Origin of the sequence: Pseudoflavonifractor sp. 60 (assembly GCF_009911645.1) — a bacterium.
Taxonomy (GTDB): Bacteria; Bacillota; Clostridia; order Oscillospirales; family Oscillospiraceae; genus Lawsonibacter.
In genome coordinates this window covers 1-57,671 of sequence record NZ_QWKI01000092.1, presented here as the reverse complement: position 1 = coordinate 57,671, position 57,671 = coordinate 1, and the positions used below count along the sequence as shown (strand labels likewise).

General features: G+C 53.7%; 52 protein-coding genes and 4 pseudogenes (1 of these 56 running past the window's edge). 22 read left to right on the top strand and 34 right to left on the bottom strand.

Features of this window, described 5'->3' with window-relative positions:
• Together D1646_RS10805 and D1646_RS10800 are read left to right on the top strand one after the other, a co-directional pair.
• A protein-coding gene (locus D1646_RS10805; RefSeq protein ID WP_160636466.1) for a hypothetical protein crosses the window boundary here: on the top strand, positions 1-87 show its 3' end. The gene continues 105 nt to the left of window position 1, outside the view; only the last 87 of its 192 coding nucleotides appear in the window; its start codon lies beyond the left edge, outside the window; the stop codon is at positions 85-87.
• Positions 88-543 carry a recombinase family protein gene (locus D1646_RS10800; RefSeq protein WP_160636465.1) on the top strand — a complete coding sequence of 152 codons (456 nt, stop codon included), beginning with the start codon at positions 88-90 and terminating at the stop codon, positions 541-543.
• A 27-nt stretch (positions 544-570) separates the two neighbouring features.
• On the opposite strand, the gene D1646_RS10795 is transcribed toward D1646_RS10800, so the two are convergent.
• The 5 genes from D1646_RS10795 to D1646_RS23700 all read right to left on the bottom strand — a co-directional run bounded on the left by D1646_RS10795 (position 571) and on the right by D1646_RS23700 (position 5,496).
• Complete coding sequence (locus D1646_RS10795; RefSeq protein ID WP_160636464.1) at positions 571-2,211, bottom strand: recombinase family protein; 1,641 nt, start codon at positions 2,209-2,211, stop codon at positions 571-573.
• A complete protein-coding gene (locus D1646_RS10790) occupies positions 2,208-3,860 on the bottom strand; it encodes a recombinase family protein (RefSeq protein WP_160636463.1) in 1,653 nt (550 codons plus the stop codon). Before D1646_RS10790 ends, D1646_RS10795 begins: the two co-directional genes overlap by 4 nt.
• Before the next feature lie 141 nt (positions 3,861-4,001).
• Entirely contained in the window at positions 4,002-4,223 is a 222-nt protein-coding gene (locus D1646_RS10785; RefSeq protein ID WP_160636462.1) for a hypothetical protein, read from the bottom strand.
• Positions 4,224-4,717: 494 nt separating this feature from the next.
• Entirely contained in the window at positions 4,718-5,203 is a 486-nt protein-coding gene (locus tag D1646_RS10780; RefSeq protein ID WP_160636461.1) for a sigma-70 family RNA polymerase sigma factor, read from the bottom strand.
• Positions 5,204-5,373: 170 nt separating this feature from the next.
• Positions 5,374-5,496 (bottom strand): hypothetical protein, encoded by a 123-nt coding sequence (locus D1646_RS23700; protein WP_279279936.1) that lies wholly within the window; start codon positions 5,494-5,496, stop codon positions 5,374-5,376.
• A gap of 202 nt (positions 5,497-5,698) precedes the next feature.
• On the opposite strand from D1646_RS23700, the gene D1646_RS10775 reads away from it, so the two are divergent.
• Positions 5,699-6,043 carry a helix-turn-helix transcriptional regulator gene (locus D1646_RS10775; RefSeq protein WP_160636460.1) on the top strand — a complete coding sequence of 115 codons (345 nt, stop codon included), beginning with the start codon at positions 5,699-5,701 and terminating at the stop codon, positions 6,041-6,043.
• Positions 6,044-6,569: 526 nt separating this feature from the next.
• Here the strand turns inward: D1646_RS10775 and D1646_RS10770 are convergent.
• Genes D1646_RS10770 through D1646_RS10755 form a run of 4 tightly spaced genes read right to left on the bottom strand, consistent with a single transcriptional unit; the run spans position 6,570 to position 9,460 of the window.
• Complete coding sequence (locus D1646_RS10770) at positions 6,570-6,959, bottom strand: YxeA family protein (RefSeq protein ID WP_160636459.1); 390 nt, start codon at positions 6,957-6,959, stop codon at positions 6,570-6,572.
• A 15-nt stretch (positions 6,960-6,974) separates the two neighbouring features.
• Positions 6,975-7,754 (bottom strand): ABC transporter permease, encoded by a 780-nt coding sequence (locus D1646_RS10765; protein ID WP_160636458.1) that lies wholly within the window; start codon positions 7,752-7,754, stop codon positions 6,975-6,977.
• A gap of 1 nt (position 7,755) precedes the next feature.
• Positions 7,756-8,544, bottom strand: coding sequence for an ABC transporter permease (locus D1646_RS10760; protein WP_160636457.1), 789 nt, complete (start codon positions 8,542-8,544; stop codon positions 7,756-7,758).
• Positions 8,537-9,460, bottom strand: a complete 924-nt coding sequence (locus tag D1646_RS10755; RefSeq protein WP_160636456.1) for an ABC transporter ATP-binding protein — start codon at positions 9,458-9,460, stop codon at positions 8,537-8,539. The genes D1646_RS10760 and D1646_RS10755 overlap by 8 nt, the downstream gene beginning before the upstream one ends.
• 148 nt (positions 9,461-9,608) lie before the next feature.
• Here D1646_RS10755 and D1646_RS10750 point away from each other — a divergent pair, with 148 nt between their 5' ends.
• Both D1646_RS10750 and D1646_RS10745 read left to right on the top strand, forming a co-directional pair.
• Positions 9,609-10,304 carry a response regulator transcription factor gene (locus D1646_RS10750; protein ID WP_160636455.1) on the top strand — a complete coding sequence of 232 codons (696 nt, stop codon included), beginning with the start codon at positions 9,609-9,611 and terminating at the stop codon, positions 10,302-10,304.
• Positions 10,301-11,671, top strand: a complete 1,371-nt coding sequence (locus D1646_RS10745; protein WP_160636454.1) for a HAMP domain-containing sensor histidine kinase — start codon at positions 10,301-10,303, stop codon at positions 11,669-11,671. Before D1646_RS10750 ends, D1646_RS10745 begins: the two co-directional genes overlap by 4 nt.
• A 75-nt stretch (positions 11,672-11,746) precedes the next feature.
• Here D1646_RS10745 and D1646_RS10740 read toward each other — a convergent pair whose 3' ends face one another.
• Entirely contained in the window at positions 11,747-12,145 is a 399-nt protein-coding gene (locus D1646_RS10740) for a hypothetical protein (protein WP_160636453.1), read from the bottom strand.
• Between the two features lie 115 nt (positions 12,146-12,260).
• Between D1646_RS10740 and D1646_RS10735 the strand changes: the two are divergent.
• The 5 genes and pseudogenes from D1646_RS10735 to mobC form a co-directional block, all read left to right on the top strand.
• Positions 12,261-13,508, top strand: a pseudogene (locus tag D1646_RS10735) (helicase-related protein); the annotation flags it as partial.
• A 612-nt stretch (positions 13,509-14,120) separates the two neighbouring features.
• Entirely contained in the window at positions 14,121-15,809 is a 1,689-nt protein-coding gene (gene ltrA, locus D1646_RS10730; RefSeq protein ID WP_160636452.1) for a group II intron reverse transcriptase/maturase, read from the top strand.
• A gap of 112 nt (positions 15,810-15,921) precedes the next feature.
• A complete protein-coding gene (locus D1646_RS10725; protein WP_243154123.1) occupies positions 15,922-16,893 on the top strand; it encodes a helicase in 972 nt (323 codons plus the stop codon).
• An 88-nt stretch (positions 16,894-16,981) separates the two neighbouring features.
• On the top strand, positions 16,982-18,196 hold the full coding sequence (locus D1646_RS10720) for a DUF3849 domain-containing protein (RefSeq protein WP_160636451.1): 1,215 nt from the start codon (positions 16,982-16,984) through the stop codon (positions 18,194-18,196).
• A gap of 2 nt (positions 18,197-18,198) precedes the next feature.
• Positions 18,199-18,537 (top strand): plasmid mobilization relaxosome protein MobC, encoded by a 339-nt coding sequence (gene mobC / locus D1646_RS10715; protein WP_160636450.1) that lies wholly within the window; start codon positions 18,199-18,201, stop codon positions 18,535-18,537.
• A 37-nt stretch (positions 18,538-18,574) separates the two neighbouring features.
• Here mobC and D1646_RS10710 read toward each other — a convergent pair whose 3' ends face one another.
• Positions 18,575-18,820: a helix-turn-helix transcriptional regulator gene (locus D1646_RS10710; protein WP_160636449.1), complete on the bottom strand. Its 246-nt coding sequence runs from the start codon at positions 18,818-18,820 to the stop codon at positions 18,575-18,577.
• A 158-nt stretch (positions 18,821-18,978) separates the two neighbouring features.
• Between D1646_RS10710 and D1646_RS10705 the strand changes: the two genes are divergently transcribed.
• The 3 genes from D1646_RS10705 to D1646_RS10695 all read left to right on the top strand — a co-directional run bounded on the left by D1646_RS10705 (position 18,979) and on the right by D1646_RS10695 (position 21,279).
• Positions 18,979-19,419: a hypothetical protein gene (locus tag D1646_RS10705; RefSeq protein WP_160636448.1), complete on the top strand. Its 441-nt coding sequence runs from the start codon at positions 18,979-18,981 to the stop codon at positions 19,417-19,419.
• Positions 19,420-19,496: 77 nt separating this feature from the next.
• A complete protein-coding gene (locus D1646_RS10700) occupies positions 19,497-19,802 on the top strand; it encodes a hypothetical protein (RefSeq protein WP_160267480.1) in 306 nt (101 codons plus the stop codon).
• A gap of 61 nt (positions 19,803-19,863) precedes the next feature.
• On the top strand, positions 19,864-21,279 hold the full coding sequence (locus D1646_RS10695) for a relaxase/mobilization nuclease domain-containing protein (protein ID WP_160636447.1): 1,416 nt from the start codon (positions 19,864-19,866) through the stop codon (positions 21,277-21,279).
• 224 nt (positions 21,280-21,503) lie between these two features.
• On the opposite strand, the gene D1646_RS10690 is transcribed toward D1646_RS10695, so the two are convergent.
• The 5 genes from D1646_RS10690 to D1646_RS10670 all read right to left on the bottom strand — a co-directional run bounded on the left by D1646_RS10690 (position 21,504) and on the right by D1646_RS10670 (position 26,254).
• Positions 21,504-22,349 (bottom strand): hypothetical protein, encoded by an 846-nt coding sequence (locus D1646_RS10690; protein ID WP_160636446.1) that lies wholly within the window; start codon positions 22,347-22,349, stop codon positions 21,504-21,506.
• A gap of 145 nt (positions 22,350-22,494) precedes the next feature.
• A complete protein-coding gene (locus D1646_RS10685) occupies positions 22,495-23,511 on the bottom strand; it encodes a hypothetical protein (protein ID WP_160636445.1) in 1,017 nt (338 codons plus the stop codon).
• 13 nt (positions 23,512-23,524) lie between these two features.
• The gene (locus D1646_RS10680) at positions 23,525-24,160 is read right to left on the bottom strand and encodes a hypothetical protein (RefSeq protein WP_160636444.1); all 636 of its coding nucleotides are present in this window, start codon (positions 24,158-24,160) and stop codon (positions 23,525-23,527) included.
• A complete protein-coding gene (locus tag D1646_RS10675) occupies positions 24,138-25,538 on the bottom strand; it encodes a GHKL domain-containing protein (RefSeq protein ID WP_160636443.1) in 1,401 nt (466 codons plus the stop codon). Before D1646_RS10675 ends, D1646_RS10680 begins: the two co-directional genes overlap by 23 nt.
• Positions 25,535-26,254, bottom strand: coding sequence for a LytTR family DNA-binding domain-containing protein (locus D1646_RS10670; protein WP_201754633.1), 720 nt, complete (start codon positions 26,252-26,254; stop codon positions 25,535-25,537). Before D1646_RS10670 ends, D1646_RS10675 begins: the two co-directional genes overlap by 4 nt.
• A 161-nt stretch (positions 26,255-26,415) precedes the next feature.
• Here D1646_RS10670 and D1646_RS10665 point away from each other — a divergent pair, with 161 nt between their 5' ends.
• From D1646_RS10665 to D1646_RS10630, 8 genes are all read left to right on the top strand, one after another.
• Complete coding sequence (locus D1646_RS10665; protein WP_160636442.1) at positions 26,416-27,294, top strand: MBL fold metallo-hydrolase; 879 nt, start codon at positions 26,416-26,418, stop codon at positions 27,292-27,294.
• Positions 27,295-27,462: 168 nt separating this feature from the next.
• Positions 27,463-28,146, top strand: a complete 684-nt coding sequence (locus D1646_RS10660) for a response regulator transcription factor (protein ID WP_160636441.1) — start codon at positions 27,463-27,465, stop codon at positions 28,144-28,146.
• Positions 28,143-29,201 (top strand): HAMP domain-containing sensor histidine kinase, encoded by a 1,059-nt coding sequence (locus D1646_RS10655; protein WP_160636440.1) that lies wholly within the window; start codon positions 28,143-28,145, stop codon positions 29,199-29,201. Before D1646_RS10660 ends, D1646_RS10655 begins: the two co-directional genes overlap by 4 nt.
• Before the next feature lie 163 nt (positions 29,202-29,364).
• Positions 29,365-30,258, top strand: a complete 894-nt coding sequence (locus D1646_RS10650; protein WP_160636439.1) for a hypothetical protein — start codon at positions 29,365-29,367, stop codon at positions 30,256-30,258.
• A 229-nt stretch (positions 30,259-30,487) separates the two neighbouring features.
• Positions 30,488-30,841, top strand: coding sequence for a hypothetical protein (locus D1646_RS10645; RefSeq protein WP_160636438.1), 354 nt, complete (start codon positions 30,488-30,490; stop codon positions 30,839-30,841).
• 10 nt (positions 30,842-30,851) lie between these two features.
• Positions 30,852-31,289, top strand: coding sequence for a hypothetical protein (locus D1646_RS10640; RefSeq protein WP_160636437.1), 438 nt, complete (start codon positions 30,852-30,854; stop codon positions 31,287-31,289).
• 156 nt (positions 31,290-31,445) lie between these two features.
• Positions 31,446-32,111 (top strand): ABC transporter ATP-binding protein, encoded by a 666-nt coding sequence (locus tag D1646_RS10635; RefSeq protein ID WP_160636436.1) that lies wholly within the window; start codon positions 31,446-31,448, stop codon positions 32,109-32,111.
• Positions 32,112-32,124: 13 nt separating this feature from the next.
• A complete protein-coding gene (locus tag D1646_RS10630) occupies positions 32,125-34,692 on the top strand; it encodes an ABC transporter permease (protein ID WP_160636435.1) in 2,568 nt (855 codons plus the stop codon).
• Positions 34,693-35,159: 467 nt separating this feature from the next.
• Here D1646_RS10630 and D1646_RS10625 read toward each other — a convergent pair.
• The 3 genes and pseudogenes from D1646_RS10625 to D1646_RS10615 all read right to left on the bottom strand — a co-directional run.
• A pseudogene (locus D1646_RS10625) lies at positions 35,160-38,141 on the bottom strand (DEAD/DEAH box helicase family protein); the annotation flags it as partial.
• Between the two features lie 833 nt (positions 38,142-38,974).
• A complete protein-coding gene (locus D1646_RS23955) occupies positions 38,975-41,017 on the bottom strand; it encodes an LPD25 domain-containing protein (RefSeq protein WP_160636434.1) in 2,043 nt (680 codons plus the stop codon).
• Between the two features lie 59 nt (positions 41,018-41,076).
• Complete coding sequence (locus D1646_RS10615; RefSeq protein WP_160636433.1) at positions 41,077-41,433, bottom strand: TnpV protein; 357 nt, start codon at positions 41,431-41,433, stop codon at positions 41,077-41,079.
• Between D1646_RS10615 and D1646_RS10610 the strand changes: the two genes are divergently transcribed.
• The gene (locus D1646_RS10610; RefSeq protein ID WP_160636432.1) at positions 41,423-41,893 is read left to right on the top strand and encodes a hypothetical protein; all 471 of its coding nucleotides are present in this window, start codon (positions 41,423-41,425) and stop codon (positions 41,891-41,893) included. The genes D1646_RS10615 and D1646_RS10610 overlap by 11 nt on opposite strands.
• Here D1646_RS10610 and D1646_RS10605 read toward each other — a convergent pair.
• From D1646_RS10605 to D1646_RS10530, 15 genes and pseudogenes are all read right to left on the bottom strand, one after another.
• Positions 41,817-42,131, bottom strand: coding sequence for a hypothetical protein (locus D1646_RS10605; RefSeq protein ID WP_160636431.1), 315 nt, complete (start codon positions 42,129-42,131; stop codon positions 41,817-41,819). The genes D1646_RS10610 and D1646_RS10605 overlap by 77 nt on opposite strands.
• Positions 42,121-42,360, bottom strand: coding sequence for a transposon-transfer assisting family protein (locus D1646_RS10600; RefSeq protein ID WP_160636430.1), 240 nt, complete (start codon positions 42,358-42,360; stop codon positions 42,121-42,123). Before D1646_RS10600 ends, D1646_RS10605 begins: the two co-directional genes overlap by 11 nt.
• Positions 42,361-42,364: 4 nt before the next feature.
• The gene (locus D1646_RS23210) at positions 42,365-45,316 is read right to left on the bottom strand and encodes a YodL domain-containing protein (protein WP_347565190.1); all 2,952 of its coding nucleotides are present in this window, start codon (positions 45,314-45,316) and stop codon (positions 42,365-42,367) included.
• A 166-nt stretch (positions 45,317-45,482) separates the two neighbouring features.
• Entirely contained in the window at positions 45,483-45,848 is a 366-nt protein-coding gene (locus D1646_RS10585) for a cysteine-rich VLP domain-containing protein (protein ID WP_160636429.1), read from the bottom strand.
• Positions 45,841-47,886, bottom strand: coding sequence for a type IA DNA topoisomerase (locus tag D1646_RS10580; protein ID WP_160636428.1), 2,046 nt, complete (start codon positions 47,884-47,886; stop codon positions 45,841-45,843). The genes D1646_RS10585 and D1646_RS10580 overlap by 8 nt, the downstream gene beginning before the upstream one ends.
• Positions 47,887-47,961: 75 nt before the next feature.
• Positions 47,962-48,273, bottom strand: a complete 312-nt coding sequence (locus D1646_RS10575) for a type II toxin-antitoxin system RelE/ParE family toxin (RefSeq protein ID WP_160636427.1) — start codon at positions 48,271-48,273, stop codon at positions 47,962-47,964.
• Positions 48,263-48,523: a type II toxin-antitoxin system Phd/YefM family antitoxin gene (locus tag D1646_RS10570; RefSeq protein ID WP_160636426.1), complete on the bottom strand. Its 261-nt coding sequence runs from the start codon at positions 48,521-48,523 to the stop codon at positions 48,263-48,265. The genes D1646_RS10575 and D1646_RS10570 overlap by 11 nt, the downstream gene beginning before the upstream one ends.
• 61 nt (positions 48,524-48,584) lie before the next feature.
• Entirely contained in the window at positions 48,585-48,791 is a 207-nt protein-coding gene (locus D1646_RS10565) for a hypothetical protein (RefSeq protein ID WP_160636425.1), read from the bottom strand.
• Positions 48,788-49,576, bottom strand: a complete 789-nt coding sequence (locus D1646_RS10560) for a DUF4366 domain-containing protein (RefSeq protein WP_160636424.1) — start codon at positions 49,574-49,576, stop codon at positions 48,788-48,790. The genes D1646_RS10565 and D1646_RS10560 overlap by 4 nt, the downstream gene beginning before the upstream one ends.
• The gene (locus tag D1646_RS10555) at positions 49,563-49,799 is read right to left on the bottom strand and encodes a DUF4315 family protein (RefSeq protein WP_160636423.1); all 237 of its coding nucleotides are present in this window, start codon (positions 49,797-49,799) and stop codon (positions 49,563-49,565) included. Before D1646_RS10555 ends, D1646_RS10560 begins: the two co-directional genes overlap by 14 nt.
• 14 nt (positions 49,800-49,813) lie before the next feature.
• The gene (locus D1646_RS10550) at positions 49,814-51,505 is read right to left on the bottom strand and encodes a C40 family peptidase (RefSeq protein WP_160636422.1); all 1,692 of its coding nucleotides are present in this window, start codon (positions 51,503-51,505) and stop codon (positions 49,814-49,816) included.
• On the bottom strand, positions 51,502-52,296 hold the full coding sequence (locus D1646_RS10545) for a DUF6674 family protein (protein ID WP_160636421.1): 795 nt from the start codon (positions 52,294-52,296) through the stop codon (positions 51,502-51,504). The genes D1646_RS10550 and D1646_RS10545 overlap by 4 nt, the downstream gene beginning before the upstream one ends.
• Before the next feature lie 20 nt (positions 52,297-52,316).
• A pseudogene (locus D1646_RS10540) lies at positions 52,317-54,440 on the bottom strand (conjugal transfer protein TraE); the annotation flags it as partial.
• Positions 54,441-54,606: 166 nt separating this feature from the next.
• Positions 54,607-56,505 carry a group II intron reverse transcriptase/maturase gene (gene ltrA / locus D1646_RS10535; protein ID WP_160636420.1) on the bottom strand — a complete coding sequence of 633 codons (1,899 nt, stop codon included), beginning with the start codon at positions 56,503-56,505 and terminating at the stop codon, positions 54,607-54,609.
• A 783-nt stretch (positions 56,506-57,288) separates the two neighbouring features.
• Positions 57,289-57,585: pseudogene (locus D1646_RS10530) on the bottom strand (conjugal transfer protein TraE); the annotation flags it as partial.
• Positions 57,586-57,671 lie beyond the last annotated feature (86 nt).

Here is a 57,671-nt window from a genome sequence, read left to right as displayed (position 1 = left end):
CATGGGAAATGCCCCGTTCGCACCTTTGAGAATGTGAAAGATACGCATTACAATGAGGGCAGAAATCAGACAAAGGAGGTCGTCTGAATGGGTGTTTTACGGACAGCCCTCTACTGCCGCCTGTCAAAAGACGATATGGCGCAGGGGGACAGCGAGAGCATCAGGACGCAAAAGGCCATGTTGACCCAATACGCCAAAGAGCATGGTTTTTTGGTGGTGGATGTCTATGTGGACGACGGATGGAGCGGTCTTAATTTCGACCGTCCAGATTTTAACCGTATGCTGGACGATATTGAAGCGGGTAAAATTGATGTGGTCATCACCAAGGATTTATCCTGGTTGGGCCGCGACCATTTGAAGGTGGGCCATTTTACAGAAATTTACTTTCCAATGAAGAATGTCCGCTATATTGCGGTCAATGACTGCGTGGACACCGCCAACAAGAACAACGACAAAGCGGCGCTGAAAAACGTCATGAAGAACAAACGCTGTTTGGGAGGGGGAACAACGAATGGTGATTCCATGAATATATCAAGCGGTTAAGATTCCAGATTCTACTGCATACTGCTTTTACTCGACCAGACCTACAAAGCGGTAAAACACTTTGATGTCCTGTCTGCGCTGCCCGTCTACAACGGTACGCTCACCGACTTCAATATGGTCTATCAGTTCATCAATGGTGGCCCGGTCGAGTTCCTGCAAATTCAAATACTTTCGGATAATCGCCGTCCAGTTATGAATGGCGGCGGTTTTCTGTTGTGCCTTGTCTACCTCGGACAGAAGCGCATCCAGGCGTTCCGCCTTGGCAAGCCGCTCCTGTTCATTTTTTTGCGTCAGCACCATGAATGTGCTTTCGCTGACCGCGCCGCTGTACTTATCCTCATAAAGTTTCGCGGTCATGGTCTCCAACTCCTGCACCCTGCGGCGCAGCTTGCTGATTTCCTGCTGGGCATTGGCCAAACGCTGTCCATCATAATCTGCGATTTTGCGTTTGAGCTTGTCCACTACGGCGGCTTCATTCACCGTCACCGCCTGGGCCTGGGACCTGATTTCCGCAATCACGATCTGCGTCAGCGTCTGTTCATAAATCCTGTGCCATGAACACACGCTCCGGCCCGACTTGCCATAGGTCCCGCAGAAATAGGAAACATAGCGTTTTTTCGTGCCATTTTTGCGATGCTGCGTCTCCGCATTGGCGCTTAAAGGGGTCTTGCAATCAGCGCATACCAGCTTGCCGGTGAACAATTTTGCAGTAGGCTCCTGTCTGCCGACAGAACCGAGACTTGCCGCCTCATTGATCTTTTGAACGGCCTCCCATTCCTCTGCGGTGACAATGGCCTCATGCAGCGCCTCATGGCGAATCCACTCAATTTCCGGCTTGTCGATCTGCGTGTGGTCCTTATAGGAACGGGTGCCGGTGTGGTTCATCAGCAGCGTCCCTTTGTAGACCTCATTATGGAGAATGGTTTTTACCGTTGCATAGGTCCAGAGCTGGGTGGCTTTGCAGCCGTCCTTGCCGTTGATCTGGCTCCAGTAGACACGCGGCGAGGTAATGCCCTCCCGGTTGAGGGTTGCGGTGATCTGGCCGTAGGCCATACCCGCAAGCCGCATATCATATATCCGGCGCACGATACCGGCAGCGTACTCATCAATGACCAGCTTGTGCTTGTCCTCGGCGCTCTTGCGGTAGCCGTAGGGGGCGTATGCGGAAATGAACTGACCGCTGGCCTTTTTGCTGTGCAGCACCGATTTGATCTTACTGCTCAGGTCCCGTAAATGGTAATCGTTCATCAGACTGCGGAAATGGAGCATATCCGTGTTATCGCCCTCGCTGTCCAAACAGTCCAGCACAGAAACAAACCGGCATCCCAGGCTGGGAAATACAACGTCTGTGTACCGGCCTACCTCCACGAAGTCCCGTCCCAGGCGGGAGAGGTCTTTGACGAGGATGAGGTTGATAACGCCGTTCCGGGCGTCCTCCAGCATTTCCAGAAATCCGGGCCGCTGAAAGTTGCCCCCGCTATACCCATCGTCACAATAGGTCTTGGTTTCCACCCAGCCGTTGAGCATGGCGAACTTGGACAGCAGCTCCCGCTGATTTTCGATGCTGACGGATTCATCAGCGGGGATGTAGTTCTTGGCCTTGGCGGAGTTGGAGGCGTCATCCACGCTCAAACGGCAGTAGATGCCCACCTTATACAACTTGTTCATACCGCCGCCCGCCTTTCCTGGGACAACGCATCGTCCACACAGCCGACATAACGATAAAATACCTTTACATCCTGAACGCGGGTGTTGCCGCACTTTTGGGCCTCACCAACCTCAATACGGTCCACCAACTCAAACAGAATGGTTTCATCCAGCTCGGTGATCTCCGTATAGCGCCGGATGATCTCAGCCCACTGGTCGGCGTCATGGCGGTTCTCCAACTGCGCCCTGACTTTCTGCTCCAGCTCCGGGAGGGCGGCGGCTTTCTGCGCACGTTCCGTTTCATACTTCTTCATCAGCGTCTGGAATACCGTGGGCGGGACAACGCCAGCGCATTTATCTTCATAGAGATTCTGCATCAGCTTTTCCAGCTCCGCGACACGGGCAGTGGCCACTCGAAACTCCTGCTCATAGGACGCCGCACGGCTGTGCTGCTCCTTATCCTTCATGCGGATGATCTTCGCCAGCAGCCGCTCCCGGTCATGGGCGGCATATCGGGCTTTCTCCCGAATGTCCTCCAAGACAATCTGCGTCAGCACATTTTCATAGATGGTATGGATGGTGCAGGCGCTTTTCCCGCTGCGGGAGTAACTCCCGCACATGAAAGAGCTGTACCGCCCTGGACTTCCATCTTTATAAGTGAACCGCTCCACCTGGTTGCGCATTTTGAATCCACAGTCCGCGCAGTAGACCAAGCCGGTGAAAATGCTCTTGATGCCGTCCGAAGTCTCGGACTTCCGCACCTTCTTCTGGTCGATGCTGACAACTGTATCCCAAACTTCGCGGGAGATGATCGGCTCATGGGTCCCCTCCACACGAATCCACTGATCTTTGGGTTTCGCTACCAGCTTTTTGGATTTGTAGGAGAGGGTGCCGCATTTGCCTTGGACCATGTTGCCGATATAGGCTTCGTTGCGGATCATCACCTTAACGGTGCTTTCGTTCCACAGGTGGTTGACACGGCGGGGGTCGGTGCGGCCCTGGCGCTGATAGTACAACTCACCGGGCGGCTGAACGCCCTCGGCGTTTAAGGTGGTGGCAATCTTTCGGAACGCCATGCCGGAGGCCCGCATAGCAAAAATGCGGCGGACCAGCGGCGCGGTTTCCTCGTCAATGACAAAGTGGTGCTTGTCCAACGGGTCACGCTTATAGCCGATGGGAGGATATGTACCCATGTACTTCCCGCTCTCGGCGCAGGCTTTTTTGACGGCTTTTACCTTTTTACTTGTGTCCCGGCTGTAAAACTCGTTAAATAAGTTCAAAAAACACATGACATCGGTACTGCCGTCATTACTCATGGTGTCGATGCCGTTGTTGAGGGCGATAAACCGACACCCAATGGACGGGAACAGGTAATCGGTGTACTGGCCGAACTCGATGTAGTTTCTGCCGAACCGGGACAGGTCCTTGACGAGAATGACATTGATGCGTCCGGCCTTTGCGTCAGCAATCAGGCGCTGAACGCCGGGACGCTGGAAGTTTGTTCCAGAATAGCCGTCATCCACATAGGTGTCCACTTCATTCCAGCCCCGCTCCCGCACATACCGCTGAAGCAGCAGCTTTTGATTTTCAATGCTGACGGATTCCCCGTCTCTTTCGTCATCGTTGCTTAATCTACAATAGATGCCGACATTGTATGTTTTCTCGATCATTGTTTTACCTCCCGATCAGCCAGATTCATACCCTGTGCGGCGAATGGCTCCTGCCGGATTGCTCCGGCAGCACCTATTATAGAATAGGGAGCGCATGACACGCAAGGATGCAGCCAGCCGCGAGGTAATGTTGGATATGGTTTAGGTAGCAGCAGGGCAAGGCGTCACTTCCGCCATAGCACGGCGGACCGCCAACTGCTCCAGGGTCTCACCCAGGTCTTTCTCGCCGGTGAAAACGCTGGTCACGCGGTACAGCGTCTTGCCGATCTTAATCTCTTTGTACGAAGTGTTGATGCTGGGATTGGTCTGGTCCTTCATATTGACGTACCTCCGTCCGATAACAGACCGATGCTGAAACTGCAAAATGCAGATAACTTCCATTAAGAAAATAGCCGCGCCGGACATTGACGGTGCCGCGTGACTATTGCGGCGCAGTTCCGGCGCGGCTATTTGTTTTATTCCGTTTCGATGCAGTTCCGCCGTATTTGCCACGCGCCCCCGGCGAAAGGGGGATATTGCAAGCCGCCCCTGGCAGGGCTGTCATAACTCCGCAGCATCGTTCTAACGTGTGCCGCAGGGTTCCGTCTCAAGTCTGTGGACGGGCGTGAGCAAGTGTCATTATCCCCCGCGCAGTTATCGCGCCCGGTGTGCCAAACCGGGTCCAGGACTTACGTTGATCGCTCGGCCAGCTTGTCCATCACCTCCTGAAGCTGGCGGTCTTGGCGGCGCGTCCTGTGCCGCTGGTACGCGGGTTTTGTGCTTGCAATACCGTGTATTCAATTTTCGATGTACGAGTGAAGGTGAGGGAAAATGCGTCCTTCACCTACCGGCCCTAAAATGGGGTTTTGGCAGGGACATCAATCACCACTTTTCAAAAAATTTTGGAGCTTCTTTTTTGCCGCAGCCAAATACTCAACAACACTTTGGTGTTTCACATTCTCGGCCTCGGCAATTTGCCGCACTGTCAGTCTATCCACGCAATACAGCCAAAGGCGGCGGCGCTGGGGCCGGGTCAAGCAGTTATCAAGCCCCTCCATGAGCAGGCGGCGCATTTCTTCGCGCTCCCGCTGTTCCAGAGCCTCCATCAGCGTGTCCTCTGGCGATTGGACAGCGGTAGCCTTTTCAGACAGGCCATGCAGGGACAGGGTGCGCTTGGAGAAAGTAATTTCTGCGTTCTCAATCTGGTGGTAGCTTTCATCAGACCATGCTTTCCACCGCTGAAATTCTTCCGGGCTGGAGAAGTCCGCCAGAGTGAGCCGGGTCAGCGTTCCAGCGGCATCTATGTAAACAATGGCCTCCGGGTCCTTCTTGTTCAGCGCATAATCGCTTTTGGGGTCAAACATTTTGTTTCCTCCGTTTCATTCGTTGATAGGGGTGGTGCATCGAAACGGAGGCGGCGGGCCACGACACCCGCAGGGGCTGACTTTTTTCTCGAAGATTCGACAAAGCAGAGGGCCGGGTACTTCCATTGAGCACCCGGCCCTCTGCCGTATTTCAGAATGATAATTCTCGTTTATATGCCGTTGTAGTTCTGGCTGATAAGTAAAATAGGGTGTATCAGCCGCAAGGCTTTTTTTGACAGATCACCCATCAGGAGCAGCCGAAACAGCTCCACCATACAAAGCAAAAACACCATAGCCATCTCCTTAAACGGTGGCTTATGGTGTTTGAGCGCACAAAAGCGTTCCGCAAAGCTGCCGTTTTTTTAACAGCCTCTCGGAATCATTTTTTCTTGAAAAGTTCGGCAAAAATCAGAATTATATTGCATGGTAGTCAGAATTGCGCAGGTATTCAAATCACGCTTTCTGCACTATACAATACAGTTGAGGTGAAGAATTATGCCGAATGATGTCTTAGTAAATGGTGGAGCGCGGTTAAGAGCGATCCGAAAAGAGCGAGGTTATACACAGGAGCAGTTGGCAGAGTTGACAAAGCTCTCCACCCGCCATATCGCAGGTATTGAAAAAGGAGAGGCGAATCCGTCATTTGAGGTGCTTTATACAATCACAACTGTTCTCGGCGTTTCTTTTGACGTGATTTTCAATCCAGCAGATGAACAGGTAGAGCGCGAAATCCAGGAAATCACCGGGCTTTACCGGGCCTGCCCGGAACAGGGGCGGCGGTTGATCTTGGCATCCATCCGTGCTATGGTACATGAGTTGACGGATTGCCAAGAAGTGTAGTGCCGTTAAGGAGTTGGGCCAGTGGGTAAAAGAAATCTTACCCACTGGCCCTAATCTTGCTGGGCAGGCTATTCAGTTTGATGCTATTGATACGCATTTCGTACTTACTCAAAGGATTTTTGGCTGATGGTATGCTCCATTCAGTGTAGAGTCAGATGAACATGAGGAAGAAATCCATCGTTTCCTTGGAAAGTTTAGGGCTTGCAGCTGCGCTAATCAGATGGTGCTGCTTAATACATTTAGCCGCAGTAGGAACTCGCCCATCTGTTGGCCTGTATGATAAACACCAAAAGCCATATCATAATCATACTGCTCCACGTTTCTTTTCTGCCGCTGGACAGATTTTTTACTAATCTCTATGCTAAGCCACAAATGTCACAAGAATGTCACTGTCCTAACCTGTTTCGACATGAGAATAGCCTAAAATGTCACAGTTTCGAGACATTTGAAAGCTGAGAACAAGTTGTTCCCGGCTTTTATGGATAAGCAGCAATTTTCCCGCAGACATTCTCTTTGTCCTCTGCAATCAGCTTTCATCGTCTGATGGAGCGGTGTAATGATTCTGTACTGCTGTTGGAAGCTCGTTATACTGCACCTCGCTCCAATCCAGGACGCCCCGGATCGGCATGACGGTCAGGCGGATAAAAGCCCCATCCCGCAGTTCTCTGGATGTCCCAAAAGTGATTTCCTTTTTACCGCCGTTTTCGTCATAGCACAGCAGAGTATAGGCGTAGGGCAAGTTGCCTTTCAGGTTAATTACGCCGCCCTTGGAATCCACCTGCTCAATCTTGCTGTTGTCAATTTGGGAGTAATACTCGGCACTGCCAACGCCGGAGAGGAACCACGCGCAAAAGCCGATCAGACCAATGAGCAGGACAGCGGCGGCGCCTATGGCGATTTTTACTTGCTTTTTCATGTTGTTTGACACTCCTTACCAACCTTTTTTTGTGATGACTTGTTTGGGCTTTTTCAGCCTCTTTGCGGTCGCACTCTTTTTTGCAGTTCTCACAAAAACAACGGAAACCAGCAAAGCAGCCAACAGACTGAACGTACAGAGCAACGGATTCCAATGAACCGCCTCGTCATAGCTGCGGTAGCGAATCAGCCCCAGGCTCGCGGTTACAGGATAGATATTGGACAGAGTTGTGCTCCCCGCCGCAAACATCCCGCCATAGCCGTAAACAAAGGCCACCACCGCTCCAATTAGGTGTCCATTTTGAATGCGGGCGGCGATTGCGATGATCGGCAGGACCGCGACATAAAGAAACAGGCAGTTCAGCGTGATTTGTACCGCAGTCTGTGCAATCGCTGGCAGCTCACCGCCAGGGAACCCCAGAAGCAAGGCGGCAGTCACGGTGAAAACCGCGCTGGTAATTCCCAGGAACAATGAGAGCAGCCCGCCAACTACCAGCTTGCCAAAAAGCAGAACAGGGAACGACACAGGAACCGTCAGGATACTTTTCAGCGTATCGTCCGTCCCCTCCCGGTTGATGATATATCCGGTAATCAGCGCAATGCACATAGGAAAAATCGTTGTGGCATTGTTCTTGATGACCTGTTCCGCGAAAAATGGGAATGTCCAGACGGTGCCATCCAGTGCGGTAGTGGAGAAAACTGTCAGCAGGACGGAGAGCAGCATCAGGAGAACGCCCGCCCAGATGATGTGATACCGTTTCAGCTTCCAAAGCTCGGTTTTCATCATAACAAGCACCTCAATCACCCCTTCTCTTTTTATACAGCTGGTCGATCAGCAGAATGGATAAGACGGACATCACGCCTAAAATCAGGACAACCTGCGCCGTTGTGGGAACCAGATATTCCAATTCGCCTACGCTGCCTCTGGCTCCGTGGCTGGCCAGATCACCGGCGCACCAGAGGGTCGTGAGGGGAATCGGCATCAGCCAGCACAGGAGTTTCGGCAGAGCGCCGAAACAGCCCTCGGCGGTCAGGCTTAATACGCTGTAAAAAATGCACAGCAGGACGGAGAAGATATAAGTCTTGCTGAAAAAGACCACCAGCACCACCAGCGGCAGGGTCCCCGCCGTGACAAAGATTCCCAGCTCCACAGCCACCCACAGCTTGTAGCCAAGCCCGCCGACTTCGGCAATCAGGCTCCCGCAGACGATAGTAACGGCGGCTGTAGACAGGCAGAAGATCAGTCCAAACAGAAACAGAACTATGATTTTGGCAAGAATCACCTGGGTACTGGTCACCGGAATGGTACGCAGATTTTTGAAGGTGTCGTTGTCTCGCTCCATAAAAAACAGCATAGCGGCGATGACGCCGATCACGCAGGGCAGAAGCAGCTCCACTCCATAGCCAAGGACGAACTGGTAAAAGTCGTCGAAAAGTTCCGCTTTTGTGTCGTATCGGGCCAACATGCGGGGTGTCAGCATCATCAGCGCCACCGGGGGCGGGAACAAGAATGCGGAGAGAATCACAAACGGAATGAATTTCTTCCGTTTCAGCTTCGCCAGCTCACAGGAAATCAGTTTAAGCAATCCCCTCACCCCCGGTCACCCGCTTGAAGTAGTCCTCCAGGCTTTCCTCCACCGTCGTAGCCTCCGACACCTCCAAACCGTGCTGCACAAAGGCGGAGACAATCTTTGCCACAGGGATTTTGATGGAATCCATTCGCAGAATGTGGCCGTCCTGCACAGTGAACTGATTTTCGCGGAAAACACCCCTCAAAATTTCCGCCGCCCGCTCCGTGTCGGAAACCGTGAATCGGACATATCTGCTGCTCTTGGCCTCCAGCTCCGCAAAGCTCTCCTCCTCCAGCAACACGCCGTGGTCGATAATGCCGATGTCATCCGCCAGCAGCGCCACCTCGGAGAGAATATGGCTGGAGATCAGGATGGTCTTGCCCCTCTCGTCACACAGCGCCCGGATGAAGGAGCGCACCTCCGCGATGCCGATGGGGTCCAGGCCGTTGATGGGTTCATCCAAAATCAGCAGCTCCGGGTCGTGCATGACCGCCAGGGCAATGGCTAACCGTTGCTTCATGCCCAGGGAATATTGGGAGAACAGCTTTTTATCCCGGTAGGGCAGTCCCACCAAATCCAAGGCGCTTTTGATGGCGTTCTGGTTTTTCAACCCCCGCAGAGCGGCGAAGATACGCAGATTTTCCGTTGCTGTCAGATTGGGATAAAAGCCGGGGGATTCAATCAGGCTGCCGATGCGGGGCAGCAGTTTCTTCTCGTTGCCCGCGAGGGACTTCCCCCAGATTGCCACCTCCCCGGAGGTGGGCTGGGTCAATCCCAGCAGCATCTTCATGGTGGTGGTCTTTCCGGCCCCGTTCCGGCCCAGCAGACCGTAGATGCGGCCTCGCTGAACATGGATGTTCAGCTCCGCTACGCTCTTTTGTGTCCCGTACTGCTTGGTCAGATGGTTTGTTTCAATGACATATTCGCTCATGGCAGTTACCTCCTTTGTGGGGTGAGTATACAACGCCATCCTTGAGCTATCTTTGAGGGAACCTTGAGATAACCTTAAGATTGCACCGACAGCATATACATTTTTCGGTTTCTGCGCTATAATAGGCGGCAGTACAGGGGGTGTTCTCATGCTTGATAAAGAAATCCTTGTTGTGGACGATGAAAGGGATTTACTGGCTATGACCCGTTCTATTTTTGAAGGTGCCGGATATACGCAGGTCGAAACAGCGGCGTCGGCAGAAGATGCGCTGCGGCTCATCTCCAAAAAAATGCCAGACATCTTGATTTTAGATGTGATGATGCCGGGCATGGATGGGTTTGAGCTGCTGCAAGAAATCCGCGCAGTCAGCACGGTTCCGGTACTGATGCTGACCGCCAAGGGTGAGGCCGAGGACAGATTTGCAGGCTTTGAACTGGGAGCAGACGATTATCTGGTCAAGCCGTTCTTGCCAAAAGAGCTGCTACTGCGGGTCCAGGCAATTTTGAAGCGGGCCTATCCCGAAAAAAACCATGTTGTTCAGTTGGAGACTGTCGCAGTCGATTTAGACCAGGCAGAGGTTATTAAAAACGGCCAGCGTATCTCGCTGACCGCAAAGGAATACAGCATTTTTGAGAAACTCTCGGAGAACGCGGGCCGGATTGTCACCATCGGCGTCCTCTGCCAGACGCTGTGTGGGGACATCTGGCAGGGATATGAGACGACCCTGATGACCCATATCCGGCATTTGCGGGAGAAGATCGAAGAAAACCCGTCAAAGCCCGTGTCGCTCCTGACGGTAAAAGGTCTGGGCTATAAGCTGTTGGTGAAGGAGCCGGAGAAATGAAACCCGTGGAACGCTTTTTTCGCAAATATTTTTTATCCATGATCGGCATTATCGTGCTGTTTCTTCTGCTCAATATTGTCCTGTTCTTCTCTGTGCTGATTTGGGCTTGGCAGACCTCGGAGACTCCGAAACTATCCTTGAACGAAATCTGTGACAGCATTGTCATGGACGAGGCGGGACATTTTACAACGTCTAAGGAACTGGCCGAACTGTTAGAGGAACATCACGCCTGGGCCATGCTTCTGGATGATAAGGGGACAGTCATTTTTCAGGAACGGATGCCGGAGGAATTGCCTCGCCAGTACACACCGGCGGACGTAGCAAAATTCAGCCGATGGTACTTGGGTGATTATCCTGTCTATGTGCAGGAGCATCCCCAGGGGCTTCTGGTAGTGGGCGGTGAGAAAGGCAGTCAGGCGAAATATTATTTTTCTGTCAATGAAAGCTATGTAAAGAATCTGTTTACCGGGCTGATTGCCGTCTTTTTGGCAAATATCATTGTGGTGGTCCTGCTGATCTGGAAAAATATCCGACACGTTGAAAAGGCAGTCACGCCTATATTACGGGGGATTGAAACGGTATCCTCCGGCCAGCCGGTCAGCCTCACGGAGAAGGGAGAACTGGCGGAAATCAACCGGCAACTCAACAAGGCAGGAGCTTTTATTGTGAAAAAAGACAGCGCCCGCGCCGACTGGATCAGCGGTATCTCCCATGATGTGCGGACACCTCTCTCCGTCATCCTGGGCTTTGCTGGGCAGCTGGAAGATAACCAAACGCTTCCGGCTCCAGCCCGTGAGCAGGCGGCCTGCATCCGAAAGCAGGGAGAGAAGCTACGAAATCTGATCTCCGACCTAAACCTCGCATCCAGGCTGGAGTATTCTATGCAACCGCTCCGGTTGGAGAAAATCTATCTGGTGGAGCTGGCGCGGCAGGTTGTCTGCGAGTTTTTGGACAGCGGTTTGGAAGAACAGTATAGGATTACGTTTTCTTCCGATCAGGAAAGTGAAATGGCGTCCACCATGGGGGACGAGGCCCTGTTGAAACGCGCGTTGTATAATTTGATTCAAAACAGTATGATTCATAATTCAAGGGGATGTGATATTTCTGTTTCCGCAGCGTGGAACGGAAATCATACGGTCATCACGGTATCGGACAATGGCATTGGCGTGTCTGCTGAAAAACTGGAAGAATTGAAAGCCAACACACACCGTATAGAAAGCACCGATGAAAGGCTGAATTTAAGGCATGGCCTGGGTGTATTGTTGGTTTGGCAAATTGTTGAGGCGCACCATGGAACCATGGAAATTTTTAGCGAACCGCAAGGAGGATATAAAACAGTATTGACTTTTTCAAACGATGGAATTTAAGGAAACGGAGAACGCTTTGCCTGCGTTCTCCGTTTCCCGTTTTCATTCAGTTTAGCAGTATATCAGTTCCATACCCTACTTATTCTGTAGAGGGCGCAGTTCTTTCAAACTCTCCTGAGCGCCGCACTCCAAAATATAAGGAGCAATCTCTTGGTAAGCCTTTTCTGGCGAACCTGCTTCTGACGGGATATATGTCCACTGTGTCAGAAAGCTGTGAGCATAGTTACAGTGAATATTCCCTGTATAAATCTGTACCAGAGGATCGGTGATCCAACTTCCGTCAGCAGATGCACAATCACTCCGATAAGTAAAGTACCTCTGACCATCCTTCACATAGATAATGTTCACAGTCAGTTGATTTTCTGCGATGTCCAGCCGTTCTTCCCTGCCTGCTAATTCATTGTAATCGTTCTCAGCTTCCACTTTTTCAAAATAGAAATAATCTCTCCAGGCAGACAATATTTCCTGCTCCATGTCACGGTACTGCTCCGGCACAAGCAGATTCAGCGTCAAGCAGTTGGAGCGCACAAAGCGTTCCCTGGAGGCCCGCCTGGAAAAGCTCAACAACACCAGCCGGAAGGACAGCTCCGTGACCTTTGAGCAGCTGGGCGTGGACCGCCTCTTTATTGACGAAGCACATTCCTACAAAAATTTGTTCCTCTACACGAAAATGCGGAACGTGGCGGGGCTTTCCACCACCGATGCACAGAAGTCCAGCGATATGCTGCTGAAATGCCGCTACATGGACGAGATCACCGGCGGGCGCGGCGTGGTATTCGCCACCGGAACCCCGGTCAGCAACTCCATGACCGAGTTATTTACCATGCAGCGGTATTTGCAGCAGGACCTTTTGGACAAGGGATTCACCGACAGCCGGGGACGGCATTACAGCCTGACCCATTTTGATAGCTGGGCCTCCATCTTTGGCGAGACGGTGACGAAGGTAGAGCTGGCCCCGGAGGGGAAATACCGCCCTCGGACGCGCTTTGCCAAATTCTACAATCTGCCGGAGCTGATGGCCATGTTCCGGGAGACCGCCGACATCAAGACCGCCGATCAGCTCCATCTCCCTGTGCCGGAAGTGGAATATCACACAGAAAAGGCCCTGCCCTCAGAGGAACAGAAGCAGTTGGTCCGGGAATTATCTGACCGCGCCGCCGCCGTTCACACGGGACAGGTAAACCCCAAGATTGACAATATGCTGAAAATCACCAGCGATGGGCGCAAGCTGGGCCTTGACCAGAGGCTGATTAACCCGCTTTTTCCCGACAATCCGGGCAGTAAAGTCAATATGTGCGTGGAAAATGTATTCCGCATTTGGGAGAATGGGCAGGCGGACAAGCTGACCCAGCTCATTTTATGCGACCTGTCTACCCCAAAGGCCGCTGCCGCCGCTACACGGGACAGAACCGCTATGGCGGCGGGCAACAAGTTGGCAGGCGGGACGGATTTGCACGCCCTGGGCAATCTGCTGGAGGACATCAAGCCGGACGCGCCCTTTTCCGTCTATGAGGACATCCGCAGCAAGCTCATCGCTATGGGCATCCCGGAGCGGGAGATCGCTTTCATCCATGACGCCAATACCGACGCCAAAAAGAAGGAGCTGTTCGCAAAGGTCCGTTCCGGGCGGGTACGGGTACTCATGGGCAGCACCTTCAAAATGGGCGCTGGCATGAACGTTCAGGACCGGCTGATTGCTCTGCATGACCTGGACTGTCCTTGGAGGCCGGGAGATTTGGAGCAGCGCAAGGGCCGCATTGTCCGCCAGGGCAACAAGAATCCCACGGTACACATCTACCGCTATGTCACGGAGGGGACGTTCGATTCCTACCTCTGGGTGCGACACGTCGTCGCGAAAATCAATCGTTCGGCACAGGCCGAACCTGCTGTTCCATCAGCAGTAGCCTAACATCACCAAAGCGGCGGGAGACTGCCGTGAGGGAGCATGATGTGAAAGGGTAGCCCTCCCCGAAAGGGGTAAAGCGAAAGCCGCGAGGCGGACGCGATAAGCTGCAAGCAACAACGCGGCTGGGGAGCCTGGCTGTGCGGTATGGTTAATGTAATGTGAATCGCTGATAAACGTCGTTAAAGCAGAACAGGCTAAAGTTGCTGATAAGCCTGAACCAAAATGGTAATGCAGTTGGCTGTCCCCTTCCACAGTGGGGACACATGGACAACACGACTGCCGGCGGAGAGGCGGAACCTAACCCGCATCGTTGATTTACGCGGAACGTGGTAAGCCCGTATTCTCTCCGGCCCTGTGCCGGAAAGCCTACCGCAAGGGAAGCCGAAGGGGAGTGCGGGTAAAGCAGGATGGAAAAAGCGAAGGCCGCACCTGTAATGGGAGCGGATAGGGGTTGCGACATCACCCCACGCGAAAGCGGGCAGACTTCCATCTGGTCTTTCTTTACGAGAGAATTTTCAGAACTTTTGAAGGAGGAAATCGCAAATGAACGGGAAACCGTGTGCATCTTCCGACAAAGCGCAGGATTGGGAAAGTATCGACTGGAACAAGGCCAGCGCCTATGTCAAAAAGCTGCAAATGCGTATCGTAAAGGCTCAAAAGGAAGGTCATTACAGCAAGGTAAAATCGCTGCAATGGCTGTTGACCCACTCGTTTTATGCCAAAGCCTTGGCAGTAAGACGGGTGACAAGCAACAAGGGTAAAAGAACATCAGGCGTAGACCATGAATTATGGCTGACGCCACAGGCAAAATTCGACGCAATCGCAAAGCTCACCCGACGGGGCTACCGGCCCCAACCGCTCCGGCGGCACTACATCGCAAAGAAGAACGGCAAAATGCGGCCGCTGGGCATCCCCACAATGACAGACCGGGCCATGCAGACCCTGTATAAGTTCGCGGTAGAACCGATAGCGGAAACCTATGCAGACCCCAATTCCTACGGTTTTCGCATTGGCAGAAGCACCCATGACGCCATTGAGCAGTGCTTTACCGACCTGAACAAAGCAAAATCTCCCCAATGGATACTGGAGGGGGACATCAAGGGCTGCTTTGACCATATCAGTCATGAATGGCTGCTGGATAATATTCCAATGGACACTCAAGTTTTGCTGAAGTGGCTGAAATGCGGATTTATCGAAACAAATCGCCTGTTTCCAACGGAAGAAGGTACTCCCCAAGGCGGTACGATTTCCCCCACATTGATGAACATGACATTGGACGGGCTGGAACAGCTTTTGAAGGAAAAACTTCCAACGAGGAAGAAAGTCAACGGAAAAGCGCACTTCAATAAGATGAATTTCGTTCGTTACGCGGACGATTTCATCATCACAGGCGAATCGCCGGAATTTCTTCGCAACGAGGTGCTGCCCATCGTTCGGGAGTTTCTGACAGAGCGGGGACTACAACTTTCCGAGGAGAAAACGGTCATTACCCATATCGACGACGGCTTTGATTTCCTGGGCAAAAATATTCGCAAATACAAAGGAAAGTTGCTCATCAAGCCGTCCAAGACCGCAATCAAGTCGTTCCTCGGCAAAGTGCGGGACATTATCAAGGACAACAAATCCGCAAAACAGGAAATCCTCATTCACAAGCTCAACCCCGTAATTCGGGGATGGGTGAACAATCAGCGGTTTGTTGTATCCTCAGAGGTGTTCAGTCGAGTTGACTACGAGATTTATCAATGCCTGTGGCGCTGGGCCAAACGCAGACACAAGAAAAAGGGCCGCAAATGGATTGCCAAACGATATTGGCATCACATCGGCGACCGGAAGTGGACATTCTCCGCCCTCACGAAAAACGCCAATGGAGATTCCTATTACACGAAACTCGAATACGCGACTGATACACCCATCATCCGTTTTAAGAAAATCGTTGCGGAAGCGAACCCGTTTGATGAAAGTTGGACGGAATATTTTGAGGAACGCGAGGGCGAAAAGATGCTGCATAACACGAAAGGGCGGGAAAAACTGCTTACAATCTGGCGACGGCAGAACCGCCGCTGTCCTGTCTGCGGAGAACCGATTACTTCCAAAACCGGGTTTAAGGTGCATACCCCAGCCGGGAAAGGCGCACGGAAAATCATGGTACACGCGGAATGCCACAAACAAATTCATACCCTGAACGCTGATTTTGAGCCGGGTCTCCGGCAAGGAGGCTTTAGAAAGGCTTGAGCCGTGTGAGGGGAAACTCTCACGCACGGTTCTTAGGGGAGGGATCGACAGCGATGCCGGTCTCTTACCCGACCAGACGGTAGAAAATAAGCAGAAATTCATTTCGCAGATTATGACCTCAAAATCCCCGGTGCGCTCCTGCGAGGACGTGGACGAGACCGCCCTCTCCTATGCGGAGATCAAGGCCCTGTGCGCGGGAAATCCGCTGATAAAGGAGAAGATGGACCTGGACATTGACGTGGCCCGCCTGCGTCTGCTGAAATCGGACCACCAGAGCCATCAGTACCGTATGGAGGATGATTTGCTGAAACGGTTCCCTGAGAAAATCAAGGAAAACGAGGGCTTTATCGCGGGGCTGGAGGCCGACATGAAAACGCTGGCGGAGCATCCCCATCCGATGGTGCCTGTGAAACCCGCCGCGCCGCCCCAGGCTGACGGGGAACAGCCGGACGCACCCGCCGCCGATGCAGCCGCTGCCGATGCACCCGCCGCACCCGCTGCGGAGACCGCCGCTGTGGAGGTCAAGCAAGGCTTTGCCGGTATGGTGATCGGAGACCAGACCTTTATGGACAAAATCGAGGCGGGCAAGGCCCTGATCGCGGAAATCCGCAAGGGCATCAAGCCGGGGGAGCCTGTCGAGATCGGAACTTATCGCGGCTTTTCTATGGCTTTGTCTGTGGAGGACTTCGGGCGCACCATCGTCCTGACCCTCAAAGGCCAGATGAGCCACCGGGCCGAATTGGGGGATGATGTTTTGGGTAATCTTCTCCGCATCGACCATGCTTTGAATAAAATGCCGGACCGGGTAACGGCGCTGCACTCCCAGCTTGACAATCTCCACCAGCAGATGAAAGAGATTCAAGGCGAGATCGGCAAGCCCTTCCCCCAGGAGGCAGAGCTTCAGCAGAAAAGTGAGCGGCTGGCAGAACTGAACGCACAGTTGGGGATAGAGGATGGGCCTGCCCCGGTTGGGGAGCGGCTGCTGGCCAAGGACGCCCGCCCCTCGGTGCTGGAGGGGCTGAAACGGCCTGTGCCGCCCAAACAGAAAACGGACAAGCCGAAAGACTACCGCCAGGAGCGGTAACAGGGAAAGTCAGGCGGGGTGATCTCCGCCTGACTTTGCTCCTTTTCGTTATACCACAACAAATCTAATATAGAATGGAGAAATCAACATGAACAAAGCGCCCATTTACCCATACCCCGTCACTTACGCACGGGAAAACGGGGAGTTAGAGCAGTATCGGGCATCGTTCAAAACGCTTGCCGAGTGCAAGTGTGCCATTGACGATGCCATCTTTGATAATTGGGATGGGATGAATTTTGCCAAGGATTCTGCCAAACGTGTTCTAAAACAGTTTGGTCCAGAGCGGGTGACATTCATTCTGGCCTATACACTCCGGGAGATGAATATTGATAACCGATTCTCCGGCCACAACGCAAGCTGGGCCAGCACCGTTCCGCTGTATGGAATCGCCAGTGGCCAGGAGAGCTGCACCCTGGAAAGCCACCCTGCCAAGGTGGACCTGTTCATTGATCTGGTGCGGAAGGACCTCCAGGAGCTGGCACAGCAAAAGTCTGCTTCGCGTCAGAAATCTTCTGCAAAGCCCAAAAAGGAGGCGGTCAAGATGGATAAGACCCCGATTTACAAGGAATCTTTCGAGTACGCATATAATCATGGCGAGGAAGAACAGCACCGTGCCTCCAACCATGCCAATATCGCCTGCAAAAAGGCGATTGAAACGGCCATCGCCAGCCACTACCATGACAACCGCCTTGATACACAGGCGGCGGTGCAGGAGGTGGTGAAGCAGTTTGGCTATGAGCGGATGTTCTATGTGCTGGCCAACACGGTGCAGACCCAAGGGACGGATGGGCGCGTCTCCCAAGCCAACAAGAAGTGGGCGCAGACTATCCCCATCGTTTTTGAAAGAGGAAAACGGGACACTTCCTACCTTATCACACAAACTCACCCTGGTCTTTTGGATATGTTCGTGAGCAGCGCACGGCATGAACATCTGTTGAGACAGCCCCTCAAAGCGGCGGACATCAAAGCAGAGGCCGCACATATTCTGGAACGGTTTCAAGCCGCCCAAGAGCCGAACAGCCCCAATGGGACCCATTACATGGTCCAGGTGTCCCCTGACTTTCTGAGAAGAGCTGGAACCAAGGACACGGACCGCCTTATGGCGATGCTGCCCTTCCAGTCCCTTTCCCTCTCCGGGCTGGAGGGCCGCAAGGGAGTGTTTGCCCTGATCGTCAAGGACGAGGACCGCTTTCAAAAGCTGGTCCTGCGCAGACCCTCGGTACGGAAGAAGTTGCAGGAGCAGACCGCCGCCGATGCGCCCAAGCCGCCCGCCAGGGGCAGGAACAAGGCCCAGGAGCGGTAGTCATGGCAAATTTAGAGCGGGAGGTACAGCTAAAATTCCGCGTTACGCCGGAGGAACGGGCGCTGATCGAGCAGAAGATGGCCCAGCTTGGCACCACCAACATGGCGGCATATCTCCGCAAAATGGCGATTGACGGCTTTGTGATAAATCTGGAACTGCCGGAGCTGCGGGAGATGGTCTCCCTGCTGCGGCGGTCCAGCAATAACCTCAATCAGCTTACGCGCCGGGTACATGAGACGGGCCGGTTCTATGACGCCGACCTGGACGAGCTTCGGCAAAGCTATGACAGCCTGTGGGATGCGACGCAGAAAATTTTATCCTCGTTGGCGAAGCTCCAATGACAAATGGACAGCCGGGAACTGTTCTGGCTGTCCATTACTAATCTATATCTTCCAATTCAACATTTTTGAATGAATCCGTATCAAAAAACTCGTAAAGAGAAATTCCAAGTCCATCACAAAGAAGTTTAATTGTGATGATGCCAGGGTTATGGCTGTTGCCGTATATGATATTTTTCAGCGTTGTGGGCGGGATGCCAGCTTTTCTTGCCAGTGAATTGATATTATATCCATGTGCGGCACAAAGCTGCTGAATACGCAATGATACTTGTTTTCGCGTATCCATTTGCGTCCCTCCCGTCCATAAAAAGTCTATTTTAGTTTACCCACCTTCACAGCATTAGGCAGACTTTATATGGACTTTTGGGGAGAAGTGATTTATAATAAGAAAGACTTTATATAGTCTTTTCTGCGGAGTATATAAAGAAATGGGAGGCGATGTGGATGATCGTAACCTTTTGCGGACACAGCAAAATATATCAGACTTGCGAAATCTCCAAATGGTTGGATATAATACTCCCATCGCTGATTGAGGGCGGCGCGGCCACATTTTATCTCGGTGGCTACGGAGACTTTGACAGTCTGGCAGCGGCGGCGGTGAGACGGCAAAAGGTCACCTATCCCAGCATTGAAGCGGTCCTGGTGCTGGCCTACCTCAACCGGGACGCTGACCTTTCCCGCTATGACAGCACCACCTACCCGCCGTTGGAGAATGTGCCGCCCCGTTACGCCATTGTCAGGAGAAACGAGTGGATGATCCAGGAAAGCGATGTGGTGATCTCCGGCGTCACGCATGGGTGGGGTGGGGCGGCGAAAACACTGGACTTTGCGAAGCGCAAGCAGAAAATCATTTTTCAATTTCCAATGCAGACAAATAAAAAATGAGCGGCGGGGCCGCATCCTTGCAAAAAATCGTCCATGCCGCTATGCTGGTATCAAATCAAATTTAAGAGGTGTTCATTATGACCTATGAAAAAGTGTTAGCTGTATTCCAGGACTATCTGGCCGAGGACAAAGCCTGTGAGGTGCTGACTTCCAGCCAGGGCTATCTGGTGGTGGATTGGGACAGCAGGAAAAAGGACAGCGAGTGGGTGACTTCCCGGCTGTGCCAGACCCCGGAGCATCTGCGGGATGTGCTGCGCTCCCGGTACGAGGAATACCAGGGGTACAAGCTCACCGGTGGCTACAAGCGGGAGCTTCTGCCCTCTGAGGATGTGGACATTCGGCGCATGGGCGAGGCGATGGCCGAACGGTGCGGTGAAAACTGAATATACAGTCTAAAGCGGTCCGCCAATCGCGGGCCGTTTCTTTTGAAGGGAGGGACCGCCAATGGCAACCACCCGCATTATGCCTCTGCACATAGGCAAGGGCCGGACTGTGGGCAAGGCCATTCAAGACATCATCGACTATGTGGAGAATCCAGAAAAAACGGACGGCGGCAGGCTGATCTCCAGCTACCAATGCGACAGCCGGATCGCGGACGCGGAGTTTCTGTTCTCCAAGCGGCAGTACCTCGCCAAGACCGGCAGGCGACGCGGGGCCGATGATGTGATTGCCTATACCATCCGGCAGTCCTTTGTTCCTGGCGAGATCACCCCGGAGGAGGCCAACCGCCTGGGCTGTGAGCTGGCGCGGCGCTTCACCAAGGGCAATCATGCTTTTATTGTCTGCACCCACATCGACAAAGCGCATATTCATAACCACATCATTTGGAACTCCACCACTCTGGACTGCACCCGAAAATTTCGGGACTTCCTCGGTTCCGGGAGGGCGGTGCGGCGGCTGAACGATACCATTTGCATCGAAAACGGATACTCTATTGTGGCCAATCCCAAGCGCCGGGGCAAGAGCTACAACAAGTGGCTGGGCAGTAAGCCGCCCTGCCACCGGGACCGGCTTCGCATGGCGATAGATGATGCCCTCGCAAAAAAGCCCGCTGACCTGGACGCGCTGCTGAAGCTGCTGGGAGAGGCAGGCATTGAGGTATCGCCACGGGGAAAATTTATCCGGCTAAGAGCGGCGGGACAGAAAAATTTCGTCCGGCTGGATGGGGACAGCTTGGGCACGGAGTACGATATTTCCGCTTTGCTGGCCGTCCTCTCCGGGGAGCGGACGCACACGCCCAGCACAAAAAAGGTCCACCGCGCAGATCCGCCGAAGGTCAATCTGCTGGTGGATATTCAAGCCAAACTCCAGGCTGGGAAGGGTGCTGGATATGCGCGGTGGGCCAGCGTGTTCAACTTAAAACAGATGGCGCAGACCATGAATTATCTGACGGAGCATGGACTGTTGGACTACGCCGACCTCGCGGCAAAAGTGGCTGCGGCCACCGAGCGTTACAACGGCCTGTCCGAAAAAATCAAGGCGGCGGAGCAGCGCATGGCCGAGATCGCCGTGTTGAAAACGCACATCATCAACTACTCCAAGACCCGCGATGTGTATGTGGCCTACCGCAAGGCCGGGTACTCGAAAAAATTCAAGGCCGAGCATGAGAGCGAGATACTGCTGCATCAGGCGGCAAAGAAAGCGTTTGACGGGCTGGGGCTGAGAAAGCTCCCCACGGTCAAGAGCCTGCAAGCGGAGTATGCCGCGCTTCTGGCCGAGAAAAAATCCACCTATGCTGATTACCGCAGGGCAAGGGACGAGATGAAGGAGCTGCTGACGGTCAAGGCTAACGTGGACCGCTTGATGGGCTATGACAAATCGGAAACGGATATGGAAGTGGAACGCCAGGAAGAACGCTGACCGTTTCCATCATCCCGGAGGGCCGCAGGCCCGACAAAAAGCGTCCCGAAGGGACGCGCAGCCAGCCCCGGCACGGGGCTGTTCAAGGGGGTTTGGGGGCACTGCCACCAACAAGCAAAATGAACGTCTCGCCGGGAGGCGGGATGTTCATTTTTCGCATGATGGGACCATCATGCCCTGCTTGCCGGTTTCTCCAACCCCCGTTTTCCTTCGTCCCCCGTCCCCTACTCCAAAGGGGCGTTTTCGGTGTATTCCTCGTCAAAATCATCTGTTTCTGGCTCGAAATACTCCAACAACGCCAGATACAGTTCCTCTGGCCGGTCCATCAGATAATCTTGATAGGAAACAATCTCTTGGGTGGTATGATTGGCGTATTCTATCTGCACCCGCCAGCAGACTTCCCCCTCCGGCATATCTTCATCTGAAAAATCCTCGTCAGCTTCTTCATCCTCGTCCGGCCAATACTCTGGCAGTAAATCAAAATATGGTGGGACGCTGTTTCGGGATGGAGAAAGATCATAGTCCTCCGGCCACATGAAAATTTCCAGACTATGCACGGCCCAGCGCAGGAGCGTGGACATCTTCTTGCCGTCCAGCGTCATGGATTGCTCTGCTCCGTCACCGTCAAAGTCGGTCATGGTGAGGACGCGGCTTATTCGGTTGGCAGTAAAGCGTCTGTTGACCGGCAGTTCATCGCCGTACTCATCAAAGACTTCGGTATGGATTTCAAAAACCAATGTGTTGATGATAAGCTGCTTTTTTCTCGCGTTGCGTTCGGCATAAGGGAAATGGATGTTGTAGACCTCCCGCGCCAGTTCCGCAACCTCCGGGCGATGATCGTGCAGACGGTTTTCCAGCCACGCTTTATCATTGGCGCTCAAACGGCCCGTTGGGAAATTCGTGAGACGGGTAATCGTCTGTGCCTCGGCCTTCTCCGCGGCAGATAACCGGGAACAGGCTTTGCAGATATGAGCGGCGTGTCCCTTGCCAGAAAACTTTTCGTTGGCTTTGTACTCGCCGCAGATTTTGCAGTAATGCCCATGCGGACGGCCTGATTTCTTTTTAGACACGGGACAGTCCTCACTTTTCTTTGCGTTTTATTTATGATAGCACAATCTTCCTTCTATTTCTATGGAAATCATAGAATATGGCTAAACAAGGCGAAAGGACAAGGCGCAACCGAGCCTTGTCCTTCCACTTTATTGAGAGGGATAATCAGAAAATTGCTGCGCCGCCCCAAACCTGGGCCTGCGTGATCGCCAGGACGGTTTCAGTAGGAATACCGGCAATCTCGCTGCCGAAAATCTCCCGCAGATTTCCGTTATTCAGCATAGCGGAAAGCTGGGACTTCGCCGCAGCGGATGCGGCCAGTTGGGATGCTTGTATGTGGCGCTCAATCTGCTTTTCCACCGCCAGCTTCATAAACTCGGCATGGCGGGCCATACGCAAATCCCACCAGCTTTCTTCATCGTCAGAACCGCTCTTGGAGTAGGTAATCTCACCACCCGCACTGGAAGAACAGGCGTTACAAATATTGCCGTCCTCTCCAATGGCAACGGCCTGGGACATCCCCGCCGTGCTTCCGGGGATGATAGCCTCGTTCCGTGCCACGTCAAAGGCAAACCAGGTGTCGATCTTTGCAAAAATCTCCTGGGCGTAGGCTGGGTCTTGCTCCATGCGCTCCTGCACCTTGGGATGAATGACCACAGCTTTGCTCCCAGGCGGGACGTTGCCCAGGGCGTGAATCTCTTTCGGAGCGGTAAATCTGCCGTCAATGGAGCCATAGAAGGGATTGGCCTCGGTGGGTTGCCAATTTTCCAGCGTTTCCTTTGCTTTGTCTCCGTCCTGATACAACAGGTAATGGGGGTAGTCGTTCCGTGTTCTCCAATAGCCACTGCTGGCGTCAAAGACGTGATAATGGATGTTGGGGTATTTGGCCTTCAGCATAGTTTCCAGAGAAGGAGCCTCCGTTGCTTCTGCTGCCTCTACGCTCCCCGTCTGAACCTGCCCAGTAGCCCGCACCGACAAATCCATCATAAGGCTGGTAGGCAAACCCGCCATACCCATAAGGCCGCTCATGCCGGTGGTCAGCGTGTCCGTTCTGCCCCGGCTGGCCTGCGCCGCCATATCAAGAAAACTGTTGCCCTGTGTCCCGGTCTGCTTGGCGTCACGGGCCTTTGTGGGAATGCTATATGCCTGTGTCCCATAACTCGCCTGAATCGTGTTGCTCATGATATTTCCTCCCTTAAAGCAGCCCCATCAAAAGCTCTGCGGCGCTGACCGAACCGCCGTTCATGTGGAGCTTCATCAGCATCCGCCGCCGGGCTGCTGCCTCCTGCTGAAGCTCCATAAATTTTTTGTGGCTCTCCATCCGCTGCTCCCAAAAGCTGCCCTTGGCCTTATCCTCAAACATGGCCGCACCCTGACCGCCCATGTAGCCCGGATACCAGCCCTCGGCATGGCATTGTTCCTTTGTCTCCCCAATGTAGAAAACGCTATAACCGCCGCCAGCAGCAGCCACCCACGGATTTGATTGAGAAAAAGCCTTTCGCAAATCGTCCAGCACCCACGCTTCATAGTCAGGATCATTTTTCATCCGCTCAAAGGCCGCATCGGAAATCTGGATCGAGATAGATTCCATTTGCCGGGTAGCCGAAAGGGGCATCTGCGAAATCTTCTCCCGGATCGCCTGCCGATACGCCTCCATGCTCATATCTGCCTTTTCGGGTGGGTTAGGCGTGGTGCTGCTCTCGTTAGCTCGGAGCTGCGCGGCCATGCTCAGAAAACTGCTGTTCTGCATTGCCGTCCGCTGGACTGTACTGTTCTCTGGAAAACTCGTAGACAACCTTATCAAATAATTAAGACTGATCGTATTGTTCATAACTACTCCCTTCCTGCAATAAAACTGTTGCGGAAAATATCTGCTGACACGTTTTCAGTTCCAATTCTCCCATATACTTCTCCGCCTCCCGGCGCACGTTGGACAAGCCGATGCTGTGCATGGGAACGTCCTCTTTTTTCGTTGTGACAGGCAAACCGTCCTGCCTGAATACCACCTCACCTACGAAAGAGTTTTTGACCTCTATCAGAAAGAAACGTCCTTTTCTCTTTCCAGTCAGTACAATAAACCGCTCACCCTCGCTGACCTTCTCGCAAGCCTCCAACGCATTTTGCAGAAGATTTTGCAGGATGATACCCACGTCAAAGGCGTCATAGGCCCCCGGCTCCGGGTAATGGAAATCCACTTGGAAGCGGATGCCCAAATCAAGGCTCCGCCGCCGTGTATCGTTGACGATCACATCCGTGACCGGGTTTCCCGTTTGAAGCGTCAATTCAAAGTCGCTGATACTCTCATCCATTCGGGCGATATAGTCCTCCAGGCTGGCGTACTCGCCTTGACCAGCCAGCACCTTGATGTTGGTCATGTGGCCCCGCATTTCATGTTTCAGTTGGCGGATGCGGGTATAGAATTGCTCCGCCTCATGGATACGCGCCCGGATCGCCTGTGTCTGCTGGCGTTCTACGAAATAGTTGGTCTGTTCCGCCCGCAGCGCCGCCATACCCTGCTGAAAAGCTATGGTCAAATAGGCCCCCGCATAGAACAGCAAGGCCAGCACCGGCACGACTGCCAGAAACGCCGGGTGACGTTCATAGAGTTGAAGCAGAACGCCGTCCTTGAACTCCACCAGCAGCCGGGAGATCACCTGTCCGAACAAAATCCCCGCTGTTGGCACCAAGCTGATATAGCACAACTCCCGCCGGTGGAGCGTCATGTGCTGTTTCCGTATTTGACGTTGAAGGGCGTAGAGCATGACAGCCAGCATAGCGGTATGGGACACCAGGAACAGTGTAATCAGGAAAGCAGCCCGAAGAAAGACCGCCTCCGGCGGTTCCAGTTGGAAGGGCAGCGACCGCTCCACGATAAAGTATAGACTTTGCACCATCAGGCCGCTGGAAATCCTGGCGTTGAAATAGAGCAGCGTCAGGAGGAACACAAAGGGCTTTTCCAAGTCGATCCACTTTGATACCGCCAGCAGCAGCGCCGTCAGAATCAGCCCAAAGGAGCCTTGCGGGAGCGCGGCCCGGTTGCAGACGATCTCAAACAGGATGTAGACGGAAAATACAATGAGCAGCTTTCGCCACTTCCGGCCCTGGGAGGGAATAAAAGGCTTGAAAAAGGCGGTGAGCAGGACGGCGTAGGTCAACTCTGCCCCAGCGGAAAAAGCACTGTTGAAAATGCGAAATCCTGTTTCACTCATAGGCCAGTTCCCCTTTTCAAGAAGCGGAGATATGCCTTTACAAAGTCCTGGTACTTATACTTTGAGAGTAAGAGCTTTTCTCCGTTTGTCAGCGTCACTTCCGTTTTGCTATACCCGTCCACATAAGAGAGATTGACCAGATAGCCCTTGTGGATGCGGAAAAACTGTTCTTGCAGTTCCAGCTCCAAATCTCCGATTTTTGCATAGCAGGCAAATTCGCCATCTTTCAAATGCAGCTCGACCTTATGATTGCTACTTTCGATATAGTAGATGCTGTCCAGCGGTACGGTTTTGCTGGTATTGGCCGATTGGAGCGTCAATACACGCCCCGGCTTTTCTTTGGCAGTTCCGATCTGTGCAACTGCACGGGCAAAGACCTGAGCAAACTTTTCCTCGTCCACCGGCTTCAGCAGGTATTGGAACGCCCCTACGTCAAAGGCATCGAATACATACCGCTCATAGCCAGTCACAAAAATTATGACCGGCTGTGTCATAGTCGCCCGTTCCCTGATTTTTCGGGCCAACTCCATACCGTCCAGGCAAGAGGGGGCCAACTCTATGTCCAAAAAGAGCAAATCAATTTCTCGGTGATCTGCAAGGCAGTCACCGGCAGAAGCATACTCTACAATCTCACAGGGACAGGATTGCGCCCCGATCAATGACGAGAGATAGTCGCGGATATTGGCTTCATCATCACAAATCGCTATTTTTATCATGTTGATCTTCCTCTATGTGTTTATTCGTTCAAATGGGCGCTGAGGTAAAGCCGGTTGACGTGACTGGACGCTTTGAGAGCGTGACTGGACACTCATAGTTGATTGGTCTATTATATCATAATGAAGTCAATTACCGATACAGTGGCAGGAGGTTATTCGTTATGTATGAGCTGGTACAAGTTTCCGAACAGAGCTATTACATCCAAAGTCCGACCAAGATCGGGCTGGTGAAGCTGAATGAGCAGGACGTCTGCCTGATCGACAGCGGCAACGATAAGGATGCGGGGCGTAAGGTGCGGCAGCTTTTGGATGCCAACGGCTGGCGGCTCACCACCATCTACAACACCCACTCCAACGCTGACCACATCGGCGGCAATAAGTATTTGCAGGGCCAGACCGGGTGCATGATCTATGCGCCGGGGATTGACTGCGCCTTTACCCGTCACCCCATCCTGGAGCCGTCCTTTTTGTACGGTGGCTATCCTTGTAAGGAACTGCGGCACAAATTTCTCATGGCCCAGGAGAGCGATGCCCAAGAACTGACCAAAGAATCCTTGCCGGAGGGCTTTGAGATCATCCCCCTGCCGGGGCATTTCCTTGATATGGTAGGTTTTCGGACGCCGGATGATGTGGTCTATCTGGCGGATTGCCTGTCCAGCTGGGAAACGCTGGACAAGTATCAGATCGGCTTCATCTATGATGTTGCCGCCTATCTGAAAACGTTGGAAATGGTCAAATCCCTGCGGGCAAAAATGTTTATCCCGGCCCACGCTGCGGCCTCTGAGAATGTGGCAGACCTCGTTCAGTACAACATCGACAAGGTATTGGAAATTGCGGACAAGATCACTGGCATCTGCCAGGAGCCGCTTTGCTTTGAAGTGATTCTGCAAAAACTGTTTGCGGACTATGGGCTGACAATAAACTTTGAACAGTATGTTTTGGTGGGCAGCACCGTCCGCTCTTATCTGGCGTGGCTGAAGGACAGCGGCAAGGTGAATGCCCTATTTGAAAACAATATGTTGCTTTGGCAGCGCGTATAGGAGAACAATGTGGCTGTTGTGTAATATTCTGGTTCGTTCTTTTTATAATTCATACTCCGGCATCGTAAATAGCAATATACAATATAAGTTGGATAATTAAATCTACTCTTGCTTTGTGAGATTTCTGTGACATTTCTATGCTATCCTAATGGAGAAGGGGTAGATGCTATGAAACTCTTGGTAGTTGAGGATGATCGCCTTTTGAACAATACGCTTTGCTACAATCTTTCAGCGGCGGGTTACACTGTGGACGCTGCCATGACAAAATCAGCAGCGGTCGATTTCTGCGAAGCACAGGACTATGACCTGATTGTGCTGGATGTCAATTTGCCTGACGGAAATGGGTTCGATTTCTGCCGGGAAATCAAAGAGCGCCGTCCAGATACCGCTGTGATTTTCCTGACGGCAAACGATATGGAAAGCGATATGCTGAAAGGGTTTGAGTTGGGAGCAGACGATTATGTGACAAAGCCGTTCCCGATCAGTGTATTCCGCAAAAAGGTTTCGGCGCTGCTGGCCCGCATCCAGAAACAGACAGGCGGCGATTGCTATACGGACGGTACGCTGTCCATCAATTTTTCGGAACTGACTGCCACCGTTGCGGGCGAACCGATTATTTTCACGCCAATGGAATACCGCTTGTTAAAGGTGTTGGTGAGAAATCCGCAAATCGTATTGACCCGGCAGGTACTTCTTGAAAAGCTGTGGGACGCAGACGAAAACTTTGTGGATGAACACGCCCTAACCGTTGCGATTAGCCGCATCCGGGGAAAAATTGAAATAAACGGTCTGCAATATATCAAGACCGTTTATGGTATGGGTTATATGTGGATTGGAGGGCTGAAAAAGTGAGTGCTGGCAGACTTTCCATCAACCGCGTCTGTACGCTGGGCGCTGCTTTTTTAGGCATAATCTCTATTGTTGCTATCATTGCGGCGTTTCTCATAACAAAAAAATTGACAGTTGTGTGGCTGGAGTTAATGTTTGTTACGCTGGTGATTGCCTGCGTTGCCTCTTTTGTGGCCTTTCTCCGCCGCAAGCTGGTTTTGTTTTCGGACAACCTGTGCCGGACAATAGACGATATGCTGGATGGAGCGGCACCGCCGCCGCAAATCTACGAGGAAGAAAGCCTGTTTTATAAAATCAATCACCAGCTGGCTCGCCTCTATGAAGTTCTGCGGGAGAACCGGGAGAGCATAGCGAAAGAGCGGGCCGATTTGCAGGAACTGATCTCCGACATATCCCATCAGGTGAAAACGCCAATCAGCAATCTAAAAATGGTAAATGCCACGTTGCTGGAACAGCCCATGCCAGAGGAAAAGCAGAGGGAGTTTTTGCAGGCTTCCAGCGGCCAGCTTGAAAAGCTGGACTTTCTCATGCAGGCCATGATAAAGACCTCTCGCCTGGAAACCGGCGTTATTTCGTTGGAGAGAAAAGTGCAACCGATTTATGATACGCTGGCGGCGGCATTGGGCGGTATTCTGCTGAACGCGGAAAGGAAAAATATCCACGTTAGCGTGGATTGTCCAACAGATATAGTGCTGGCCCACGACAGAAAATGGACAAGCGAAGCTCTGTTCAACATTCTGGACAATGCGGTGAAGTACACCACGGCAGATGGCAATATTCAAGTCTCTGTTCAAAGTTGGGAGTTCTATGTGAAAATCGACATCACCGACAGCGGCAAAGGGATCGCTGAGGGCAGACAGGGAATGATCTTCAAACGCTTTTACCGGGAAGAAGAAGTACACGACATTGAGGGCATTGGCATAGGACTGTATCTTGCCCGTGAGATCGTCACCATGCAGGGGGGCTACATCAAGGTTGTATCGAAGGTGGGGGATGGCTCAACCTTTTCCGTATTTCTGCCTCGAGCTATCTTTGAGGGAACCTTGAGATTACCTTGAGATTACACCGGCAGCATATACAATTTTAGGTTTCTGCGCTATAATAGGCGGCATCACAGTGAAATCGGGATTTTTCTATGAAATGCAGAGGGAAACATAAATTAGAGCGTTTAGGATGGCATGATTATTTCATGTCAACAAAATACAACAGGAGATGATTTTTATGTTTGGATTTGGGAAAAAGGAAGTGAAAGCCCCGGAGGAACGGCTGGCTGATCTCCAGAGAAAAAAGGACTGGGCTGGGGTGTCCAGAACCTATTACGAGCTGGGTGTGACCGCTATGGATGCGGGCAATCTACATAAGGCTCATCTGTGGCTCCACCGGGCGGACACCATTTACAGTGCTGACGGCAATATCTATGATAAGGTGGGGGAGAAACTGATGGACGATTGCTCCGACCGCATTGGACGGCTGGAGGATGAGGACGGACTTTTCTACAACGCCATTCCCGCCGAAATTGAGGCCAGGGCGGAGGAACTGAGCGATCCCCAAGTCCGGGTGTGGGGTCTGCTGTCCATTGCCCGGCTGGTGCGGCTGGGAGAGCGGCTGGCCAGGCTGCCGGGCTGTGAGGTGCTGGGCCAACTGGATTGGGCTGTGGATTTGATGTTTCACTCCCTCCAGACCTTACCCTCTCAAGAAGCCTACCAGCGCCTGATGGATATGTGCAACGCTCTCTATGAACTCAACGGAAAGCCAGTCTATTACAGTGGCGAGATCGAGGTTCCAGGTAGGGTCCCCTTCCAACTGTTCGACCTGAACGGCCCGTTTGGAGTGGAACAGGAACTCAATGGTTATACCGACAACCACCTGCGGTTGCTGGCCGCCCTGAGCCAGGGCGCGGAGGAGCTGCCCACGGCCGAGAGTAGCATAGTGGGCTGCGCCCTGCTGCCCGACTACTACGTCCGCACCAGCGTGGACAGGCTGGAGGATGTCCCTCAGATCAAGGCGGAACTCCAGCGTATTTGGAGCGACTATGATTTTGTCCGCGACCGCCTCACCTGGGAGGAGGCCGGAAAGAGAATCGCAGATTATAAGCGGTTGGATATTCTGGATTGATGGCTCTATAAAAATGCAAATGGATATATCTCTTTTCTCTGGTGATTATACTGTACGCCGCATGGAACAAGCGGATGTTGCGGATATATAAATCAGTAGAGGTAATAGGAGGACGGTGTTATGAGCAAAAAGCGTTATCAGATTTCCCCCATAGAGCTGGTTCGGTGGGCCGAGCCGCCAAACTAACCGATAAATCAGGATAGAAGAGTCTCAATAAAAGGAGCAGAAAATGGAAATATATGAAGTAATGCTTGACAGTAACCAATATGCCCTACTGAAAAGTATGCTTGGAGATAGAAAGGGGGACTTAATAAGAAAAATACCAATCAGCGGAGACGATTTATTTTTTGAGATGATTCATGAAATATATTCACCTGTAATTGATGGATGGAGTACGCTTGAATTTGTGTTGAAAGAGTCTGCCAATGCACTGGATCTGTTAAGATTTATGACAAAGCAGATATTTCCAGAGGACGAAAACTACTTTGTGAGACAGATAGGGAAAAAATGGGCAAATATTCGCTTGGAAAAGGATTGCGCCTTTAGGATATATAAGGTCAAGGAAGATTATTCCATCCTATGACCCTGACGCAGTGGCCGTAAAGTACATTGAAGACAATTCTCATGGTGAACAATACGAGGAAGATGAAATTACGACGGACTTGATCTCTAAGATATTACACGAGGTGCCCAAAGAGATAGAAATCATTTTGTATCTGGACCCTGACGGAGAAGGACACCGTGGTTGCCTGGAAGTAGTATCAGATGGAGATTGGCTGTCTCTTTGCTATGACCATAACGAGACAGAGACCTATTTTTGCTACAATTCGGAGTTTGCTGACACCGTGGTTCAGCTGGACGAAGTTGATTTGAGAGATGAAAATGTATATAGCCCCATCGACTATGACGGTCAAATCCCTATTCCGAAATGTCAGGCCATCACGGATATGGATGCCGGTGTGAAGGCCATTGAGTATTTCATCAGAACTGGAAGGCGTTATCCGGGAATTGACTGGGGATATTGGCCTTAATCATTTCAGCTTGTATGGAAGCTATACAGCAAAAGATCGACTTTTAAAATGTCACGAAATTGTGACATTTCAAGGGCAAAAAAACCAGCGCCCTGTGACATTTCTGTGAGAATTGGCTGTTATGATGGCGGCATCACAGAAAGGATGGTGCTTACCATGAGCATTTTGCAAACAACTGACCTCAAAAAATACTACGGCACAGAGCCGAACATCACAAAGGCGCTGGACGGCGTGACGCTCTCCGTCGAGCAAGGGGAATTTGTCGCTATCGTCGGAACCTCCGGCAGCGGCAAGTCTACTTTGCTGAACATGATGGGCGGTCTGGATGTGCCGACCTCCGGCAGCGTTCAGATCAAGGGCAAAGAGCTGGCCAAGCTGAACGACGAGCAGCTCACCATTTTCCGCAGGCGCAACATCGGCTTTATCTTCCAGAATTACAACCTTGTCCCTGTTCTGAACGTCTATGAAAACATTGTCCTGCCCGTGGAACTGGACGGCGATACCGTAGACAAAAAATTCATGAACGAAGTAGTGCGCCTCCTGGCCCTGGAGGACAAGCTGAACAATATGCCCAACAACCTGTCCGGCGGACAGCAGCAGCGTGTCGCCATTGCCCGCGCCCTTGTTTCCAAGCCCGCCATCGTCTTGGCAGATGAACCGACCGGCAATCTGGACAGCCGGACAAGCGGCGATGTGCTGGGCCTGTTGAAAGCAACCAGCATCAAATTTCATCAAACGCTGGTGATGATAACCCATAACAACGAGATCGCCCAGCTGGCCGACCGCATTATCCGCATTGAGGATGGCCGGATTTTTGAGTAAGGGGGCGCTGACGATGAATGACATTTTATTTGGCAATAACAACGGCGCTGTCATAAAAAAGCTGTCAGGCCGCTATTTCAAAGCAAGCAAGAGCAGGAATATCATTGCGATCATCGCAATCGTTCTGACAACCATACTTTTTACCACGATCTTCACCCTGGGTTCTGGCCTGATGGACACCGTTCACGATCAGAACATCCGTAAGGCTGGTGGCGATGGACAGGCGGTCTTAAACTATATCAGCGATGAAGTTTACGGCGATGTGGCGGGAAATCCCTTGATTGACCGCATCGCCTATACAAAGGCGGTTTCCTACCGGCTGAAAAATCCGGGGCTGGAACGCTGGCGCTCTGACCTGTGGTATATGGACGATACCGCATTAGAATTTGCCCGTTACACCCCCACAACAGGCCACCGGCCCGAAGCAGAAAACGAGATCATCGCGGACACAAAAACGCTGGATGCCCTGGGTGTACCGGCGCAGATCGGGGAAACCGTTTCACTGACCTATGACATTAAGGGGACAGAGTACACCACTGATTTCACCCTCTGCGGCTTTTGGGAAACTGACAGCTTGAGCAACATCGGGCGGCTGGTCGTGTCGAAAGCCTTTGTGGATGCTCATTCGGACATTTTGACCTATACCTATCCCGTGGACAATGATTATTCCGGCGTTGTCTCCGCCTATGTGATGTTCAGAGGGAACGGCGACATAGAAGCCCAGCTCCACCAGCTTCTTTCCGAAACCGGCTATACCTGCGACACGATGGGCGGCAGCAAGGAGAACGGCAATTATGTGATTGCCCGTGTCAGTCCGGCCTATCAGAGCGGCACATTAACGGACAATCCTGCCATGCTGATTTCCGGCCTTGTTGGCGTCGCGTTGATTGTCGTAACAGGGTATTTGATTATCTACAACATTTTTCAGATTTCCGTTATTCAGGATATTCAGTCCTACGGACAGCTAAAAACGCTGGGTACAACAAAGCGGCAGATTAAGCGTCTAATCAACCGGCAGGCGCTCCGCCTGTCCCTGATTGGTATTCCCATCGGCCTGCTGGTGGGCTTCTTCATTGGCCGGGCCTTGGTGCCTTTCCTGATGAACGGAACGAGTTATACTGCGGACGCCGGTGTTAAAGTAACGGTAAATCCTCTGATTTTCATTGGTTCTGCTGCTTTCGCCCTTTTTACCGTCTTTGTCAGCGTCCGCAAGCCCGCGAAGATCGCCGGAACGGTTTCGGCAATTGAGGCCATCCGCTACACGGAAAATGATACGACAGCATTTGGAAAGCGCAGAGCCAAAGACAAAAAATCGACCCACGGCGCGAAGCTCCACTTTATGGCGCTAGCAAACCTGGGCCGCAACCGCAAGCGTACTGTGCTGGTGATTGTGTCCATGACATTGAGTTTGGTGCTGTTCAACACGGTATTCACCCTGTCCAGCGGCTTTGATATTGACAAGTATATTGCAAAATTTATGGATACGGACTTTGTGATTTCCAACGCAGAGTTTTTCCAGTACCAGGTTGAAAAAAGCGAACATGATCTGTCCGATACCTTCATTGAGGCCGTCAGACAAAACAGCAGTTTTGAGGACGGCGGCAGGCTCTATTCCTCCTGGATGCTGGAAGAACCGTTTTCAACAGAACACAATGCTTTTTTCAGCTATAACAAAGACCTGAACGGAAATCCTTTTGTAAGACTGTATGGCGCGGACGATTTTCTGTTGAATGGAATGGAAGTCATAGAGGGAACCATCGACCTGGAAAAGCTGAAATCAGGAAAGTATATCCTGTTGAGCGTAGAGTGTAACGACGATGGAACTGTCATAGAGAACCCCAATATCAGCGTGGGTGATACAGTACAGATCAACCACCTGAAAGCGGAGGAACTTTCCACCACCATTACAGACAGCTATGACTTTATCATCATGGCAAAAGTCCGGGCCAACGAGAACACGGCCACCACCCGCAACACAGGTGAGTCTCGGTTCTATCTCCCGACAGAAATCTTCCTGCCGCTGTGCGAGAACCCCCATCTGGTCAGCTTTCCCTTTGATGTGAAAGAGGGAACGGAAGCGGAAATGGCAGAGTTTTTGAACAGCTATATCGACAGTGTGGAGCCGAGTATGGATTTTGAATCCAAGGCGACCTATACCAGCTCCTTTGATGACCTCACTTCCCTGATCATTACCATCGGAGGGGCATTGAGTATCATCATCGGAATTATCGGCATCGCAAACTTTGTGAACTCTGTCCTGACAAGCGTTATCACCCGCAAAAAGGAATTTGCCATGCTGCAAAGCATCGGTATGACCGGCAAGCAACTAAAGCGTATGCTTTCTTTTGAGGGGCTGTATTACGCAGTGGGAACAATCCTCACATCGGCTGTTCTCGGCGTTCTGTTTTCTGTAATAGTCGTGCGGGGAATTTCCGGTGGGATTTGGTTTTTCACCTATCGCTTTGTTATGTGGCCCATGCTGGTAATCTATCCATTCCTTATCCTCCTGACCATAGCGATACCAGCACTCTTGTACCGGCAAATCGCCAAGGCCAGCATCATCGAACGGCTGCGGCAATGAGAAGGAAATGCTGGGTTCTTTCAAAAATGAACCAATTTACAAACAAGGAGTGAATGTAAGATGAAGAAGATATTAGAATGGACGGTGCTATTGGTTGCGCTTTTTGCACTTGCAGGCTGCGCTGAGAAGGAGGCGGCGGAACCCAAGTGGGAGGAATCCCTTTACCGCACAGTGGTCTATAACAGCGGAGAAGATGAAAGCGATGCAAAGTATTTGGAAATTGCACAGCGCAGCCAAAAATTACTGGCTTTGCTGGAGGAAAAAGCAGGAGCGTTCGTCATGGACGCATACAACTATCAGACTGTTGATGATGAGGGTACTCCCCTATACGCTATGAATAACCCGGAGGTTCCAATCGAGATTGCTCCTGCCGGGATGTCTGTGCAAGTGAGCCGGGAATATTTCAAATGGAATCCAATTGAAACAGCGGACGGTTCGGAGCTGGAACAACAGATCGTGCTGGATGACTTGACGCTGAATCGCTCTGCTCCGCTGTCCTCCAATTCCTCAATGCCCTGTTCAATCTCCAGAATCTGGTCCTGGAGCAACTGCTCCCGCCGCTCATAGGAAACGGGGAGCCGTTCAAACTGCGAGTGTCCCATGATGATCGCGTCATAATTCCCGGTAGCGATTCGGGAACAGAACTTTTTGCGGTTCCTGCCCTCAAAGTCCTTTTTGGAGGCAACAAGGATATTGGCAGTGGGGTACAGCCGCAGGAACTCGCTGGCCCACTGTTCGATCAGGTGGTTGGGGACGGCGAACAGAGATTTTTGGCACAGCCCCAGGCGTTTGCTCTCCATCGCGGCGGCGGTCATTTCAAAGGTCTTGCCCGCGCCGACCTCATGGGCCAGCAGCGTATTTCCGCCGTACAGCACATGGGCGATGGCGTTGAGCTGATGCTCCCGCAGGGTGATTTCCGGGTTGATGCCGCCGAACACGATATGCCGCCCATCATACTCACGGGGCCGGATGGAGTTGAACAGTTCATTGTACTGCTTCTCCAAGGTCTGACGCCGCTGGGGGTCTTTCCATATCCAGTCCCGAAAAGCGTCCTTGATGGCCTGCTGCTTCTGTGCAGCCAAGGTGGTGGCATTGTGGTTCAGAACGCGGCGTTCCTTGCCGTCCGGGTCCTTGATGGTGTCATAGATTCGTACATCGCGGAGGTTTAAGGTGTCCTCCAGAATATGATAGGCGTTGAGCCGGTCCGTGCCATAGGTGGTGTTGGCGGCAACATCATAGCCGGTCACAGTATTTTTGCCGGTGATGTTCCATTCCCCGGTATATTCCGAGAAATTCACATGGATTTTTTTCTGTTGTACCGGCGGCGTTTTGAACAGCTCATACATGAACTGCTGAACATACCGCTTATCCAGCCAGGTAGCCCCCAGACGAAGGTCGATCTCCGAGGCGGTCAGGTCTTTGGGCTGGGCGGTCTCCAGCGCCTCCAGGTTGGGACGCAGCCGGTACTTCTCCCCGTCAGGCAGAGCATCATACATCGCTTTGGCGATGCGCAGCTTCTGCCGCACGTTCCCGGAAAGGTATTCATCGGCGGCAACGAGGGGGAAACTGTTCAGATCAACGGAGGACCAGTCTTTCCGGCTGGGGTCTCCCTCACATTGAATAGCCCGGAAGATCACGCCGGACAGCTCCGATTCCAATTCTTCCTCTGTTTTCCCGGTGAGTTGGGCCATATAGGGCATATCCACCCGCGCCTTCTCCCCGATAGAGACAGCCAAGGCTTCGCTGGCGGTGTCCACATGAGTGACCGCCCTGTGGGGCTTGATGGTCCGCTTGGTGAACATATCCGCTTTGCGCTCCAGCCGCCCGTCATTGTCCAGCATCTCCAATGAGCAGAGCAGAAAATAGGAGCTGTCCGCAGAAAAGGCCAGCGCGTTTTCCCGGCTGTTGAGCAGGCCGTATTTTTTGGAGAAAGCGTCATACAGACTGTTGAGGGCCTGCCGCTCCTTTTGGACGGAGATTTCATCGGCGTCCTCCATCTGAAGGTTTATCAGCCGATGCACACAGTCCCGCAGCTCCACCATGCCCTTGACGCGGGCCTTGGCTGTGGCGCTCAAATCAGGCTTTGCCATCATGGAGGTTTCTCGGTAATACACCTCTCCGTCAATGATGCCGAAGGAATATCGTTCAATGCCTGGGTCCGCTGGAATCAAGGAATCCGTCTCGATTTCCTCATCCAGTTCGGACAGCTCCACCCGCTTGATTTCGCCGTGGATGTGGGACAGGGCGGTGCGGAGCTGCTGGGCAAAGTCCTGGCCCTTCCGGGGCTTACACGCCAACTGCGGTCCATAGGGGCCGGAGGTGATCTCCAAGTCGCCCAGCACCATTTCGGGGTGGGTCTGGAAATAGCGGTTCATACTTACGAAGCCGGGGCGTTCCTCGCCGTCCTGCCCGATATAGGTATGGCGCTCAATAATCTCCGCCTCCACCCACTCCGGCAAAGGCTCATTCTCCCGTAAGGGAATTTCCCGCTTCTGGAGGAACATGATGGACATAGAGGTTTCTGTCCCGGCGTTGGCCTGGAACACACCGTCCGGCAGGCGGACCGCGCCCAGCAGATCGCAGCGCCGCGCCATGTACCGCCGCGCCCGATCATCCTTTTTGTCCATTGTGCCGCCGCTGATGCCGTTGGAGGTGATGAACGCGATCACGCCGCCCGCCCGGACCTTATCAATCGTTTTGGCAAAGAAATAGTCATGGATCAGAAGCCTCTCCCGGTCATACCGCTGGTCCACCACGGGATAATTGCCAAAGGGTACGTTACCAATAGCGAGGTCGAAAAAGCTGTCCGGGAAGTCTGTTTTTTCGTAGCCGCGTACTGTGATCCGGGCTTTGGGGTAGAGCTGCTGGGCGATACGCCCGGTGATGCTGTCCAGTTCCACGCCGTACAGCTTGGACGCGGCCATGCTTTCAGGCAGCAGGCCGAAGAAATTTCCCACGCCGCAGGACGGCTCCAGAATATTTCCCTTTTCAAAGCCCATGCTCCCGATGGCCTCATAGATGGCCTTGATGACCAGGGGGCTGGTGTAATGGGCATTGAGGGTGGATGCCCGCGCCGATTTGTACTCGCTGTCCGTCAGCAGGCTTTTCAACTCCTGATATTCGGCGGACCACTCGGCCTTGTCCGGGTCAAAGGCGTCCGGGATGCCGCCCCAGCCTACATAGCGGGACAGGATTTCCTGCTCTGCTTCGGTGGCGGACCGGCCCTCGTCCTCGATCTGCTTCAAGGTGCGGATGGCCTCCACATTCATGCGGTATTTGACCCTTGGCCCGCCTACGCCCAGGTTGTCATCGGTGATGCGGAGATTTTCAGTGGCAGCGTCCTGTTCAGCGGCGGGGGCCTGCTCCGGCTGCGCGTGTTCCGGCTCGTCAAAATGTAGGGTCTGAACAACAACATCATAGGGCAGGCCGTTCTTATCGCCGGGATAGAGGGTCGCGGTCCCTGGTGTTGCTGTGGTGCCGCCAGCCGGGGGCGGGGCCTCCGGCTGTTCCTCCTGGGGCGGTGTCGGCGGTGGCTGAACCTCAGCGGCGGGGGCCTCCGGGGTAAACAGGGCGGCGTTGCGCTCGTCATGGCGCACAGCGTCCTCGAAAAAGTCTTTGGTAACAGTCTGATGGCTCCAGGCATAAGGGCCGGTATGAATGATAACATCCAAATCACCGATACCCTCAATGGTTCCGCTGACATCGTGATCGCCGTAGGCAAAAGCCACCTTGTCACCCACCTGATAGCGGAGCTGGCCTGTCAGCTCCACACTCTCCCGCTGGACCGGCTCATGGGAAAAACCATCCAGCTCTTGCAGCCAGAGGGCACGGAGGATAGGCGCGACAGCCTCCCAGGACAGGGACAGCTTTGTGCCGAATTTGTCCTGGATTTCCACCGCCATACTGACGGTAGAGGTAAAATAGTCCGCTATATCCCCGGTCTCCAGCGTGACCGTCTCGGCGCGGCTGGCGAAAGCAAGGGACAGCCGATGGGCGATTCCCCGGTTGTTCTCGCCGGAGCGCAGCCATTGGGAAATGTACCCCTTGTCCCGGTCTGTCAGCAGATGCCTTGTCAGCACTTCCCGGAAATCATCGTTGACACGGCTCATATCGGCAGGCAGATAGCTGGTAATTCGGCCATTCCGCGTGTCCAGATGCAGCAGCCGTTCAAAATTCTGCTTGTTTTCAGTTCGCAGGAGTGGTATCGGCAGGGACGGGTCCCGGAGCTGCACGTCAAATATGCCAATTTCCTCAATTTCAAAGGCTGTATTTTGTAGATAGACTATATCGCCGGGTTTGTAAGGCGGGGCCAGAGGGTCGTGGGGCGGCTGACCTGTTGCGCCAACAACCTCCTGGATGGTTTGCCAGTCCTCGTCAGAAACGGTGATGTCAACCTCATGGGCAGCGTCTCCGCTCCCGATGGTGATGGTGTTCCCCTCGCGGGTAACGGGCCGGTCAGAGAGGTCCGGGGGCAGCGCCGCCGCCTTTCCCGCTCTGTGGCCTGCTGCAAAATGGGAACAATATCGCGATATTTTTCATTTTGACGGAGGTAGTCCAGCAGTCCGCCGTAGCCAGCGCCTACATCCTGACGGCCCCAAACCCTTACGCCATCCGGCAAAACAATGACGAACGAAACCTTGTCATAGCCGAAAAATTCATCAAACTCCGGGTCTTTGGATTCAATCCATCTCTGTTCCGTCCCATACTTCTTTATGGCGGCTTCTCTGCCCGCTACACGCCTGTCATCCGCCTGCTTCATCAGCCGGTCAAATTCAGCGACAGAATAGATTTTGTTTTCTTGAAAGAAAGCGTGAGTTTCGCTGTACTCACAGCGCACAAACGACGGTGCTGCGGGTATGCCCCTGTCCAGCAATTCACGAATGACTACGGATGCGGCCTCATCTTCCTCATAGTAGCACCATCCATATTCAGTGCCGCCAGCGGCTAAGGTTTCAGGCGAAAGCAGTTCTTTCGCCTCTGTTTCCCGTATCATAATCCCGCCATGACTGGCGGTGCTGATCTCATACACGCCGTCCGCAAACTGATCGCTCATCTGCACTTTGCCCCAAGGGGAATGACTGCCTATTTCTGTGCCCCAGGGCGGCATTTCATCCTCATATCCAGTTATGTCTGGAGCGTCATTTTGCTCCTGCTGGAGCTGGGAGAGGACGGGGTATGTCTCATCTATGATCTCCCGATGCAGCCGGTTATGGAAGTCTGCCATATCAAAATACAACCGCATGAAATCCGGGGCCAGATTATAGTCCGGCCCCATAATAGCGGATGCCGCCCGTTTGACCGCTTCGTTTCCTTCTAACAGGGCGGTATCTTTATCGCTGTTCTTGCAGGCGTTTTGATAGGCCACATCTGCCAGCACCAAATCCCGGATGATAGGTTTATAGCGGTCATAGGTCTCCCGGATGGTAGGCGCGGTGCCGGAATCCTGCCCCGCCAGCCGTTCCGCATCGGCCATGACCTGCTCCACAAACTCGGAGGGGCTGTCCTGTTCCAGATGCTCCCGGATGGCGGCGGCATCTATGTCCTCAAAATTGTCCAGTTCCTTCTCGGTGAAAAATCTGTCCTCCTTCACCAGACAGGCAAGGCAGCGCTGTACTTTTGTCCAGGGCAGATCGGTGGCCGCGCCCTCTACTGTAACAGGAAACGCAGGGAGACTATCGCCGTACTCATTTTTCAGCCACTCCGCCGTGTCCCGGTCACGGGCATGGCCAGTCATGTACTGCTGTACCCGGCGTTTGCTGGCAATATCGCCGTTCCACTCCTGGAGGGCGGCATCTATATCGGCCTGGGTGATTTCCCTCAATGGAATTGTGGCCGGGATAGGCGGTGTAGCCCCTGGCACATGAACGGGGCGTTCCATTTCCGATTGTATCTGCTCTGAGTGCATTTGCTGGTATTGCTCCAATTCCTCCGGCGTAAGGTAACTGCCCTCCTGGATGAGCTGACGAATACGCTTTTCCACAGCGGCCCACTTGACAATAAATTTTTTGTCCTTAGTATAACGCCAAAACTCCATGCCGGTGTTGGGCCGGTAGTCCAGAAACATATGAGACCCATCCGAGAGGACAAAGCCGCCGCCTGATGTGCCATACTCTTTTCGGATTGCTGCAACAATGCTTTTGGTGGGAAGATTCTGATGGTACAGATCAAAAATTTTCAGCTTGCCGCCATATCCCCGCAGCGCCCGGTCCACCTCGGCCTGGGGGAGAAAACAAGCAGAGGGCGCGTCTGCGCTCTCTGCTTCTCCAATGGCCTCCATCTGCTCCCGCTGGGACGGGATTTCCGGGGGCATAAAACTTAGCTGCACCCAAGGCACCCCTTCCGCCGGCCAATCGCCGTTCGCCTGCGGCTCCGGCTCTTGGGGTGTCAGTTGTAAATCAGCTCCGACATGATAACTTCCTCCGCCTGTGCCTTGCAGGTGTTCATCAGCCCCACCCACTTCATCTGATCGTGGGCTTTCAACTGCTCCGTGGCTCCCGCCGCCTTCGCCAACTGCGGCATCATCTGCTCCAGACGGCTGTTCGCCGCGTCCTCGATCTCCAACAGGTGGCTGAACAGTGTCCCGTTCAGCGTCAGGCGGTTGAACAGTCCCGGACGATGCTCCTTCAGATACGTCCGGCGCATCCTCCCGTACCTGCCCAGGTCCCGGTCCGGCTGCTCCGGCAGGGCCAGATTGGGGATCAGGTAATCTCCCACTTGGGTGTAGGTCAGATTGTTCTCCATGTTCAGCGTTCCTTTCTGCGGATTTTTCCCGCTCATATTTTTTGATGGTGACTTCGATCTGCCGCAGCACCGTTTCGCTCCCCAAACTGACCGCCGTACCCAGCTCCGTGATGGTGTCCTGGGTGTTGAAATCGAAAAAACTCAGGAAATCCTCATGTTCAAAGTAGTTTTCCGGCTCCAGGCCGCAGCGGGACATGAGGGTGTAGGCGATGCTGACGGCGGCGGCATTTCGGAACTGCGCTCCGATGTTGAACTCATCATACTCCTCCAAAAAGCTGCCGTCAACGATGCGGAGGATGTCCTGCTGGTGATCGTCCCAATATTCCGCCGCAAGCTGGGCGGCGATCTTCTCAAACTGTTCCACGAGGTCGCTGCCGGACACGTCAAACCGCTGCCCCAGCGCCGCCGATACCGTGTCCTGATATTCCTCCCGGTACTTCCACAGCGCTGTTGTCGATGATGGCAATACCCGTGGCTCCCCGCCGCACATACCGGCGCATCCGCTGGTTCCAGAAATCATATTCCGCACAGGCTGTGGCGTTGGGCCGCTGGGCGTGAATCAGGAGCTGTTCGGGGTACGGATATTTATAGAGACGGCCCGCCGTGGAGAGAAAGGCCGTCCATTCCTGATAGTTGCCGGTGATCTGGCGGGCGGCATGGTCGGCCATTTGTGCATAGGCTTGGAGCTTACTTGCCATAGGCAGGGTCCTCCGTCTCAAAGTCCGGGAACAGGTCCAGAGCGGTAAACTCCGCATCGGTCATGCGTCCCAGCTTGGAAAGGGCGCTGTCCGTCAGCGTCCGCAGCTCGTCCTCGTCCGGCTCCAGATAGCCCCGCATCTCGGTGAGGGCGACGATCACGCCCGCACGGGTGCCGGAACTATTGTAAATACATACCAGATTCTGTTCCTCAAATGTAAAATCGTTCATTTCCTTACCGCTCCTTTTCCGCGCTCTTTTTGGGCGCTGTCTTTTTTCGTTCCTGGGCTGGCTGGTTTTTGAGCTGGGCCACAACGGATTTTTTCTTTTCCCGGTGGACAGCACCTGCTAAATCCGTCAGGGAAATAGCCTGCCCCGCCTTGGCCTGGGCCTCTAACTCGGCCACCGAGGGCTTCTGGCTGATGAAGTCCGGCACTTTCGCAAAGCCAAAACTGTCGCAGTAATGGAAGGATACCACGCCGTCCTGCTTGACCGCAACGATGTCACTGACAGACATGGAGGGCCGGTGATAGTCCGCCGGATGGTTGATGTTGAATTTTTCCCACAGCCGTTCCAGGGCGCTCGAACCCTGCCCCGCCGCCAGCTCTCCCGTATAGACCAGATCATAATTGTCCCGGTCAGCGGTCAGCCCCTTGGACATCAGCCAGTCCATGTTCATAAAGTGGAGGTCGCGTTGTTCAGCGCCGTCCTTTATCTGATAAATAGCAAAGCAGTCCCCGCCGTAGTCGAGAAAGGCCCGTTCCCGTTCCTCCTGGTGATTCAGCCGGTCCACAATGCACTGGTGAAATTCCGGGCTTTCCTCCCATTCCTTGCGGGGAACGGCAAACATCATGCCCTCCGGCTGCTCCATGAGATCGTCCCGGTCAAAGACCATAGCGGGATTCTCGCCAGCCTCCACCATGTAGACGGTCAAATCCTGTTCCATCAGCTCCGCCGCCCGTTCCCTGGACAGGGGCAGCAGATCGCCGCCCGAATAGCCGTAGTTCTGTTCCAGCTCGTCAGCGGGAAAGGCTGGGTCCGGCAGGGGGTATTCGTCCAGACGGCTTTCCTGTTTATCCTGCGCCTCGGCAACCGCCGCCTGCTCCGCCGCATCCGGCTGGGTGAAGCTGAACGGCTCCCCGGCGAACAACAGCTGCTCGACCTGCTCAAATTGTGCCAGCACGCCAACACGCAGGGCATCAAACTCGGCATAGTCCTCCATCGTAAAACAGCCCTGGGCCAGCAGCTCCGCCTGGGTAACGGCATAGCTGCTCCCGGAGACAAAATCGAACATCACCGTATTATCGGAGAGGTACAGCAAGGACTTGTCCGCATTGAGGTAATGGCCGCGATTGTCATAGTGGTCGCGCCTGCCCATATATACCTTATCATCTGGCCCTACAAAAGCATCCAGCTCCGCGCCGTCTTTGGTTTTGTAATGACTGATTCTGGCTGTGCCGGGTTGGAAAAAATCATCCGGTTTCAATTCGCCGGATTGCAGCTTTTTCAGCAGACCGGCGCATCTATCAGCCGTGCCAAAAAACAGCACCCGATCCGGCTTTAAGGTCCCTTTCGATGTTCTTTCATATGCCTGGATAAACTGCTGGTCAGCTGCGCCCACAGTCTGGGAGTTGGCCTCCATTTTGTAGACATATTCTTTCAGCGGCACAGATTCCGCCAGCCCATCCAGCCGTTCCAACATAACCTTTGCCTCCGCCGCGCCGGTGTCCTGTTGGACGAACTGCTCCAGAGTGGCCCGGACGATGGAAGGGTTGATATGCAGGGTACGGACCAGATTTGCCTTGGTCTGTTCCCGGTTGTCAGGGGGAAAATTCTTTTTGATAAGCCCCGCCTGATACAGATGGTCCAGCATATCCAGCATATCGCTGATGAACCGCTCCGGGGTGTCAGGCGGCAGCTCCGCCGCTGGCGCGTCCTGCGTCTGGACCAGCCCATCCAGCCTTGCCAGCATCGCCTTGGCTTTTGTTAGGTCGGTATGTATCAAGTCAGTATGTTCGATCAGATAATTCAGCGGGCCGCGCACACCTTCAAAATAACCTTTCCGCATTTCAATTACAAGGTCAGCGATGGACCGCTCCCTGGGGTCCTGGGTAAACGGGTGTTTCAGAACTCCCTCCTGATAAAGCTGATCCATAAAATCGTATAAATCAGCGGCAAACTGTTCCAGGTTGTCGGGCGCGGCAGAGGGCGCGTCCTGCTCCGGCTGCTGGGCGGTCAGGTCAATGCCCTGTTCCTTGCAAATCTCTTGAAAATGGCGGTCAATGCTGGTGATGAGGATATTCGCAGTCTTGGAGATGGTCTCCAGGCTGGCTTTCAGTTCCGGCAGGCTCTTATCCTTGGACCATGTGGCGATGTAGCCCAGACTGTTGGCACTGGTCTCAATGCCATAATACTGGCAGACGGTATAGGAGACGCTTTCCGCCTCCACTTCCTTTGTGTTCTTATCTTTCGGTTTGAGTGGTTCCCGATCTGTAATCCCAGCGGCGGCGGTGAGCTGCTCCCGCTCCCGGTTGTGAAGCATGGCGTGGGTGATCTCATGGACGGCGGCGCACACCGTCTGCACCTGGCTCATGCCCTCCCGGATGGTGATGGTCTGATCTTTCAGGCTCAAAAAACCGTCCAGCCCCTCCCGCAGCGGCTTGAACTGCATCGGCACCGGGGAGGCACGCCGCAGGGCCTCCATGAACGCCTCGTACTGCTGCACATCCCCGGTCAGGCTGGAAACAAGGCTGGGGAGGGGCCTGCCCTCGGTCTGGCTCACATCGAACACCTTGACCGGGCGGAACAGGGGAATCTCAATCTCTCGTTCCTCCATGACAACATTTCCGTCATTGTCCAATACCGGCGCTCTGGTGTCCGGGTCCAGCTTCATTTCCTCAATACGCTTTTTGAAGGGTGTGGGGGCGATGATCGTCAGGCCCTTTTCCCCCTTTTTCACATGACGGCCAAACTGATTTTTCCACTTGTTGAACCCGGCCACATGGGTGGCGCTGGGCATCTGCATATGGATGAGGATGGTATTGTTATAGGAATAGTTGTGAAACCGGGATATGGTGCGGAGATAGTCCGCAAATTTGTCGCTCTGGAACAGGTCTTGTATGTTTGCCTCAATCCCGGCCACAATTTCCTTGATCCGTTCCCGGTTGCTGGGCTTTTTGTCTGCCACGGCAAAAATCTCCTTTCTTCAAAATGGCCCCGTACAGGAAACCGAATCGTCCTATGCGGGGCAAAATTCCGCAAGTAGAGGTCCATTTTGGCCCTTCGAGGGTAAAGTTACATCCCTGGGCGGTTTGGCGTTTTGAAAGCCTTGTGCCGCAAGGCTTTCAAGCCCTCTATTTGCGGAAGTGCGAGGCCGCTTTGGCTTTCCGCTCCCGGTCCCGTCTGCGGCGTTCCCTGGCGGCGCAGGCAGGGCAGTATTTCACCGAATTGGAGCGGGAAAAAATCGGTGCGGCGCAGATACAGCAGCACTTGACAGGCCGTGCCGCCATGATCTCCCCGTGCAACTCCTGGTCTGCTGGCAGGACGGCGGCGCGGAAGTATTTGCAGATTAAGGTGTTGGAAATCATCTGCGGACAGGGGCAGGGGTCCCCATCGTCCAGCAGGAGGCAGTTGCCGCTCTCGCAGTTGGCGCACAGGCGGCGGATGAGCTTTTTCACCCGCCGGAACTGGCTATCATCCATACGGGGCAGCTTATCCATTGTCGAACACCAGCTTGTAATTTGTCTTGGCCCCATCGTCCTCCAGCACCACCGTGGCGTCATAGGTTTTCCCGGTTTTCTCCGAGAAACAGCCGGTGAGCTTCACCCGGCCCTTCTTCAGCAGGGCGGCAGCGGTGGCCTTGGTGAGCGTCTTTTTCTTGGCGGTGAAAAACTTGCTGTCTTTCCACAGGACAAAGCGGCACTCCCGATTTTCACAGAAAAAGCCCTTTTTGCTTTCGGCCACAGCGCCGCCGCAGCGGGGGCAGGGGCCGACGGCCTCCTTATCCGAGGGGAACAGCACCGCCGCGCCGGGAACAGGCTGGTACGTTTTCACCAGCTCATCCACCATAGCGGCGATCCCGGTCATGAAGTCCTCCGGGGACAGCTCCCCGCGCTCTACTTCGCCCAGCCGCTGTTCCCAATCTGCGGTAAGCAGGGGGGATTGCAGGACCTCCGGCAGAACAGTGACAAGGGAGCTGCCCGCCTGGGTGGGCAGGAGGCTGGTGATCTTCTTGGCTTTCTTCCGTTCCACAAGCCCGGTGGCCACCAGCTTTTCCAGAATGGCGGCGCGGGTGGCGGGGGTGCCGATGCCATTCCGCTCCGCGTCCTCCGGCATTTCCCCAACACCAGCGGTCTCCATACTCTGGAGGATGGTGTCCTCCGTAAAATGCTTGGGCGGGGTCGTTTTGCCCTCCTTCACCTGGACCGCATCCACCGTCAGCGACTGGCCCTCTGCCAGACCGTCCGGCAGAGCGGCGTCCTTGGGGAGTGCGGCACAGGCCCGCCAGCCCATATCCAGCACCGCTTTCCCCTTGGCAGTAAAACGATGCCCGCCGCACTCCGCCGTCAGGCTGGTCTCGGCGTACCGATGGGGCGGGCAGACCGCCCGGATCAGCGCCAGCGACACCAGCCGCAGGATTTCATGCTCTCCCAGGGGGAGGGCGGAAAGGTCGGCGGTGGCGGCGCTGGGCGTGGGAACAACGGCATGATGGTCGGAAACTTTTCCGCTGCTGCATACCTGGGCCGCTGATACGGTCCCTGCTGCCTGTACGCCGCAGATTGTGACGGCGGCGGACACCAGACCAGGGACAGAACTTTCCATATCATCCGTCAGAAAGCGGCTGTCCGTCCGGGGATAAGTACACAGTTTCTTTTCATAGAGGGCCTGCAAATAGTCCAGCGTCTGTTGGGCGGTGTAGCCCAGGATGCGGTTGGCGTCCCGCTGGAGGGTAGTCAGGTCATAAAGGGCCGGGGACTTTTCGGACTTCTCCCGGCGTTCCACTGTCTGGAGAATGGCGGCGCTGTCCTCGCAGGCGGCGGCGATGGCGGCGGCGTCCTCCTTGCCGCTGATCCGCTCACTGGTGAGGGTCATGCCGCCGCAGGACAACTCCACCGTGTAGAACGGAACCGGCTCAAAGGCGGCAATCTCCGCCTCCCGCTGGGCGATGAGGGCCAGAGTGGGGGACATAACGCGCCCGATGTTCAGTGTCCGGCCATACAGCACCGAGAACAGCCGGGTGGCGTTGATACCCACCAGCCAATCGGCCTTTTGGCGGCACAGGGCGGCTTGGTGCAGGCCGTCATAGTCGCTGCCAGGGTGGAGATTATCAAAGCCCTCCCGGATGGCGCTGTCCTCCATGCTGGAAATCCACAGCCGTTTCATGGGCTTGGTACAGCCCGCCAGATGGTAGGCGGTGCGGAAGATTAGCTCCCCCTCGCGGCCTGCGTCACAGGCGTTCACCACCTCGGACACATCTTCCCGGCGAAGCAGGGTCCGCAGAATGTCGAACTGCTCCCGTTTGTCCTTTCCGATGGTGAACCGCCAGCTTTCCGGCAGGATGGGCAAGTCCTCCCGCCGCCACTTGTCATAGTCGGGGTTGTAGACAGCAGGCTCGGCCAGTCCCGCCAGATGGCCGATGCACCAGCTTACCAGCCAGCCGCCGCCCTCCATATGGCCCTCCTTCCGGGCCGTGGCCCCCAGCACCTTGGCAATACTCATAGTAACCGAGGGCTTCTCCGCGATTACAAGGCGATACATAAAATCACACTCCTTTGTTGGCAAACAAAAAGCAGCCTGCTTACACAGACTGCTCTTTGCTCGTTCCTGTTAAATTCAAATCAGTTTTTCATAGTCCTGCCTGCCATAGAAGAACCGCAGGATATGAACGGTTTTTTCGGCTTCATCCACTTTATAGACCATGATGAAGTTTTTAATAACTGCTTTATGATATTCCAGCGCACGAAGCCGGGGGTCGCGGCACAGCTCATACATCAGCGGCATCTTCTCCAAGTCGGAGTAACACGCCTCAACTGCATCGGCAAAGGACGCCGCAGCAGAGGGATTTGCCAGGGAGAGTACGATATATCCAAGGATATTGTCTAAATCCTGCTCGGCTAACCTGGTTTTTATGATCTTATATGCCATACTTTTCCCTCAGCCCTTTGAGCGAGGTATGGGCCTCTACCGTTTTTCCCTCTCGAATTTCTTCCTCTGCCTCCGCCAGCTTTGAGTAAACATCCAGCACAGCTAATTTTTCCTCATAGGCTTTCATGCTCATAATCACCATTTCGCCATATCCATTTTTGGTGATATAGACCGGCTCGGTAGATTCGCTGCACATCTGTGAAATAGCGGCGGTGTCCTTCAAATCACGGATTGGGATAATTCGCGGCATAAGCTCAACTCCTTTCGTGTCTTGATTATACCACAATTATCCCACAGCCGCAACAAATTATTTATCGGGACCGGGCGCGGTCCGGGGCTGGAATGGGCGGTATGACCTCCACACCTCGGTAGCAGGGCAGGACGCAACTCTCGCCGCAGCGTTTACAGCCGTGGCAGGGGTGGTCCTTGGGCGGCGCTGGCTTGGCCCGCTGTGCCTGCCGGGGCGGAGGGGCCTGCATCATCAGGCGTTCCAGAGGATTGGAAGTAAAGTATCTCATTCGTCCCTCTCATCCTCTGCGCCGCCGTCCTCATACTCGTTCTCATCGCCGTAATCATAGTCCTCCAGATCGGCGTTGCCCCTGGTATCAGGCTTTTTCTTCTTGAACTTCAAGAAATAGGCCGCGCCGCCGCCAGCCAGGGCCACCGCCAGCACCACAATCAGCATCCCATTGACGCCGCCCTTTTTCTCCGGCTCCGGGTCAGGCTCGGTGTCAGTCCCTGCCGGTTCCTCCTGCTTTTCCGGCTCCGGCTCTTTACCCGCACACTCGGTCATGTTGACGGAACAGACCGGGCAGGCGGTATTGACCGCCCCGGCGTGGCATTTGTCGGTGCAGATGCAGGCGGCGGGTTCCCCCTGCTCCACCAGCGCGGACAGGTCTGCCTCGTCCACTTTGTTCAGAAAATAGGTCGTATATTGTTCTTCTTCCTCGTTCACCGGGGCGTCATAGTCGATCAGAATGTAAAAAATATTCCCATCCCGGCCCTCCACGGTGATAAACTGCTTATGAGTGTCCTTGCTGTAAAGCAGATCGCGGGTGAAAAACTCGCTGCCCACGGACAGCGGTTCCCCCTGCTGGGGCTGTTGGCCGGTGGCAGGCTGGCCTGTCTGCTGATTCGTCGGCGGGGTGTCCTGGGGAGGCGTGGAATCCTGGCTCCAGTATTCCAGCACTTTGTCGCTGCCGTCCTCCGGCCCGCCGCCAGCAAAGGCGGTGACAGGGAGGACGGAGAGGCACAGCATCAGCGCCAGCACCATAGACAGGATGCGCCGCTTAGACGTTCTCATGGCTGCTGTCCCCCTCTCCCACCGACACACCGGGCTGGGCGGCGTGAATGAGCGCGGCAAGCTGGTCAGGGTCCAGGCCCATGCTCCGCACAAGGCCGATGATGTCCAGGTTTTCCAGCTCGGTGCGCTGCTTTGCCAATTCCTCCTGCCGCGCTTGCAGCTCGGTAATCTTGGCGGCGTTTTTCTCATATTCCGTATTGATTTTCTTGATCTTCGGGTTCATAAAAATCCCTCCTTTTATGGTTCTGGAAGTCTGCCGTAACAGTAAAAATGAGCTTGCCAGTAGGATGTATTGAGGGTGGCGTAGGAAATGGGCGATCCGCAGTGAATCATCATTCCATTCCCTACATAGATGCCACAGTGGGTCACGCCGTCCGGGTTGGGCGCGTCATAGGTGTACTTGAAAAACACCAGATCGCCAGGGCGGGCGTTGGCAGGGGAAACCGGGGTGCAGATGTTGCAAAGGCCCTGCGCCCCCAGCCGTCCATATTTCCAGCTGGAGTGATTGATGACCCAGGACACAAAGCCGGAGCAGTCGAATGAGGTGGACGGGCTGCTGCCGCCCCAAACATAGGGATAGCCAAGATATTTCTCGGCTTCGGCCAGCATTGCCGCAAAAACCTCATCCTCCAAAGCCTCCGGGGGTACATCATAGTCCAGATAGTCCTGCCGCTGGGATACGTTGGGGTATTCGCTGGCGGGGAACAGGTCGGGCCGGTTGCCCAGGGTGGCAATATACACGGCGTAAATGTTCATCCCTTCCTCGTCCAGCAAATAGACGGGCAGATGGGACAGGTCAAAGTTGTCCAGCGTCACCGTACAGATGGAGTATTCATATGGTTCATCATCATCGTCATAGCGGGTCTCCACCGTCACCGTTTCCGTGAGGGTGTACTGACGCTCAAAGAGCATTTCCAGGGTCCCCTGCACCTGTTCCAGCGTCCAGCCGCCTTGATGGTAAGCGTTGAGCAGCGCCATCAGCACATAGGGGTCATGGCCGATTTCGTCCAGGTCATAGCTGTACTCATCATAGTCGTGGGTACTCTCATAGCTGTCCAGGTAGCTTTGCAGCTCGTTTTCCATCCCGGCATAAGCCGCCTCCGCCCCCAGCATGGCCTCGTCGCTGGAGGGGTGGGTGGAACCGCCCAGCACAGACATGACGCCCTCCGCCAGCATGGAGCAGGAGGACATCCCATTGAGAAATATGGACACGATCAAAAACAGGGCGATCACAATGAGAAAGCCCTTTTTGTGCCGCCAGAGAAAGCCAGCGGTTTTTCTCGTTTCCTCCGTAGCCTTTTTTGCGGCCTTTGCCGTATTTTCCGCAGTTTTGACCGCAGAACCGGCAGACTGTTCCGCACGTTTGGCGGCGGCGTACTGTTTTTTGATGGCCCGCTTTTGCTGCCAGCGGGAGACCGGGTTACTGGCAAGCTGGGGATTCTGCCGGATATGCTTCTGATACAGTGCGTTTACATTGGCTTTTTCCAATTTTTGCTCCGCTTTTGCCGCCTCCCGGTAGGGGCGCAGCTTTTGAGAGCGGTAGGAGTACGCCGCCAGACGCACACCGCCCTCGGCGGATTCCTCCAGCCGGTGGGCGCTCTCTACGCCCACATTGTCCTGTTCGGCCTCGCTGATCTTCCGATGGACCGTACCCACCGCCGTATGGACCGGCGCGGATGTGACCGCATGGGACAGCTTGGAGACGGGCGCGGGCTTGTCCACTTCCTCAAACCGCAGGCGGGTCTTGGCTTTGCCGGTGGCGGGGTCCACGGTGCGCTGCTTAACCGGCTTTTTCTGCTTTGGAATTTTCTTCCGCGCCGCATCCGCCTGATTCGCCGCTTTGTCCGCACGGCGAATATGTTCCTTCAGCCGGGGGTCTCCACGCTCGGCATCGGTGAACTGGAGACGAGGCTGCTTATCTCTGCTCATCGTGCGGCCTCATGCGGTTTTCTGGACGGGTCAGGCAGAGCAAGGGGACGCGCCTGCGTTTCCGTTTTCTTTTCCTCCAGCCGCTGCCGGACAGAGGGCCGCTCACGCTTGCCACGGGTCCGCTCCGCCGCCCGTTCCAGCCGGTCCACAGCGCCAAGCGCCCCATAGATTGTCCTGTTCATACCGGCATATATGGCATTTGCCGCCCGCATGGGGGCCAGCACAGCGGCCTGGAAACGCCCCTCCCGCGCTGTGTCCGTCTGCTGGGTTTCCTTTCCAACAGCGGCACGGCCAGCGTTTTTCAAATGGTTCCCCGCGCTCCGCAGCTCCTGGCCCATAGCCTCCACCCGCTGGATGGACGCGCTGGTTTTCTCCATAGAGCCACAAATCTTATCCTGCACAGATTCCAGCAGTTTTTTGATGCCCAACGCATACACCGCCGTGTCCAGCGCGGCGGTCCCCATCTGCTTAAAATTGCTTACAGCGTCCTTTGCGCAGGAGATGATCTTTTCCCGTATCGTTTGGAGCTGCTCCCGCATTTCTTCAACCCGATCCTCCAACGCCTGCGCCATATCCGTGAGCGCGTCCTTCATAGACCGGCGCTGTTCCGGCATTTCGGAAAGCTGCTGTTTCACATCCCGCAATTCGGACAGGACGGCGGCGTACTGCTGCTCCATGCTGTCCACACAGGCGATCAGGCGGGCGAACTCCTTTGCCTGATCCTGCCGGTTGTTTTCCTCCATCAAGCGGAGCATTTCTCTGATTGCTTCATGGTCTTTCAAAAAATCCATATGCAATTACCTCCTACGCCTTATCCAGAAATTTCCTGCGGCTTCGTTGTCATAATGCGATACAGTTCGGTGTCTTTGGGGAATCGGTCCACGAAGGGCAAAATCACGTTGCCGTAGAACAGCAGCCCCTCGCCCTCGCCGGAGTGGGTGACATAGGAAAGCTGGTGGGGGCTGATGTTGAGCTGCTTGGCAAGGATTTTCCGATCTCCCGCCGCCTGATTGAGCATATAAATGAAGTCGGAGTTTTCCAGGATATTGGAGATTTCCGGGCTTGCCAGAAGGTCTTTGCTGTTCTGCGTGATGCCGGTGGGAATCCCGCCCCACTTTCTGAACCGTTTCCAAATCTCCACGCTCCAACTCGCCAGCTCGCCTTTCAGCAGAAGGTGGAACTCATCCACATAGTAGCGGGTGGTCTTGCCCGCCGCCCGGTTGACGGTGACGCGGTTCCATACCTGATCTTGAATGACCAGCATCCCCAACTGCTTCAACTGCTTGCCCATCTCCTTGATGTCATAGCAGACAATACGGTTGTCAATATCCACGTTGGTGCGGTGGTTGAACACGTTCAGACTGCCGGTGACGTAGATTTCCAGCGCCGTGGCGATGAATTGGGCCTCCTTTTCCTCCTGCGCACGGAGAGCATCGTACAAATCCTCCAGGATGGGCATATTCTCCGGCCTGGGGTCGGTGAGGTATTTCTGATACACCAGCCGCACACAGCGGTCAATCACCGTTTTCTCCACCGGCTGGAGGCCGTCTTTACTGCCCACAACAATGTCACAGAAGGACAGCAGGAAATCCACCTTCAAGGACAGCGGGCTTTCATCATCCGAATAGTCCAGGTTGAGGTCCATCGGATTGACATACTGCTTGCTGGTGGGGGAAATCTTTATCACCTGTCCGTCCAGCCGCTGGACGAGGGGGTAATATTCCGCCTCCGGGTCTGCGATGAGGATGTCATCGTCCGTGACGAGGAACACATTCAAAATCTCCCGCTTGGCAGAGAAGGATTTGCCGCTCCCGGGGGTTCCGAGGATTAGCCCGTTAGGGTTTTTAAGTTGCTTGCGGTCTACCATAATAAGGTTATTGCTAAGTGCGTTCAGCCCGTAGTAAAGGGCTTCGCCGCCGCGCTGAAACAGTTCCTGGGTGGTAAAGGGGACAAAAATAGCAGTGCTTGAAGTAGTCAAGCCCCGCTGTATCTCAATCTGATTGCGGCCCAGGGGGAGGGAGGACATCAGGCCCTCCTCCTGCTGGAAGTCCAGCCGGGTAAGCTGGCAGTTGTATTTCTGCGCGATACTGGACGCCTGGAACACGTTGTTGTCAAGCTGCCGCTGGCTGTCCGCCGTGTTTACCACCAGGAACGTCACCAGGAACATCCGCTCATTCCGGCTCTGAAGGTCTTGCAGCAGCTTTTTGGCCTCTGTGCCGTAGGTGGCAAGGTCGCTGGGAATTATATCCATATCATAGCCCGCGCGGACTGCCTTTTTCTGTTCCTCAATCTTGGCCCGGTCCAGGTCGGTGATCTTTCGTTTCACCGTCTTGATGGCGCTGATCTGGTCCACAGACTGGATGTGGAGGCTGACGATTTGGCTGGATTCCATATCCAGAAAATCCGCCAGCATACGGTCATTCAGCTCCGGGGCCAGGATTTGCAGAAAGCTCACTGCGCCGAACATCTGCCCCATGCGGAACATCCGCCCATTTTTGAACTCAAAGGAGCTGGGGGCGATGAAGTCCTTGGTGGACAGCCCGGAGGGGGCCAGCCAATCCCAGGAGAAGCGGAACGGGGTCTGGCCGTCCATGTGGAAGATGCCGTGGAGCAGATGCAGCCGCTCCATACCGTTCATGGGGGAGCAGGCCACGCCCAGGTGCTTGAAATTGTTGATAACATCCATCTCAATGCGTTCCAGCCGGGGCTTGGCGGCTTTGATGCTGTCCGCGTCAATGCCGAAGGTGAGATATTTGGTCTTTGTCAGGCCGTTGTTCCCCTTGGCAAGCTGATTTTGCAGCATTTCCGAGTATTCGTCCCGCACATCGTTGAATTTGTCCGCCCGTAGGGGAATGACGATGCTCCGGGCATAGCCGTCCTGGGCGGCGGACAGGTTCAGAAAGGAGAGCTGAAAGCGGATGGAGCTGTCAAAGTATAGCGATAGGTAAGCCTACAGTATCAACGTTTCCGGCTTTTCCCCCGCTCCACACCGTGCATGAGAGTTTCCCCTCACACGGCGTTCCATCAATCAAACTACATTTTCATTGTCACAAGTTATTACAAGCAGTTTAAGGGGTGTGCCGCATTCTATCCGAAGCCGTTTAGATAGAGATTGGCGTGTTTCCCGCTGCTATGCGGAGTTTGTTTAGCTTGGAAATTTGCCTTTTGCTAAGGTTGAGAATGGCAAGATGCTTTGCTATGGTCTCATCGGTAGTCGCATGAATTAGCAGATGTACAGGTTCTCGCACCAACACAAGGTTGTTGTATTGGTCAGTACCACCTTTTGCCCTAGGCAGCTTATGATGACAGTGGATATCAGCCAGAGATTGGAAGGGTTGTCCTGTAACAGCACATTTTCCATACTGTGCGCAGAAAAGAGATAGCCGGTTATCAGCGTATTGGGCACTGCGCCATACTAATATTTGCTGCGCCATTGCTTTCAGCAGAGATGTGTTAATTTCGAGATTGGTGTGGATTTCTTGCCTGCCCTCTGGGGTATACTTCTGAACAGCCTGCCTTTTGAACATCGGAGGTTTTGTCTGAACGTATCCTATGGGGGCGATGGGCAGATTTTTCAAGTATCGCGTTTGTGCAGAGCTGCCATATCTGTCTGCTACTGCCCCTTTTGTTGGCTGTTGTGGTTCCTTTTTCAGCCGCTTTCCCAGCCTGTAAAGTATTTTTGCCGCAGGATAGGATAATCTTGAAAAATCCACACTGACCGCTGTAGCCATTCGATAATAATTATGTACACCCATGACAAATGCGTTATAGTCATGTACTGCGTGTACATCAGTTGTACCATGCTGTGGGCGGACAATTGCCTTTGCTTTTTCCTTCGCTACTGTCTGAATCCTTTTCATTGCCTTGCTGCTGACCCGTGAGTGGACTACCATGCCTCCTTTCTTGGGCCTTAGTTGCATTTTGATCCCAAGAAATTCCGAATATTGCGTTTTAAGATTAACAACTCTGGTTTTCTCTGGGGAAATATCCAGTCGCAGCCGCTCTTTTAACCATTGCGTAACGGCAATTTTTGCCCGATATGCCACGTCTACGCTTGGACAGAAGATGCGGAAATCATCAGCGTAGCGTACCATGTACATTTCCTTCAATCTGGTTTTACGCATAGCTTCATAGCCGTGACTTTTAATCCGTCTCCCCTTTGTGTCATAGTAAGCCTTGCGATTATAAACAATGGGATTTTCCTGCCACTGGCTTTCCAGCCACCAGTCCAGTTCATTCAGCACCACATTTGCCAGCAATGGTGAAATAATTCCACCCTGCGGGGTTCCCGCAGTGGGAGTTACTACCGTGCCGTCCTCTAATTGAATAGGAGCCTTTAGAATGCGCTTAATGACGTATAGCAATTGTCTATCCTTGACACCTAAAGCCCACAACTGCCTGAGCAATTTGGAGTGGTCTACATTATCGAAAAAGCCCTTTATGTCAAATTCCACTGCATACTGCATATGCGAACGCTGCATCAGTTTATATGCCGCAGCTATCGCGTTTTCGCAACTTCGGTTTGGCCGGAATCCATAACTGTTGTCACTGAATTTTGCCTCGCATATTGGCTCAAGAACTTGCAGGATACACTGCTGTATCAGCCTGTCCCAAATGCACGGGATACCCAGCGGCCTTGTTTTGGTTGGGTCATAGGGTTTTGGGATTTCCTTGCGGCGAACAGTTCGGGGTCGATAATTTTTGATAATATTACGGACTTTGGCTACCAATCCATCCGGGGTGAACTTTTCAACATCGTGAATTGTTAACCTATCCGTACCCGGTGTTACACTGCCGGTATTGCCTTTCATATTTCGATAGGCAAGAAGTATATTGTCCCGGCTTAGGATCAAATCCATCAGCCTTCCGAAATTCTCCTTTTTTCCGGCTCTTGCAAACAGTTCGTCAAATGTCTCCTGCATACTGTAGTATTCTGCGTGCCGGAGGTTATTTACTTTTTTCGGCTTCGTTTTTTGCTTTTTGACTGCTTCTGTAACCATACAGGCATTATCTCCTTTTGAAGATAACCTTTTTGTCCTATCCGAAATCCTGTTGTTCACTTGTGAATAGACGTTTGTGCTTGATTGACTCGTGGCCGTCACTCCGCCCCCCATTACTAAGGCTGTCAGCTTTTGACTGCCAGCCGTAGGGACATCAATGCTATTGCCACTACTTTACCCACCGCTTCGACTGCTTATATGTTTCGTCAGCCTATATCCCGAATGAGGGATACGCGATAGGCTTTCGCCACGTTCCTATACTTTTATCTGTACATATGCCCTTAGGTCTCGCTATAAGCCTGCCAGCTTGACACCGCCTGTAACGGTGTATGGAATTTTGCCTGAACCAGAACTACTTTTCCACACTGACTCCCATGTAGGGATAGGGAGATTAGCCCCATTCTTCCTTTAGACCCTTACATTCGCGTTTTCGTCAGTCCCTTCGGACATTCTAACCATAGGCATTTTATAGACCCCCGGCCTAACGCTCACAGCCACCTCTGGCTTGCTTTGCGCCTGTCGCTGTTTCCTTTGTTTACCGCGAGCAGAGCGAGCGCAGTCAGCCGACTTCACCGAGCTTCTGACCCTGGCCGTTTCCAACCAACGCCAGTCGGAGTATTAGGGGAGCGTTTCAGGGCGTTACCCCATCATTCCACTCTTCAAAGTATAAGTTGTTGCCTTCGTTTGTCTCTGAAGGCCCCCCGCTTTTACCACCATATGGTCTTTTCGTCCACAGAGCTTTACTCCCTGTAGAATGGTGTTTGTGCGGGAACGTGTCGCACAGTTTAGGAAGTCGCACCAGTTCTCAAAAATGGCGGTCTTGTCGTCTGCCTGTGCAAGCTGATAGTTAATATCTTCAAAGGCGACGGTCTTTGAATATTTCCGTCCCGTAACCTTGCAGATACCGTCCGGGTACATCTGGATATAGGGGATTGTCTGCTGCGCGGTGTGCGCTTTCCCGTCGCCCTTTGCCTGTCTGATGATTTCCGCAATCTGCTTTTTCTCGGCGCGGGTGAGCTTGCGGGGCGGGTTAGCCTTTGCGCTTCCCGCCGCGCTGTTTCTTCGTGTTTCCTTTTGCAATCGCTGATACCTCCTATTACAATAGAATTACGGTTCAAGGCACGGCAGCCAGCCGTGTCTTTTTCCGCATTGTTGCCAAAGCTGTT

Bases quoted from the DNA above. Each gene is read 5' to 3' on its own strand.
- D1646_RS10800 (WP_160636465.1), top strand. From the start codon at position 88: ATGGGTGTTTTACGGACAGCCCTCTACTGCCGCCTGTCAAAAGACGAT.
- D1646_RS10795 (WP_160636464.1), bottom strand. From the start codon at position 2,211: ATGAACAAGTTGTATAAGGTGGGCATCTACTGCCGTTTGAGCGTGGAT.
- D1646_RS10790 (WP_160636463.1), bottom strand. From the start codon at position 3,860: ATGATCGAGAAAACATACAATGTCGGCATCTATTGTAGATTAAGCAAC.
- D1646_RS10780 (WP_160636461.1), bottom strand. From the start codon at position 5,203: ATGTTTGACCCCAAAAGCGATTATGCGCTGAACAAGAAGGACCCGGAG.
- D1646_RS23700 (WP_279279936.1), bottom strand. From the start codon at position 5,496: ATGGTGTTTTTGCTTTGTATGGTGGAGCTGTTTCGGCTGCTCCTGATG.
- D1646_RS10775 (WP_160636460.1), top strand. From the start codon at position 5,699: ATGCCGAATGATGTCTTAGTAAATGGTGGAGCGCGGTTAAGAGCGATC.
- D1646_RS10770 (WP_160636459.1), bottom strand. From the start codon at position 6,959: ATGAAAAAGCAAGTAAAAATCGCCATAGGCGCCGCCGCTGTCCTGCTC.
- D1646_RS10755 (WP_160636456.1), bottom strand. From the start codon at position 9,460: ATGAGCGAATATGTCATTGAAACAAACCATCTGACCAAGCAGTACGGG.
- D1646_RS10750 (WP_160636455.1), top strand. From the start codon at position 9,609: ATGCTTGATAAAGAAATCCTTGTTGTGGACGATGAAAGGGATTTACTG.
- D1646_RS10745 (WP_160636454.1), top strand. From the start codon at position 10,301: ATGAAACCCGTGGAACGCTTTTTTCGCAAATATTTTTTATCCATGATC.
- D1646_RS10740 (WP_160636453.1), bottom strand. From the start codon at position 12,145: ATGGAGCAGGAAATATTGTCTGCCTGGAGAGATTATTTCTATTTTGAA.
- ltrA (WP_160636452.1), top strand. From the start codon at position 14,121: ATGAACGGGAAACCGTGTGCATCTTCCGACAAAGCGCAGGATTGGGAA.
- D1646_RS10725 (WP_243154123.1), top strand. From the start codon at position 15,922: ATGACCTCAAAATCCCCGGTGCGCTCCTGCGAGGACGTGGACGAGACC.
- D1646_RS10720 (WP_160636451.1), top strand. From the start codon at position 16,982: ATGAACAAAGCGCCCATTTACCCATACCCCGTCACTTACGCACGGGAA.
- mobC (WP_160636450.1), top strand. From the start codon at position 18,199: ATGGCAAATTTAGAGCGGGAGGTACAGCTAAAATTCCGCGTTACGCCG.
- D1646_RS10710 (WP_160636449.1), bottom strand. From the start codon at position 18,820: ATGGATACGCGAAAACAAGTATCATTGCGTATTCAGCAGCTTTGTGCC.
- D1646_RS10705 (WP_160636448.1), top strand. From the start codon at position 18,979: ATGATCGTAACCTTTTGCGGACACAGCAAAATATATCAGACTTGCGAA.
- D1646_RS10700 (WP_160267480.1), top strand. From the start codon at position 19,497: ATGACCTATGAAAAAGTGTTAGCTGTATTCCAGGACTATCTGGCCGAG.
- D1646_RS10695 (WP_160636447.1), top strand. From the start codon at position 19,864: ATGGCAACCACCCGCATTATGCCTCTGCACATAGGCAAGGGCCGGACT.
- D1646_RS10685 (WP_160636445.1), bottom strand. From the start codon at position 23,511: ATGAGCAACACGATTCAGGCGAGTTATGGGACACAGGCATATAGCATT.
- D1646_RS10680 (WP_160636444.1), bottom strand. From the start codon at position 24,160: ATGAACAATACGATCAGTCTTAATTATTTGATAAGGTTGTCTACGAGT.
- D1646_RS10675 (WP_160636443.1), bottom strand. From the start codon at position 25,538: ATGAGTGAAACAGGATTTCGCATTTTCAACAGTGCTTTTTCCGCTGGG.
- D1646_RS10670 (WP_201754633.1), bottom strand. From the start codon at position 26,254: ATGATAAAAATAGCGATTTGTGATGATGAAGCCAATATCCGCGACTAT.
- D1646_RS10665 (WP_160636442.1), top strand. From the start codon at position 26,416: ATGTATGAGCTGGTACAAGTTTCCGAACAGAGCTATTACATCCAAAGT.
- D1646_RS10660 (WP_160636441.1), top strand. From the start codon at position 27,463: ATGAAACTCTTGGTAGTTGAGGATGATCGCCTTTTGAACAATACGCTT.
- D1646_RS10650 (WP_160636439.1), top strand. From the start codon at position 29,365: ATGTTTGGATTTGGGAAAAAGGAAGTGAAAGCCCCGGAGGAACGGCTG.
- D1646_RS10645 (WP_160636438.1), top strand. From the start codon at position 30,488: ATGGAAATATATGAAGTAATGCTTGACAGTAACCAATATGCCCTACTG.
- D1646_RS10635 (WP_160636436.1), top strand. From the start codon at position 31,446: ATGAGCATTTTGCAAACAACTGACCTCAAAAAATACTACGGCACAGAG.
- D1646_RS10630 (WP_160636435.1), top strand. From the start codon at position 32,125: ATGAATGACATTTTATTTGGCAATAACAACGGCGCTGTCATAAAAAAG.
- D1646_RS10615 (WP_160636433.1), bottom strand. From the start codon at position 41,433: ATGGAGAACAATCTGACCTACACCCAAGTGGGAGATTACCTGATCCCC.
- D1646_RS10605 (WP_160636431.1), bottom strand. From the start codon at position 42,131: ATGGCAAGTAAGCTCCAAGCCTATGCACAAATGGCCGACCATGCCGCC.
- D1646_RS10600 (WP_160636430.1), bottom strand. From the start codon at position 42,360: ATGAACGATTTTACATTTGAGGAACAGAATCTGGTATGTATTTACAAT.
- D1646_RS10585 (WP_160636429.1), bottom strand. From the start codon at position 45,848: ATGGATAAGCTGCCCCGTATGGATGATAGCCAGTTCCGGCGGGTGAAA.
- D1646_RS10580 (WP_160636428.1), bottom strand. From the start codon at position 47,886: ATGTATCGCCTTGTAATCGCGGAGAAGCCCTCGGTTACTATGAGTATT.
- D1646_RS10575 (WP_160636427.1), bottom strand. From the start codon at position 48,273: ATGGCATATAAGATCATAAAAACCAGGTTAGCCGAGCAGGATTTAGAC.
- D1646_RS10570 (WP_160636426.1), bottom strand. From the start codon at position 48,523: ATGCCGCGAATTATCCCAATCCGTGATTTGAAGGACACCGCCGCTATT.
- D1646_RS10565 (WP_160636425.1), bottom strand. From the start codon at position 48,791: ATGAGATACTTTACTTCCAATCCTCTGGAACGCCTGATGATGCAGGCC.
- D1646_RS10560 (WP_160636424.1), bottom strand. From the start codon at position 49,576: ATGAGAACGTCTAAGCGGCGCATCCTGTCTATGGTGCTGGCGCTGATG.
- D1646_RS10555 (WP_160636423.1), bottom strand. From the start codon at position 49,799: ATGAACCCGAAGATCAAGAAAATCAATACGGAATATGAGAAAAACGCC.
- D1646_RS10550 (WP_160636422.1), bottom strand. From the start codon at position 51,505: ATGAGCAGAGATAAGCAGCCTCGTCTCCAGTTCACCGATGCCGAGCGT.
- D1646_RS10545 (WP_160636421.1), bottom strand. From the start codon at position 52,296: ATGGATTTTTTGAAAGACCATGAAGCAATCAGAGAAATGCTCCGCTTG.
- ltrA (WP_160636420.1), bottom strand. From the start codon at position 56,505: ATGGTTACAGAAGCAGTCAAAAAGCAAAAAACGAAGCCGAAAAAAGTA.